This is a genomic window from Micromonospora sp. NPDC023888, assembly GCF_040639415.1.
In the GTDB taxonomy this organism is placed as follows: Bacteria; Actinomycetota; Actinomycetes; order Mycobacteriales; family Micromonosporaceae; genus Micromonospora.
Genome location: NZ_JBEZZW010000023.1, coordinates 17,986 through 73,640 on the forward strand (window position 1 = coordinate 17,986; position 55,655 = coordinate 73,640).

General features: G+C 71.0%; 56 protein-coding genes and 2 tRNA genes (1 of these 58 running past the window's edge). 37 read left to right on the forward strand and 21 right to left on the reverse strand.

Annotated elements, in window-relative coordinates; genetic code table 11:
• Positions 1-1,099 (reverse strand): hypothetical protein (locus tag AB0F61_RS20715; protein WP_357812000.1); only part of this gene is annotated, 1,099 nt, incomplete at its 3' end.
• Positions 1,100-1,291: 192 nt separating this feature from the next.
• Between AB0F61_RS20715 and AB0F61_RS20720 the strand changes: the two genes are divergently transcribed.
• The 11 genes from AB0F61_RS20720 (at position 1,292) to AB0F61_RS20770 (ending at position 9,576) form a co-directional block, all read left to right on the forward strand.
• Complete coding sequence (locus AB0F61_RS20720; protein WP_357812002.1) at positions 1,292-1,642, forward strand: hypothetical protein; 351 nt, start codon at positions 1,292-1,294, stop codon at positions 1,640-1,642.
• On the forward strand, positions 1,639-2,259 hold the full coding sequence (locus tag AB0F61_RS20725; RefSeq protein ID WP_357812004.1) for a tetratricopeptide repeat protein: 621 nt from the start codon (positions 1,639-1,641) through the stop codon (positions 2,257-2,259). The genes AB0F61_RS20720 and AB0F61_RS20725 overlap by 4 nt, the downstream gene beginning before the upstream one ends.
• A gap of 8 nt (positions 2,260-2,267) precedes the next feature.
• Positions 2,268-3,533 carry a glycosyltransferase gene (locus AB0F61_RS20730; protein ID WP_357812006.1) on the forward strand — a complete coding sequence of 422 codons (1,266 nt, stop codon included), beginning with the start codon at positions 2,268-2,270 and terminating at the stop codon, positions 3,531-3,533.
• A gap of 178 nt (positions 3,534-3,711) precedes the next feature.
• A complete protein-coding gene (locus tag AB0F61_RS20735) occupies positions 3,712-3,942 on the forward strand; it encodes a hypothetical protein (RefSeq protein WP_357812008.1) in 231 nt (76 codons plus the stop codon).
• Between the two features lie 373 nt (positions 3,943-4,315).
• Positions 4,316-5,419 carry a septum site-determining protein Ssd gene (gene ssd / locus AB0F61_RS20740; protein ID WP_357812010.1) on the forward strand — a complete coding sequence of 368 codons (1,104 nt, stop codon included), beginning with the start codon at positions 4,316-4,318 and terminating at the stop codon, positions 5,417-5,419.
• The gene (locus tag AB0F61_RS20745) at positions 5,416-6,627 is read left to right on the forward strand and encodes a TadA family conjugal transfer-associated ATPase (protein ID WP_357812012.1); all 1,212 of its coding nucleotides are present in this window, start codon (positions 5,416-5,418) and stop codon (positions 6,625-6,627) included. Before ssd ends, AB0F61_RS20745 begins: the two co-directional genes overlap by 4 nt.
• Complete coding sequence (locus AB0F61_RS20750) at positions 6,624-7,913, forward strand: hypothetical protein (RefSeq protein WP_357812014.1); 1,290 nt, start codon at positions 6,624-6,626, stop codon at positions 7,911-7,913. The genes AB0F61_RS20745 and AB0F61_RS20750 overlap by 4 nt, the downstream gene beginning before the upstream one ends.
• Positions 7,910-8,551 (forward strand): type II secretion system F family protein, encoded by a 642-nt coding sequence (locus AB0F61_RS20755; RefSeq protein WP_357812016.1) that lies wholly within the window; start codon positions 7,910-7,912, stop codon positions 8,549-8,551. Before AB0F61_RS20750 ends, AB0F61_RS20755 begins: the two co-directional genes overlap by 4 nt.
• Before the next feature lie 22 nt (positions 8,552-8,573).
• A complete protein-coding gene (locus tag AB0F61_RS20760; protein ID WP_081883916.1) occupies positions 8,574-8,741 on the forward strand; it encodes a DUF4244 domain-containing protein in 168 nt (55 codons plus the stop codon).
• Positions 8,742-8,863: 122 nt separating this feature from the next.
• A complete protein-coding gene (locus AB0F61_RS20765; protein WP_357812168.1) occupies positions 8,864-9,178 on the forward strand; it encodes a TadE family type IV pilus minor pilin in 315 nt (104 codons plus the stop codon).
• Between the two features lie 2 nt (positions 9,179-9,180).
• Positions 9,181-9,576: an Rv3654c family TadE-like protein gene (locus tag AB0F61_RS20770; protein ID WP_357812018.1), complete on the forward strand. Its 396-nt coding sequence runs from the start codon at positions 9,181-9,183 to the stop codon at positions 9,574-9,576.
• A 166-nt stretch (positions 9,577-9,742) separates the two neighbouring features.
• Here the strand turns inward: AB0F61_RS20770 and AB0F61_RS20775 are convergent, their stop codons facing one another.
• The 3 genes from AB0F61_RS20775 to AB0F61_RS20785 all read right to left on the reverse strand — a co-directional run bounded on the left by AB0F61_RS20775 (position 9,743) and on the right by AB0F61_RS20785 (position 13,204).
• Entirely contained in the window at positions 9,743-10,321 is a 579-nt protein-coding gene (locus AB0F61_RS20775; RefSeq protein WP_357812020.1) for a hypothetical protein, read from the reverse strand.
• Positions 10,322-10,475: 154 nt separating this feature from the next.
• Positions 10,476-10,685 carry a hypothetical protein gene (locus tag AB0F61_RS20780; RefSeq protein WP_357812022.1) on the reverse strand — a complete coding sequence of 70 codons (210 nt, stop codon included), beginning with the start codon at positions 10,683-10,685 and terminating at the stop codon, positions 10,476-10,478.
• 98 nt (positions 10,686-10,783) lie between these two features.
• Positions 10,784-13,204, reverse strand: a complete 2,421-nt coding sequence (locus tag AB0F61_RS20785; protein WP_357812024.1) for a DEAD/DEAH box helicase — start codon at positions 13,202-13,204, stop codon at positions 10,784-10,786.
• 140 nt (positions 13,205-13,344) lie between these two features.
• On the opposite strand from AB0F61_RS20785, the gene AB0F61_RS20790 reads away from it, so the two are divergent.
• The 7 genes from AB0F61_RS20790 (at position 13,345) to AB0F61_RS20820 (ending at position 22,468) form a co-directional block, all read left to right on the forward strand.
• Positions 13,345-13,701: an STAS domain-containing protein gene (locus AB0F61_RS20790; protein WP_357404550.1), complete on the forward strand. Its 357-nt coding sequence runs from the start codon at positions 13,345-13,347 to the stop codon at positions 13,699-13,701.
• Positions 13,698-14,135, forward strand: coding sequence for an ATP-binding protein (locus AB0F61_RS20795; RefSeq protein ID WP_030334228.1), 438 nt, complete (start codon positions 13,698-13,700; stop codon positions 14,133-14,135). Before AB0F61_RS20790 ends, AB0F61_RS20795 begins: the two co-directional genes overlap by 4 nt.
• A 315-nt stretch (positions 14,136-14,450) precedes the next feature.
• Complete coding sequence (locus tag AB0F61_RS20800; RefSeq protein WP_357812026.1) at positions 14,451-16,811, forward strand: sodium-translocating pyrophosphatase; 2,361 nt, start codon at positions 14,451-14,453, stop codon at positions 16,809-16,811.
• Positions 16,812-16,913: 102 nt separating this feature from the next.
• Complete coding sequence (locus AB0F61_RS20805) at positions 16,914-17,456, forward strand: hypothetical protein (RefSeq protein ID WP_357812028.1); 543 nt, start codon at positions 16,914-16,916, stop codon at positions 17,454-17,456.
• The gene (locus tag AB0F61_RS20810; protein WP_357812030.1) at positions 17,447-18,184 is read left to right on the forward strand and encodes a hypothetical protein; all 738 of its coding nucleotides are present in this window, start codon (positions 17,447-17,449) and stop codon (positions 18,182-18,184) included. The genes AB0F61_RS20805 and AB0F61_RS20810 overlap by 10 nt, the downstream gene beginning before the upstream one ends.
• 361 nt (positions 18,185-18,545) lie before the next feature.
• Positions 18,546-21,386 (forward strand): type I DNA topoisomerase, encoded by a 2,841-nt coding sequence (gene topA, locus AB0F61_RS20815; RefSeq protein WP_357812032.1) that lies wholly within the window; start codon positions 18,546-18,548, stop codon positions 21,384-21,386.
• A gap of 140 nt (positions 21,387-21,526) precedes the next feature.
• Positions 21,527-22,468: a DUF559 domain-containing protein gene (locus AB0F61_RS20820; protein ID WP_357812034.1), complete on the forward strand. Its 942-nt coding sequence runs from the start codon at positions 21,527-21,529 to the stop codon at positions 22,466-22,468.
• 62 nt (positions 22,469-22,530) lie between these two features.
• On the opposite strand, the gene AB0F61_RS20825 is transcribed toward AB0F61_RS20820, so the two are convergent.
• Positions 22,531-23,847 (reverse strand): D-arabinono-1,4-lactone oxidase, encoded by a 1,317-nt coding sequence (locus AB0F61_RS20825; protein WP_357812036.1) that lies wholly within the window; start codon positions 23,845-23,847, stop codon positions 22,531-22,533.
• A gap of 226 nt (positions 23,848-24,073) precedes the next feature.
• Here AB0F61_RS20825 and AB0F61_RS20830 point away from each other — a divergent pair, with 226 nt between their 5' ends.
• Positions 24,074-24,676, forward strand: coding sequence for a TetR/AcrR family transcriptional regulator (locus AB0F61_RS20830; protein ID WP_357812038.1), 603 nt, complete (start codon positions 24,074-24,076; stop codon positions 24,674-24,676).
• Between the two features lie 20 nt (positions 24,677-24,696).
• On the opposite strand, the gene AB0F61_RS20835 is transcribed toward AB0F61_RS20830, so the two are convergent.
• Positions 24,697-25,902, reverse strand: a complete 1,206-nt coding sequence (locus AB0F61_RS20835; protein ID WP_357812040.1) for an amino acid deaminase/aldolase — start codon at positions 25,900-25,902, stop codon at positions 24,697-24,699.
• 317 nt (positions 25,903-26,219) lie between these two features.
• Between AB0F61_RS20835 and tmk the strand changes: the two genes are divergently transcribed.
• The 6 genes from tmk to ricT all read left to right on the forward strand — a co-directional run bounded on the left by tmk (position 26,220) and on the right by ricT (position 32,126).
• Entirely contained in the window at positions 26,220-28,310 is a 2,091-nt protein-coding gene (gene tmk / locus AB0F61_RS20840; protein WP_357812170.1) for a dTMP kinase, read from the forward strand.
• A complete protein-coding gene (locus AB0F61_RS20845) occupies positions 28,310-29,572 on the forward strand; it encodes a DNA polymerase III subunit delta' (RefSeq protein ID WP_357812043.1) in 1,263 nt (420 codons plus the stop codon). Before tmk ends, AB0F61_RS20845 begins: the two co-directional genes overlap by 1 nt.
• A gap of 122 nt (positions 29,573-29,694) precedes the next feature.
• Complete coding sequence (locus tag AB0F61_RS20850) at positions 29,695-30,024, forward strand: YbaB/EbfC family nucleoid-associated protein (RefSeq protein WP_357812045.1); 330 nt, start codon at positions 29,695-29,697, stop codon at positions 30,022-30,024.
• A gap of 1 nt (position 30,025) precedes the next feature.
• Complete coding sequence (locus tag AB0F61_RS20855; RefSeq protein ID WP_357812047.1) at positions 30,026-30,331, forward strand: hypothetical protein; 306 nt, start codon at positions 30,026-30,028, stop codon at positions 30,329-30,331.
• The gene (locus AB0F61_RS20860) at positions 30,331-31,011 is read left to right on the forward strand and encodes a hypothetical protein (RefSeq protein WP_357812049.1); all 681 of its coding nucleotides are present in this window, start codon (positions 30,331-30,333) and stop codon (positions 31,009-31,011) included. Before AB0F61_RS20855 ends, AB0F61_RS20860 begins: the two co-directional genes overlap by 1 nt.
• 275 nt (positions 31,012-31,286) lie before the next feature.
• A complete protein-coding gene (gene ricT / locus AB0F61_RS20865; protein ID WP_357812051.1) occupies positions 31,287-32,126 on the forward strand; it encodes a regulatory iron-sulfur-containing complex subunit RicT in 840 nt (279 codons plus the stop codon).
• Here the strand turns inward: ricT and AB0F61_RS20870 are convergent.
• Positions 32,114-33,874, reverse strand: coding sequence for a metallophosphoesterase (locus AB0F61_RS20870; RefSeq protein ID WP_357812053.1), 1,761 nt, complete (start codon positions 33,872-33,874; stop codon positions 32,114-32,116). The genes ricT and AB0F61_RS20870 overlap by 13 nt on opposite strands.
• 143 nt (positions 33,875-34,017) lie before the next feature.
• Between AB0F61_RS20870 and AB0F61_RS20875 the strand changes: the two genes are divergently transcribed.
• Positions 34,018-34,091, forward strand: a tRNA-Thr gene (locus AB0F61_RS20875).
• A 17-nt stretch (positions 34,092-34,108) separates the two neighbouring features.
• Here AB0F61_RS20875 and AB0F61_RS20880 read toward each other — a convergent pair.
• Positions 34,109-34,363, reverse strand: coding sequence for a hypothetical protein (locus AB0F61_RS20880; protein WP_357812055.1), 255 nt, complete (start codon positions 34,361-34,363; stop codon positions 34,109-34,111).
• Between the two features lie 118 nt (positions 34,364-34,481).
• On the reverse strand, positions 34,482-34,955 hold the full coding sequence (locus AB0F61_RS20885; RefSeq protein ID WP_357812057.1) for a hypothetical protein: 474 nt from the start codon (positions 34,953-34,955) through the stop codon (positions 34,482-34,484).
• A 125-nt stretch (positions 34,956-35,080) separates the two neighbouring features.
• Between AB0F61_RS20885 and AB0F61_RS20890 the strand changes: the two genes are divergently transcribed.
• Positions 35,081-35,148 (forward strand) — tRNA-OTHER (locus AB0F61_RS20890).
• Positions 35,149-35,254: 106 nt separating this feature from the next.
• Here AB0F61_RS20890 and AB0F61_RS20895 read toward each other — a convergent pair.
• The 4 genes from AB0F61_RS20895 to AB0F61_RS20910 all read right to left on the reverse strand — a co-directional run bounded on the left by AB0F61_RS20895 (position 35,255) and on the right by AB0F61_RS20910 (position 38,660).
• Positions 35,255-35,800 (reverse strand): GNAT family N-acetyltransferase, encoded by a 546-nt coding sequence (locus tag AB0F61_RS20895; RefSeq protein WP_357812059.1) that lies wholly within the window; start codon positions 35,798-35,800, stop codon positions 35,255-35,257.
• Positions 35,801-36,045: 245 nt separating this feature from the next.
• Positions 36,046-36,777: an LPXTG cell wall anchor domain-containing protein gene (locus tag AB0F61_RS20900; RefSeq protein WP_357812061.1), complete on the reverse strand. Its 732-nt coding sequence runs from the start codon at positions 36,775-36,777 to the stop codon at positions 36,046-36,048.
• A 154-nt stretch (positions 36,778-36,931) separates the two neighbouring features.
• Positions 36,932-37,840: an aminopeptidase gene (locus tag AB0F61_RS20905; protein WP_357812063.1), complete on the reverse strand. Its 909-nt coding sequence runs from the start codon at positions 37,838-37,840 to the stop codon at positions 36,932-36,934.
• 46 nt (positions 37,841-37,886) lie between these two features.
• Entirely contained in the window at positions 37,887-38,660 is a 774-nt protein-coding gene (locus tag AB0F61_RS20910; RefSeq protein WP_357812065.1) for a helix-turn-helix transcriptional regulator, read from the reverse strand.
• A 123-nt stretch (positions 38,661-38,783) separates the two neighbouring features.
• On the opposite strand from AB0F61_RS20910, the gene AB0F61_RS20915 reads away from it, so the two are divergent.
• Positions 38,784-39,929 carry an MFS transporter gene (locus AB0F61_RS20915; RefSeq protein WP_357812067.1) on the forward strand — a complete coding sequence of 382 codons (1,146 nt, stop codon included), beginning with the start codon at positions 38,784-38,786 and terminating at the stop codon, positions 39,927-39,929.
• Positions 39,929-40,855, forward strand: a complete 927-nt coding sequence (gene rarD, locus AB0F61_RS20920) for an EamA family transporter RarD (protein ID WP_357812069.1) — start codon at positions 39,929-39,931, stop codon at positions 40,853-40,855. Before AB0F61_RS20915 ends, rarD begins: the two co-directional genes overlap by 1 nt.
• Positions 40,856-40,875: 20 nt before the next feature.
• Here the strand turns inward: rarD and AB0F61_RS20925 are convergent, their stop codons facing one another.
• Positions 40,876-41,271, reverse strand: a complete 396-nt coding sequence (locus tag AB0F61_RS20925; RefSeq protein ID WP_355027340.1) for a helix-turn-helix transcriptional regulator — start codon at positions 41,269-41,271, stop codon at positions 40,876-40,878.
• A 289-nt stretch (positions 41,272-41,560) separates the two neighbouring features.
• On the opposite strand from AB0F61_RS20925, the gene AB0F61_RS20930 reads away from it, so the two are divergent.
• Entirely contained in the window at positions 41,561-42,403 is an 843-nt protein-coding gene (locus tag AB0F61_RS20930; RefSeq protein ID WP_357812072.1) for an SGNH/GDSL hydrolase family protein, read from the forward strand.
• A 660-nt stretch (positions 42,404-43,063) separates the two neighbouring features.
• Positions 43,064-43,396, forward strand: coding sequence for a hypothetical protein (locus tag AB0F61_RS20935; protein ID WP_357812074.1), 333 nt, complete (start codon positions 43,064-43,066; stop codon positions 43,394-43,396).
• Positions 43,397-43,408: 12 nt separating this feature from the next.
• Here AB0F61_RS20935 and AB0F61_RS20940 read toward each other — a convergent pair whose 3' ends face one another.
• The 3 genes from AB0F61_RS20940 to AB0F61_RS20950 form a co-directional block, all read right to left on the reverse strand.
• Positions 43,409-44,266, reverse strand: a complete 858-nt coding sequence (locus tag AB0F61_RS20940; protein WP_357812076.1) for a patatin-like phospholipase family protein — start codon at positions 44,264-44,266, stop codon at positions 43,409-43,411.
• 84 nt (positions 44,267-44,350) lie between these two features.
• Complete coding sequence (locus tag AB0F61_RS20945) at positions 44,351-44,995, reverse strand: class I SAM-dependent methyltransferase (RefSeq protein WP_357812078.1); 645 nt, start codon at positions 44,993-44,995, stop codon at positions 44,351-44,353.
• Positions 44,996-45,143: 148 nt separating this feature from the next.
• On the reverse strand, positions 45,144-45,761 hold the full coding sequence (locus AB0F61_RS20950; protein WP_357812080.1) for a pyridoxamine 5'-phosphate oxidase family protein: 618 nt from the start codon (positions 45,759-45,761) through the stop codon (positions 45,144-45,146).
• A 166-nt stretch (positions 45,762-45,927) separates the two neighbouring features.
• On the opposite strand from AB0F61_RS20950, the gene AB0F61_RS20955 reads away from it, so the two are divergent.
• The 3 genes from AB0F61_RS20955 to AB0F61_RS20965 are packed head-to-tail and all read left to right on the forward strand — an operon-like array spanning position 45,928 to position 48,091.
• Positions 45,928-46,431 (forward strand): DUF2231 domain-containing protein, encoded by a 504-nt coding sequence (locus AB0F61_RS20955; protein ID WP_357812082.1) that lies wholly within the window; start codon positions 45,928-45,930, stop codon positions 46,429-46,431.
• Entirely contained in the window at positions 46,431-46,982 is a 552-nt protein-coding gene (locus AB0F61_RS20960) for an Hsp20/alpha crystallin family protein (RefSeq protein WP_357812084.1), read from the forward strand. Before AB0F61_RS20955 ends, AB0F61_RS20960 begins: the two co-directional genes overlap by 1 nt.
• Positions 46,983-46,990: 8 nt before the next feature.
• Positions 46,991-48,091: a glycosyltransferase family 9 protein gene (locus AB0F61_RS20965; RefSeq protein ID WP_357812086.1), complete on the forward strand. Its 1,101-nt coding sequence runs from the start codon at positions 46,991-46,993 to the stop codon at positions 48,089-48,091.
• Between the two features lies 1 nt (position 48,092).
• On the opposite strand, the gene AB0F61_RS20970 is transcribed toward AB0F61_RS20965, so the two are convergent.
• Both AB0F61_RS20970 and rfaE2 read right to left on the reverse strand, forming a co-directional pair.
• A complete protein-coding gene (locus AB0F61_RS20970; RefSeq protein WP_357812088.1) occupies positions 48,093-48,971 on the reverse strand; it encodes a glycosyltransferase family A protein in 879 nt (292 codons plus the stop codon).
• Complete coding sequence (gene rfaE2, locus AB0F61_RS20975; RefSeq protein ID WP_357812091.1) at positions 48,968-50,788, reverse strand: D-glycero-beta-D-manno-heptose 1-phosphate adenylyltransferase; 1,821 nt, start codon at positions 50,786-50,788, stop codon at positions 48,968-48,970. The genes AB0F61_RS20970 and rfaE2 overlap by 4 nt, the downstream gene beginning before the upstream one ends.
• 155 nt (positions 50,789-50,943) lie before the next feature.
• Here rfaE2 and AB0F61_RS20980 point away from each other — a divergent pair, with 155 nt between their 5' ends.
• On the forward strand, positions 50,944-51,483 hold the full coding sequence (locus AB0F61_RS20980; protein ID WP_357812093.1) for a type 1 glutamine amidotransferase domain-containing protein: 540 nt from the start codon (positions 50,944-50,946) through the stop codon (positions 51,481-51,483).
• Between the two features lie 90 nt (positions 51,484-51,573).
• Positions 51,574-53,250 carry an MDR family MFS transporter gene (locus AB0F61_RS20985; RefSeq protein ID WP_357812095.1) on the forward strand — a complete coding sequence of 559 codons (1,677 nt, stop codon included), beginning with the start codon at positions 51,574-51,576 and terminating at the stop codon, positions 53,248-53,250.
• Positions 53,251-53,289: 39 nt separating this feature from the next.
• Here the strand turns inward: AB0F61_RS20985 and AB0F61_RS20990 are convergent, their stop codons facing one another.
• Positions 53,290-54,144: a helix-turn-helix transcriptional regulator gene (locus AB0F61_RS20990; RefSeq protein WP_357812097.1), complete on the reverse strand. Its 855-nt coding sequence runs from the start codon at positions 54,142-54,144 to the stop codon at positions 53,290-53,292.
• 151 nt (positions 54,145-54,295) lie between these two features.
• Here AB0F61_RS20990 and AB0F61_RS20995 point away from each other — a divergent pair, with 151 nt between their 5' ends.
• Positions 54,296-55,405 carry an FAD-dependent oxidoreductase gene (locus AB0F61_RS20995; RefSeq protein ID WP_357812099.1) on the forward strand — a complete coding sequence of 370 codons (1,110 nt, stop codon included), beginning with the start codon at positions 54,296-54,298 and terminating at the stop codon, positions 55,403-55,405.
• A gap of 120 nt (positions 55,406-55,525) precedes the next feature.
• Here AB0F61_RS20995 and AB0F61_RS21000 read toward each other — a convergent pair whose 3' ends face one another.
• Positions 55,526-55,655: the end of a TetR/AcrR family transcriptional regulator gene (locus tag AB0F61_RS21000; RefSeq protein WP_357812101.1), read on the reverse strand. Its footprint extends 503 nt past the window's final position; 130 of the gene's 633 nt are visible here — the last part of the coding sequence; its start codon lies off the right edge, out of view; its stop codon occupies positions 55,526-55,528.

The window sequence follows — 55,655 nt, forward strand, 5'->3', positions numbered from 1 at the left end:
GGGTGCTCAGGGCGCCACCGGGGCTCAGGGCGAGGCGGGCGTTCAGGGTGCCCAAGGTGCTCAGGGCGCTCAAGGTTTCCAGGGTGCGCAGGGCGAGGTGGGCGCTCAGGGTGCGCAAGGCGGCACCGGCGTTCAGGGTGCTCAGGGCGCCACCGGGGCTCAGGGCGAGGCGGGCGTTCAGGGTGCCCAAGGTGCTCAGGGCGCTCAAGGTTTCCAGGGTGCGCAGGGCGACGTCGGCGCTCAGGGCGACGCTGGCGTTCAGGGTGCCCAAGGTGCTCAGGGTGCGCAGGGCGACGTCGGCGGTCAGGGTGCTCAGGGCTTCCAGGGTGCTCAGGGTGAGGTAGGCGCTCAGGGCGAGGCGGGGGTTCAGGGCGCTCAAGGTGCTCAGGGTGACGCCGGTGTTCAGGGCGCTCAAGGTTTTCAAGGTGCGCAGGGCGAGGTGGGCGCTCAGGGTGCGCAAGGCGGCACCGGTGTTCAGGGTGCGCAGGGCGATGTGGGGCCTCAAGGCGCTCAGGGCGCTCAAGGCTTTCAAGGCGCTCAGGGCGCCACCGGGGCTCAAGGCGAGGCGGGCGTTCAGGGCGCTCAAGGTTTGCAGGGTGCGCAGGGCGAGGTCGGCGCTCAGGGTGCTCAAGGTTTCCAGGGCGCTCAGGGCGCCACCGGGGCTCAAGGCGAGGCGGGGGCTCAGGGCGCTCAAGGTTTGCAGGGTGCGCAGGGCGAGGTCGGCGCTCAGGGTGCTCAAGGTTTCCAGGGCGCTCAGGGCGCCACCGGGGCTCAAGGCGAGGCGGGGGCTCAGGGCGCTCAAGGTTTGCAGGGTGCGCAGGGCGACGTCGGCGCTCAGGGTGCTCAGGGCGACGCTGGCGTTCAAGGTGCTCAGGGTGCGCAGGGCGTGACTGGCACTCAGGGCGCCACCGGGGCTCAAGGGGAGGCGGGCGTTCAGGGCGCTCAAGGTGCTCAAGGTGCTCAGGGTGACGCTGGCGCGCAGGGAACTCAGGGTGCTCAGGGTCTCCAGGGTTCGCAGGGCGACGCTGGTGCCCAGGGCTTTCAAGGTGCCCAGGGCTTTCAGGGCGCAGAAGGACCTCAGGGCGACACTGGCGCTCAAGGCGACCTAGGCGCGCAGGGTTTCCAAGGTGCCCAGGGCTTTCAGGGGGCCCAGGGCGAGGCAGGCGCTCAAGGTGCTCAGGGCGAGGCAGGTGCCCAGGGGATCCAGGGCGCTCAAGGTTTCCAGGGTGCTCAGGGCTTGCAGGGCGTACCGGGTCCGCAGGGTGCCACCGGCGCCCAGGGTGCGCAGGGAGTGGCGGGCAACGGAATTCAGTCCGCCTACATTCAGGGTCCGCTGACCGTGATTGCGGATACCCCCGTCAACTTCGGCTGTGAGCCGGGCGACATTGCCGTCGGAACCGGATACCAGCTCTCAGGTGCGGGCGTGAACCCGGTGCTGATCCAGCCACTTTCGACAAGCGGCTACCAGTTCACCTTTACCGGCGGAGGTGCTGACATCTGGGTTTCCTGCATCTCGCTCGGTACACCGGTGGCGTTTGCGCCTGCAGCCAACACGTCGGACCGGGCGTCGACCAACAGTAGCGATGCCAGTCGATCGAACAGCGAGTCGGGCAGCTCCGTTACTGTCAAGGAGGAGAAATGAGCACGCGTCAGATATTTGGGTCACTCGCCTGTGGGGCGGTCCTGCTGACCGGGGTCGCAGGATGCAGCGAGAAACCTGCTGAGAAGCCGCAGACGAGCAACTCTGGCGACAAGGCGAACGGCGACACCAACGCCGGAACCGCTCCGGCGGATCTGCTGAAGCTCGGCGTCGAGCAGGGTCAAGCCGGTAACCTCGACGCGGCTAAGACCACCTTTGAGAAGGTGCTGGCGGCCGAGGCCGACAACAAGTTCGCCTGGTTCAACCTGGGCTTCATCGCTCAGTCGCGCAACCAGCCAGACGAGGCAATTAACAGCTACGACAAGGCGCTGGCGGCCGACGGCAACTACAAGCCGGCCCTTTTCAACAAGGCGATTGCGCTGGAAGCTAAGGCTCCGACGACGTCGATGGACATCTACCGCAAGGTCGTGTCGATCGACAACAAGTCGTCAACCGCCTACCTCCGACTGGGCATGCTGCTGTCCCAAACCGGTGACGACTCGGCGGCGCGGGACGCCTTCAAGGCCGCGATCCGGCTGGACAAGGGGCTTACCTCAGCCGTTCCGGCGAAGTACCGCCCGGCTCCGACCGCTCGATCATCAGCTCCGGCGGGTAGGTGACTGGCTCAATGCACACACCGCGCGTGACGGTCTTTACAGGAAGCAATCGTACCCGTTTCATCGACGAATGCTTCCGCTCGCTGGTCGCGCAAACTTTCACCGATTGGGAATGGGTGGTCATTCTCAACCAAGGGTCTCGTTGGCGGCCGGAGAGGCAGGACGACCGGATCCGGCTCATTGTCCAGGACAACCTGGACGGCGTTGGCGCTGTGAAGGGGTACGCCTGCGCCGAAGCTGCCGGCGACATACTGGTCGAGCTTGACGACGACGATCTACTCAGCAGCGACTGTCTGCAACAGATCGTCGACGCCTTCGACGCCAACCCGGAGGTGGGGTTCGTCTACAGCGACACCGCACAGATCCAGGAGGACGGCGGCCGCTGTGAAGACCGTTTCGCGAGTGCGTTCGGCTGGCGGCACTACGACGATAAAGTGGACGGCCGCGAGGTGTTGGTCTGCCGTGCGTTGTCGCCAACGCCACACAATGTGAGCTACATCTGGTACGCACCGAACCACGTGCGGGCCTTCCGCCGAGATATCTATGAAAAGGTCGGCGGATACGACGAGTCGCTCGACGTAGCGGACGACGCTGACCTGATGGCTCGGATGTACCAGGTGAGCGAGTTCCATCACGTTCAGAAATGCCTTTACTTGCAGCGCATGCATGCCAAGAACACGCAGCGCATCCCGGACGTCAACGCCCGAATCCAGCAGCGTACGGTGGAGATCTACGACCGGAACATTCAACAGAATGCGCTGGCGTGGTCACGGCGGCAGGGGCTCTTGGCGCTGGATCTGGGTGCCGCCCACAACAAGCCCGAAGGCTATCTCGGCCTGGACTGTCATGACAGGCCGGGCGTTGACATCGTCTGCGATATAACCAAGGGAGTTGATCTCCCGGACAGCAGCGTCGGAGTCATTCGGGCCGCCGACTTCCTGGAACATGTTCCGGACAAGATCGCGCTGTTCAATGAGCTGTACCGACTGCTCGCACCGAACGGGATGCTGTTGTCGCTGACGCCCAGCACCGACGGCCGAGGCGCCTACCAGGACCCGACGCATGTTGCCTTTTACAACGAAAACTCGTTCTGGTACTTCACGGACGCCAACTATTCTCGGTTCGTGCCTGAAATCAAATGTCGTTTTCAGACGTCGCGCTTGGTCACGTATTTTCCAAGCGAGTGGCACCAGGCGCACAACATCCCGTATGTGTCCGCGAATCTCATCGCAATCAAGGATGACGCCCTTCGTAACGGCGGCCCGCTGAACATATGACTGTGTCGTGCCGATGCCGCCGAAGCGTAGACCTCGACATCGGCTGGGTCGGCGTCCAAAGCCGCCGTAGCAGCCCTTGAGGCCGCCCAACGCGAGCAGGAAGGCTGACCAGGCACGGTGTGGCGTCCCGAGAAATAGACCGTACGCCGGATCTTGCGTGAGCCGTAGGGTTCGGAGCATGTCTGACGAAGTGGAGATTGTCCTTCGCCTTGACCGACCGACGGCGACGTCGCTCGCGGACCTGCTTTACAACATTGGCGAGCACCAGGCTGCCGGTATGCCTGTCGCGTTGTTGCCGCCCGACGACAGCGAACGGCTCGGGCGGGTGCTCTACCAGCTCTGGCGAGCCTTGGGCGTCGCGCTTCCCTACAGCGACGATCCTGGGAACGAACCTCGTCGCCGGATCTGATGCCGTCCCGCGGGGCTTGATTAACTCGACATCGTTGATGTCGCGGCATCGGTGACGTATGGACACCCCGACGTTCGGGATGTCGAGTCGATCATCGACCCCTCAGCGGAAAGAGGGCGTGGTCGGCTCCTCTGGACCAACCAGCTCGGCTGACCCGGCGACAGCGAGGGCCGCTCCCGCAAGGAGCGGCCCTGTTGCGTCTCCGCGCGGCTCCCGGGTCCCGGACAGGCCGCGCGCGTAGCAGATCAATTGTCTTGGCGGGCGTTGTCCACAGCCCACGAGGTTGTCCACAGGTGGCGCGGTCGGGGCGGCCTGCCGCGCGGTTTCCGAGCAGGGTCGGCGGCATACCACAGCCCGACCGCTGGAGGCCGCGATGCCATCCCGTACCTCGGTTCCACCGATCCGCCGGCTTCCGCTGGTCGTCACCGGCGACGACGATCTGCTCGACGATCTGCTCCGGCTCGCCGCCGCCGGCGGGACCGAGGTGGACCTCGCCCGCGACCCGGCCGCGGCGCGCACTCGCTGGCAGCCCGCTCCGCTGGTGCTGCTCGGTGCCGACCAGGCGCAGTCGTGTCTGCGTGCCCGGCTGCCGCAGCGGTCCCGGCTGGTGCTTGTCGGCCGAGCCGGTCAGCTCGACGCCGGCTGGCAGATCGCCGAGCTGATCGGCGCCGAGCACGTCGCCATGCTGCCCACCGCCGAGCCATGGCTGGTGGATCGGTTCGCCGAACAGGGTCCGGACCGCCCGGACGGCGTCGGCGCACGGATCGTCGCGGTGCTCGGTGGCCGGGGCGGTGCCGGAGCGAGCGTGCTCGCTGGCGGCCTGGCCGTCACCGCCGCACGGGCCCGGCTGCGCACGCTGCTGGTCGACGCGGACCCGCTCGGAGGTGGCCTCGACCTCGTGCTGGGTTGGGAGCAGTTGGAGGGGCTGCGCTGGCCGTCACTCAGCAGCGCCGACGGGCGAGTGGACGCCCCGGCGTTGGTGCGGGCCTTACCCAACCGGGGTGATCTGGTGGTGCTCTCCTGGGACCGCGGCGAGATGCTGGCGCTGCCAGCGGCGGCGATGGCGGCGACAGTCGACGCCGCCCGGCGTGGTCGAGACTTCGTGGTCGCCGATGTGCCCCGACAGTTGGACGACGCCGCAGTGGTGGCGTTGCAGGCGGCGGACCAGGCGTTCGTCGTCGTCCCCGCCGAGTTACGTGCCACCGCCGCGGCCGCTCGCGTGGTGGCCGCGGCCGCCCCGCACTGCGCCGCGCTCTCGGTGGTGGTGCGCGGGCCCGCTCCGGGCCGGTTGCGCGCCACCGAGGTCGCCCGAGCCCTTGGCCTGCCGCTGGCTGGCACGCTGCGGCCCGAGCCGGGGTTGTGCCGTGGGCTGGAACGAGGCGAGGCGCCGGCCGCCGCCGGGAAAGGCCCGCTTGCCGCACTGTGCCAGCGGATCGTCACCGACCTGACCGGTGTGCCGGCGGCGGGTGCGGCATGACCGGCCGGTCGCAGGACGGCACCCTCGCCGCCCGGGTGCGGCAGCGGATCGCCGCCGCCACCACCCCGGTCACTGCGGCGTCGATCGTCTCGGCCGTACGGGCCGAGCCAACCGCTGCGGTGCTCGGCGACAACGCCGTGCTGCGGATAGCCGACCGGGTGCGCGACGACCTGGTGGGTGCCGGGCCGCTGGCCCCACTGCTCGCCGACCCGGAGGTCACCGACGTCCTGGTCAACGGGACCCGGGTCTGGGTCGACCGTGGTTCGGGGTTGCAGCAGGTCGCGGTCCCGTTCGGCTCGATCGAGGACGTGCGACGGCTGGCGCAGCGACTGGTCGCCAGTGCCGGACGGCGGCTCGACGACGGCTCCCCGTACGCGGACGCCCGGCTGCGCGACGGCACCCGACTGCACGCAGTGCTGCCGCCGGTGGCGACCGAGGGCCCCTACCTGTCCCTGCGGACCTTCCGGCACCGACCGTTCACTCTGGACGAGCTGGTCCGCCACGGGACCGTGCCGCGACCGGTGGCACCGCTGCTGGCCGCCGTCGTGGCTGCCCGCCTGGCGTACCTGGTCACCGGGGGAACGGGATCGGGCAAGACGACGCTGCTCAACACGCTGTTGGGGATGGTGCCAGCCACCGAGCGGATCGTGCTGGTGGAAGACGCCGCCGAGCTGCGTCCGGGGCACCCGCACGTTGTCGGTCTTCAGGCGCGCACCGCCAACGTGGAGGGATCGGGCCTGGTCAGCCTCGGCGACCTGGTTCGGCAGGCGTTGCGGATGCGTCCGGACCGCCTGGTGGTCGGGGAGTGCCGGGGCGGTGAGGTGGTCGATCTGCTCGCGGCGCTCAACACCGGCCACGACGGGGGCGCTGGCACCTTGCACGCCAACTCCCCGTCCGACGTGCCGGCCCGGCTGGAGGCGCTGGGCATGCTGGGTGGGCTGCCGCGCGCCGCACTGCACGCCCAGGTGGCCGCCGCGTTGCAGGTGCTGTTCCAGGTGCGGCGCGGCGACCGGGGACGTGTCCTGGAGTCGGTCTGCCTGCTCCTGCCCGACGGGCCGGAACGGTTGGTGACAGTGGTGCCCGCCTGGGTACGCGACAGCGGGCTCGGGTTGGCCGCCCGCGCACTCGGGGCGCTGCTGCGGGAGCGCGGGGTGGCGGTGCCACCGATCCTCAGCGAGCCGTGGCCCGGATCGGCAGGCCCGGCATGACCGGCGCGACGCTGCTGGCGGCGGCGCTGCTGCTGGTCGCTGCGGCCCTGGTGGCGTGGCCCGTGCGGAGCATCCGCGCCCGCCGACGTCGGGTGCTGACTGCGGGACGGGGGAGCGGCGGCGCTGATCCCAACGACGCACTCGTGGAGTGGATCCGGGAACTCGGCCGCACGCCGGACGGGCCGGTCGACGGGCACATCGGCCTGCCGACCCCTGGTGGCCCGGTCGGCATTCCGCGCCGGCCGAGGAGCACCGCGGGTGGGAGCGGGAGGCCGACCGCGCTCGGCTGGCCCAGCCGGGACGTCACCGGCAGCGCGGGTCGACCTGGGTCGACGGGCGGGTCGGTGGGGTGCGCCGGTCCCGCGGGCCCGACACGCCCGCCGACCCGTCGGGATCCCCGACGTCCAGCCGGCGCTTCCGGACACGAGGCCAGGATCCCGGGCGTCGAACGATCGGGCGGCACATCCGTGGCCGCGATGACGATCGGCGGCGGCGACCTGGACGGTCGGGACGACGCTCTGGGCGCGGTGACGACCGGTGGGTCCGGCGACGTGGCGGACAGGCCGGGCGACACGTCCGGCGCGGCAACGGCCGAGGCGCGCTGGGCTGCCGTCCGCCGAGCCGACCGGTCCGTCGAGTCGGCAGATGCCCCGGGTGTGGCTGCGCGGCAAGGGGTTCCACGGTCGTCGAGGCGGGTGCTGCCGCTGGTCGGGCTGCTGGCTGGTGGCGTCGGTGCGGTGGTCGGCGGCCCGGTCGCAGCGGTCGCGGTGGGCGGGTACGCGGCGCTGGCCGGACGGGCGGTGGTGCGCTGGCGAGTGAACCGGGGTGCCGAGCGAAGGCGGCGACGCGGCCTGGACCAACTGTGTGGCCTCGCGGCGGACCTCCGGGCCGGCCTGCCCGTGCAGCACGCGATCGACGCCGCCACCGATGGGTGGGACGGATCGGACCGGCTGCGTGAGCTGACGGCAGCGGCGGTGCGACTGGCCGATCGCACCGGCGCACCGCTGGCGGAACTCGTCGAGCGGATCGAGGCCGACGCTCGGGCGACCGACCGGGGTCTGGCGGCCGCGGCGGCCCAGGCGGCCGGTGCCCGGGCCACGGCCTGGTTGTTGGCCGCGTTGCCGGCGGGTGGGATCGGGCTCGGGTACGCGATTGGCGTCGACCCGGTGGCGGTGCTGCTGCACAGCAGCGTCGGCGGCGTCTGTGCGGTCGTCGCGGTCGCCCTGCAGGTCACGGGCCTCCTCTGGACGGAACGACTGGGCGCGACGCCAGGGCGGGCCGGATGATGTCGCGAAGTCCGGCGATCCGCCGCAGCCCGACCGGTGGGTGGCGGCCGGACGCGATCCGCCTCGCCGCGGCGCTGGGCGGGCTCGCCGTCGCCGTTGTCGTCGAGGGCTGGCTGGGGCTGCTCGGTGCGGTTCCGACCGCGTTCCTGCTGGATGTCCTGCTGCGGCGGATCGAGTCACCCGGTGTGCGGAGGCGGCGGCTTCAGGAGGCCGTCGACCTGCCGCTCGCCGTCGACCTGCTGGCCGCCGCGATGCGGGCGGGCGCTCCGGTGGATCGCTCGGTACTGGCCGTCGCCGAGGCCCTGGACGGACCGCTCTCCGCGCGGCTGGCCCGGGCCGGTCGCACGCTGCTGCTCGGCGGCGGCCCTGCGGAGGCGTGGTCTGCGTTGGACGGCGTGCCCGGTGCGGAGCGGTTGACCGCAGCGGCGCTGCGCTCTTCCAAGAGCGGCGCGGCCCTGGCCGGCGCACTGACCCGGCTCGCCGACGACCTGCGTGCCGACCGAGCGACCGCCGCCGAGGCGTCAGCCCGTCGGGCGGGCGTGCTCATCGTTCTGCCGCTGGGGCTCTGCTTCCTACCGGCGTTCATTCTCGCTGGCCTGGTGCCGGTGATCGTCGCCGTTCTCGGCGACGTGCTCTGACCCATCGAGAAGGGAAACAGCCATGCGCAAACTCATCGCCCGCCTGCGCGGCGACGCCGGAATGAACACGGCCGAGTACGCCGTCGGCACGCTCGCCGCGGTCGCCTTCGCGGGGATCCTGTTGAAGGTGCTGACCTCCGGCAACGTCCAGTCGGCCTTGACGGCCGTCATCGACCGGGCGTTGAAGTGACCGGGCGCCGGCAGGTTGGCCGCGATCGGCGGCCGGACAATCCCGAGCGAGCGCTCGGCGGGCGGAGCACCCGCGCTGTCGAGCGGGTCGCCGACGGGGACCGAGGGTCGTTCACCGCCGAACTGGCGGCTGGCCTGCCGGCGCTACTCCTACTCCTGCTGGCCGGCCTCACCGCCGTCAATGCGGTAAGCGCCCAGGCCGGCTGCCTGCACGCCGCCCGGGAAGCGGCGCTGGCTACCGCCCGCGGCGCGGACGGCAGCGCGGAAGGCGCGCGTGCCGCACCGCCGGGCGCGGCGGTGTCGGTGTCAGTCGACGGCGACCTGGTGCGGGCGACGGTACGCGCGCCAGTCCGGGCGCTGGGCGGCCGGCTCCCGCGGATCACCGTGGTCGCCACCGTGGTCGCAGCCGTGGAACCCGGCGCTGCCGGAAGGAGCTGACAGTGCGACGGACTCACGGTCCGGACTCCGCGCGACCCGATGGCGGCCCACCGGACGCGCAGCGTGGTGGCGCGACCGTCCTGGTGCTGGCGACCGGGCTGGTCTTCCTGCTGGTCGGCACGTTCGGTGCCGCCATCGCCGCAGCTCAGCTAGCGGTTCAGCGGGCGGCGGTGGCAGCCGATCTCGGCGCGCTGGCGGGAGCCGCCCACCCGCTCGACGGCGAGGCTACGGCCTGCGCGTTCGCGACCGACGTCGCCAGCCGCAACGCCGGTCGGACGGTCGGCTGTCGCCTCGACGGGCTGGACGTGCTGGTGACCGTCGAGGTGGTGTTCACGCCACTTCCCGGGCTGACCCGGGTCGCCACCTCGACGGCCCGCGCTGGGCCAGTGCGCGGTTGAGAGACATTGTGGCTGGGCGGTGGCTGAGCCCGTGGTGGGCGAGCCCGCGGGGCCGGCCGCTCGATGAGCCGGCGCACGTCGCGGTGTCCGCCGACGGCCTGCTGGCCGGGGCAGGGCGGAGGGCCTTGTCCCGGTCAGCGGCCGAACAGCGGCTGGGCAGGGGGTGTCAGCGAGCCTGGAGCGCGTCGAGGGCGACGGCCATGGCGATGACCAGGCGGCGGTCGATCTGCGGGTGCTGCACCTCGACGATGTACTTGTCGCGCAGGCCCCACTTCTTGACCACGGTGAAGACCGGCTGGCCGCCCGCGGTGAAGTCGAAGTGGTACGGCAGCCAAGACAGCGAGTCGACGAACCGGCGCAGCAGTGCCACCGGCAGGCTGCGCTCCTGGCCCGTCACCTGCGGCAGGCCGGCCTGCTCGACGTGCCACGTGGACCGGAGCAGTGACTGGGCGAAGTCCTTGCGGAACAAGCCGATCGCGTTACCGGCGGCGTCGGTGACGTCGTACGTGGCGCCGAGGTCGATGCGCTGGCGGGCCTTGAAGCCGAGCAGGGGCTGCTGCTTCGAGTCGTCCGTGTAGATCGTCACCTGCTCCTTGAAGGCGAGCCGCTTCTGCTGCGCGAACGCGATCAGCTCACCCTCGGTGCCGTCCGGAGAGACCGAGCGGACCTCGTACTGGTTGACCATCATGCGCAGGCGCTGGCGGACGTGGAACTGGTGCTGGCTCTGCAAATTGTCGTACTGCATCTGAACTCCTCAGGGGGTTGGTCCGCCGGAGTCTCGCACAGCTTGACAACCGTCGTGCTCCCCGCCATCGACGATCGCAAGACGCTGGGTGGCCGTCGGGGGCGGCCGGACGACTACCCGAGCATCGCGTTGCCCGTGCTGGTGAAAGGGTGGATCAGCGCACGTCGGTGGTGGTCGCGGCGCGTAGCGCCCAGGTGTTGAGGACCTGGTGGATCACGCGCAGCCGTTCGTTGATCAACTCCAGTCGTTCGGCCTGAGCCAGGTTGGCCAGCGCGGACCCGAGCGCGATCTGCTGGTCGAGGGTGAGTTGATCCTGGTCGATGGTATAGAGCAGGTCGACGGTCTCGGCGATGGTGTCGGCCACGGCTCCTCCTCGGGCAACGGGGGGCGATCAGCAACAAAGGCATCGATGGAAGCGCTCCCACACATTGTGCCCAGTGCCATGCCGATTCATGCAAGCGCTCAGTCGGGCAGGTTCGCCAACACCACGTCGAGCACCCGGATCGCGTCCGGCTTGGAGAGCGGGTTGTTGCCGTTGCCACACTTCGGCGACTGCACGCAGGACGGGCAACCGGTCTCGCAACCGCACTCGGCGATCGCGTCCCGGGTGGCCCGCAGCCACGCCGACGCCGTGCCGTACGCCCGCTCGGCGAACCCCGCGCCACCCGGGTGCCCGTCGTAGACGAAGACGGTCGGCGCCTCGGTGTCCGGGTGCACGGCGGTGGAGAGCCCGCCGATGTCCCACCGGTCGCAGGTCGCCATCAGCGGCAGCAGGCCGATCGCGGCGTGTTCGGCGGCGTGCAGCGCACCGGGCACGTCGGCTGGCTGGACACCTGCGGAAGCCAACGACTGCGGCGACAGGGTGAACCAGACCGCCACCGTGCGCAGCTCCCGGGTGGGCAGGTCGAGCGGCCTGGTGTCGATCACCTCGCCGGTGGCGATCCGACGCCGCTGGTACGACACGACCTGACTTGTCACGTCCACCTCGCCGAGGAACATGCCGACCGGCCCGGCGTCCACGTAGGAACGCACCGACACCACCGACAGGTCGGTGACGTCGCGGGCGTGGGTGGACCAGTCCGGCTCCTCGGCGTGCACAAGCGCGCAGCCGTCGGCGAGGTCGAGGTCGTCGACCACGTACGAGACACCCTGGTGCAGGTAGACCGCCCCGGGGTGGAGCAGGAAGTGCGAGGAGCCGCCGTCGACAGTGCCGAGCAGCCGGCCGGTCGACGACTCCACCACGCAGAGCGGAGCGCCGCCCTCCCCGCGCAGGTCCACCTCGGGCCGCTCCCGGTGCCGCCAGTACCAGCCGGTGGGCCGCTGCCGCAGCGCCCCGGCGGCTACCAGTTGGTCGACGGCCTCCTTCGCCCCGTCGCCGAACAGCACCAGGTCGGCGGGGGTGAGCGGCGCCTCGACCGCGGCGCAGGCGAGCTGCGGCGCCAGCACGTACGGGTTGGCCGGGTCGAGCACCGTCGCCTCCACCGGGGCGCCGAAGATCGCCTCCGGGTGGTGCACCAGGTAGGTGTCGAGTGGGTCGTCCCGGGCCACCAGCACGGCGAGGGCTTCCTGCCCGGAACGCCCGGCGCGGCCCGCCTGCTGCCACAGTGACGCCCGGGTGCCGGGGTAGCCGCAGATCAGCACCGCGTCCAGCCCGACCAGGTCCACGCCCAGCTCAAGCGCGTTGGTGGAGGCCAGGCCGAGCAGGTCGCCGTGCAGCAGCGCCCGCTCCAGCTCGCGCCGCTCCTCACGCAGGTAGCCGCCCCGGTAGGCGGCCACCCGGTCGCCGAGCCCCGGCACCGCGTCGTCGAGCGACCGGCGTGCGTTGGCCGCCACGACCTCGGCCCCCTTGCGGGAGCGGACGAACGCGAGGGTGCGTACCCCCTCGGCGACCGTGTCGGCGAGCAGGTCCGCGGTCTCGCGCAGCGCCGACCGGCGGACCTGGTGGAGGTCGTCGTGCTCACCTGTCGCCTGCGGGGGCACCGGGGCAGAGGAGCCGGTGTCGCGGGGCAGCAGCGGCGGCTCCCAGAGCGCGAAGGTCACCCCGCCGCGCGGCGACGCGTCCTCGGTGACCGCCGTCACCGGCAGACCGGTCAGCCGTCCGGCCGCGGTCGCGGGGTCGCCGGAGGTCGCCGAGGCGAGGACGAAGACCGGGGTGGCCCCGAACCGGGCGCACTGCCGGCGCAGCCGACGGAGCACGTGCGCCACGTGCGAGCCGAACACCCCCCGGTAGGTGTGGCACTCGTCGATCACCACGTACGCGAGTCGGCGCAGGAAACCGGACCACTGGGCATGACCGGGCAGGATGCCGTGGTGCAGCATGTCGGGGTTGGTCAGCACGAACCGGGAGTGCCGGCGGATCCACTCCCGTTCGGCGCGCGGAGTGTCACCGTCGTAGCAGGCGGGGCGTACCCCTTCCAACTCCAGCGCGGCGACGGCCCGCAACTGGTCGGCGGCGAGCGCCTTGGTCGGCGCGAGGTAGAGCACCGTGGCCCGGGGGTCGGCGAGCAGTGTGGCCAGCGCCGGGAGCTGGTACGCAAGTGACTTGCCGGACGCGGTGCCGGTGGCGACGACCACGTGCTGACCCTCGTACGCCAGGTTGGCCGCCTCGGCCTGGTGCTGCCAGGGTGCGGTCACGCCGCGTCTGGTGAACGCCGCGCGTAGCTCCTCCGGCGCCCACGACGGCCATTGCGCGGGCACTCCGGCGCGGGCCGGCACCCGCTCGACGTGGGTGACCGGGTCGCCGGCGCCCCGGGCTCGGAGCCGGCGCAGCAGCTCGGTCGGCGCTGGCCCGGGGCCGGGACCAGCGGATACGGTGGCCGAGGGCGACGACTCCAGGTCAGGGCGCGGCGTGCGATGCGCCGAGCTGAAGTCGTTGGTGGTCACGCCCTGCACTCTCGCACTGGTGTTCGGAGATGAAAAGTCGGGCCGGGGGGTAAGGGGAAGCCTCCGCTGGCGTCCGCAGGCCGCACCGGCGGTAGTGGTTAGATGCCCACGAGAGTTTACGGCTCTGGCGAGGAGGACCGATGGAGCTGTCGCTGGCGACCCGCACCGAGGGCGAGCACACGGTGCTCGAGGTCGGTGGTGAGGTGGACGTCTACACCGCGCCCCGGCTCCGCGAACGACTCCTCGAGTTGATCGACGGTGGCGCCCGGCACGTGGTCGTCGACCTCGACCGGGTGGACTTCCTCGACTCCACCGGGTTGGGCGTGCTTGTCGGCGCGCTCAAGCGGCTCCGCTCGGCCGGCGGTTCGTTCGCGCTGGTCTGTGACAAGGAGCCCCTGCTCAAGATCTTCCGGATCACCGCACTGGACCAGGTGTTCCCGTTGCACCCGACGGTCGATGCGGCGATCAGCGCCGACCCGGCGGGCGCCGGCGCGTGATGGCGACCGTCAAGCTTTCGTTCTCCCCCGCCCCGGTGCACGTGCGCACCGCCCGGCTGGTCGGCGTCGCCGTCGCACGGCGGGCCGGGGTCCGGGAGGACCTGCTGGACGAGGTGCGCCTGGCCATCGGTGAGGCGTGCACCCGCGCGGTGGCCCTGCACCGGCAGTACGGCCTGGCCGACCCGGTGCTCGTGGAGATGTCCGACGGTGGTTCGTACGCGGTGCGGGTGGTGGACCGGGCGCCGATCGAGGCTGGGATCGGCCTGACGGCGCTGCCTCCGGACGAGTTGGCCAACGAGTCGCTCACCGATGAGGCGCTGACCACCGGCGTCGGGTTCGCGCTGCTCGCCGGTTTCGTCGAGGACCTGCAGGTGCGTCCGGTCGACGAGGGCATCGGCACCGAGGTGCGGATGGTGTGGCCGGTCGGCCGCTGACCAGAACTGTTTCGTGGGCCGCATCCCGGTGGGGGTGTGGCCCTTCTGTTTCATGGACCACGCCCTATATCAGATTCGGATTCATAACACAGCGACGAAGATCATCGCGACACGGTGGCACCTGCGTGTGACCTCCGACACTGCGGAGGGCTACAGTACCCGGGTTGTCAGCAAGTGATCCATCCCGCAGCCAGCGGGTATGGGTGGTCATCGCTGGTCCGCTGGGGTTGGCGCTCGCTTGCGAAATCCGCATCCAGGCGTCGGTCGGTGCGTCTCCACTCACCGGCGCAAGTGTTCGGTAACAGGAGGACACAGATGTCCGAGACCTTGGCCGCCGACGGCGGCGGGCTTTCCCTTACCGGAAGCAACGTCACCTACGTCGTCATCGCCGCGGTGATCGCGCTGGTGGCGCTCGCCTTCGCCGCCGCCCTCACCAGGACGGTGCTGGCCGCCGGTAAGGGCACCACAAACATGCAGGAGATCTCGGGGGCGGTCCAGGAGGGCGCCTCGGCCTACCTGCTCCGCCAGTTCCGTACCCTGGCGATCTTCGTCGTCATTGCCGTGGTGCTGCTCTTCCTGCTGCCGGTGCACGACACCGACGGCAGCGAGGTCGCGGTGAAGTTCGGCCGCTCGCTCTTCTTCGTGGTGGGCGCCCTGTTCAGCGCGTTCATCGGCGGCGCGGGCATGTGGTTGGCCACGCGCGCCAACCTGCGCGTCGCCGCCGCCGCGAGGGAGCGGGCGGGTGGCCGCGAGGCGGCCATGAAGATCGCCTTCCGGACCGGTGGGGTGGTCGGCTTCCTCACCGTCGGCCTCGGCCTCTTCGGTGCCGCGCTCGTCGTCCTGGTCTACCGGGGCGACGCGCCGACCGTGCTGGAGGGCTTCGGCTTCGGCGCCGCGCTCCTCGCGATGTTCATGCGGGTCGGCGGTGGCATCTTCACCAAGGCCGCCGACGTCGGCGCCGACCTGGTCGGCAAGGTCGAGCAGGGCATCCCCGAGGACGACCCGCGTAACGCCGCCACCATCGCCGACAACGTGGGCGACAACGTCGGTGACTGCGCCGGCATGGCCGCCGACCTGTTCGAGTCGTACGCGGTGACGCTTGTCGCCGCGCTGATCCTGGGCCGCGCCGCGTTCGGCGAGGAGGGCCTGGTCTTCCCGCTGATCATCTCCACCATCGGCGTCCTGGTCGCGATCGTCGGCGTCTTCATCACCCGGCTGCGCGCCTCCGACCGCAACGCCCTGACCGCGATCAACCGGGCCTTCTACATCTCGGCGGTGCTCTCCGCGGTGCTGGTGGCGATCGCCGCCTACGCCTACCTGCCGGCGACCTTCGGCGAGTTCGACGCCGGCCTCACCGACGCCGGCGGCAACCCGCGGTTGGTGGCCATCGGCGCGGTGGTGATCGGCATCGTGCTGGCCGCCGCGATCCAGGCGCTGACCGGCTACTTCACCGAGACCAACAGGCGTCCGGTGCAGGACATCGGCAAGAGTTCGCAGACCGGTGCGGCCACCGTCATCCTGGCCGGCATCAGCATCGGCCTGGAGTCGGCGGTCTACTCGGCGCTGCTCATCGGCGCCGGCGTCTTCGGCGCGTTCCTGCTCGGCGGCAGCTCCATCACGCTGTCGCTGTTCGCTGTGGCGCTGGCCGGCACCGGCCTGCTCACCACGGTCGGCGTGATCGTCGCGATGGACACCTTCGGGCCGATCTCCGACAACGCCCAGGGCATCGCCGAGATGTCAGGTGACATCGACGAGCACGGCGCTCGCACGCTCACCGAGCTGGACGCGGTCGGCAACACCACCAAGGCGATCACCAAGGGCATCGCGATCGCCACGGCGGTGCTCGCCGCGACCGCGCTGTTCGGGTCGTACACCGACTCGCTGAAGGTCGCGTACGCGGACGCGGGCGTGGGCGACGTCGGCTCGGAGATCCTCAACTCGCTCAACGTCGCCAACCCGCGCAACCTGGTCGGCCTGATCATCGGCGCGGCGGTGGTCTTCCTCTTCTCCGGGCTGGCCATCAACGCGGTGTCCCGCTCGGCCGGCGCTGTCGTCATGGAGGTTCGCCGGCAGTTCCGTGAGCTGCCCGGCATCATGGACGGCACCCAGCGTCCGGAGTACGGCAAGGTCGTCGACATCTGCACCCGGGACGCGCAGCGCGAGCTGATGACCCCCGGCCTGCTGGCCATCCTGGCGCCGATCGCGGTCGGCTTCGGCCTCGGGCCCGGCGCGCTCGCCGCGTACCTGGCCGGCGCGATCGGGACGGGCACTCTGATGGCTGTCTTCCTGGCCAACTCCGGTGGGGCGTGGGACAACGCCAAGAAGCTGGTCGAGGACGGCGCGTACGGAGGCAAGGGCTCCGAGTCGCACGCCGCGACGGTCATCGGCGACACCGTCGGCGACCCGTTCAAGGACACCGCCGGCCCGGCGATCAACCCGCTGATCAAGGTGATGAACCTGGTCTCGCTGCTGATCGCGCCGGCCGTGGTGGCGTACAGCGTCGGCGACGACCGCAACGTCGGCCTGCGGGTCGGTATCGCGCTGGTCGCGACGTTGATCATCGTGGCGTCTGTGATCTTCAGCAAGCGCAAGGGCATCGCGATGGACAGCTCCGACGCCGACGGCAGCGCCGGCGCGGGCAGCACCGACCACCGGCCGGAGACGGTCAACGCCTGACCCGGCACCGGCACGGGGTCCCCGGTCGACATTCGCGTCGACCGGGGACCCCGGCCGTCCGGCCCGGTGCCACACCTGCCCAAAGGCCGTACGCTGCAACGCATGCGTACGTGCCGGGCGTCTGCCGCCGGAAAGCTCACGGTGGTCCTGGCCACGATCGTCGTCGTCCTCGCCGGCTGCGGCGGCGGCCCCAGCCCACGGGCCTGGGCGGCGTCGGTGTGCGGCGCGCTCACCCCGTGGCGCTCCGAGATCAGCAAGCTGACCAGCAGTACCGACGAGCAGATGACCGCGCAGACCACGCCGGCGCAGGCCAAGGAGAACCTGGTGCGGCTCTTCGGTGGGGCGGAGCAGGCAAGTGAGGCCGCGCGCCGCAAGGTGGAGCGGGCGGGCGTCCCGGAGACCGACAACGGTGAGGCCATCTCCGCCGGTTTCCGCAGCTCGCTGGGGAAGATGCGGGACGCGTACGGCCGTGCCCGGGACACCATCGACGGGTTGGGCACCGGCGAGCCGACCGCCTTCTACGACGGCGTGCGGGCCGCTGTCGCGACCCTCAACACGGAGTACGACGCCAGCGCGCTGGACACCAGCAAACTCAACTCCGAGGAGCTGAAACAAGCCTTCGACGAGGTGCCGGAGTGTCACTGAGCAGGCTCGGTGACACCGGGAAGGCAGAGCCACCCCCGGCGCTGTTTCCCGCGCCCGAGTCGGACGCGCCCGCACCCGCGCGGCGGCGCGGCGGCCAGACCCAGAACGCTCCACCCCGCAACGGCTCGGTTCAGGGTGACGAGGCGGGGCGGCAACTCGTCTTCTTCGGCGCGGAGGCGGCCGAACCGACGGTCGCCGACCTGGCCGGGCTGCTCGCCGGGCCGGGCGAGGTGGTCCGCATGGGCGGCACCGCCCGGCTCTCGGTGCAGGTGGACGCCGCGTGGCGGGTGCACGTGCTCGTCGCCGAACTGGCGTCGCGTGGGCTGGCGGCGAGCTGGGAGCCCACCGAGGGGGAGCGACACGCCGTGCGCACGTCGTACACCCGGGTCCTGAAGCCGCTCGCGGCCGCCTGGCTGCACGGTACGGCGAAACGCCCGCCGGCCACCTTCCACCTGACCGGCCGGCGGCTGCGGCTGTGGCTCGCCGCGGCCGGGACGCCGGAGCCACCCGGTGGCTTCCTGTTGCGGCTCGGCGCGGACGACGGGGAGTGCTGGGAGCCGATCGGGGTCGCGCTCGCCGCGGCCGGGCTCGCTGGCACCCTGCTCAGCCCGGGTGCGGGCGGCCCGGCGTACCGGATCACCGGGCGGCGACGGTTGGACCGGCTCGCCGAACTGGTCGGCCGCCCACCGCCGGCGGCGCCCGCCGCCGCGTGGCCGATTCAACCCTGAACCGGTCATTCCGCCCAGGTTGTCGGTGCTCTCGGGGGCGACGACCGGTGTCCGGTGCCAGACAGCCGACAGGCCCATCCAGGCAGAAAACGGGCGGGTCGACGCTCGGCCGTAGGCCCGCCATCGTCACAGTGACCCTCTTCGAGCCCTACCCACGGTGTACGGTGGCGCCGTCCGGCAGTGCCGAGCGCGGCGGGGCGAGAGTTGACCGTCGCGCGGTGGCGGTTTGCCGCCCGCGAAACCCGAAACGCGGGCGGCGCGTTACGTTGGACATCCGGACCGCCGGTGCGACGGCGGGGTCGAAGGCGGTCGCTGTCCGAGCGCTGGCAGGCCACGAGCAGGAGTGAGGTCGGGGAGAGACGTGCCGAGCAACGCTGGAACCACCCGTCTGGTCATCGTCGAGTCACCGGCGAAGGCCAAGACGATCTCGGGCTACCTCGGCCCGGGATACGTCGTGGAGGCCAGCTTCGGTCACGTCCGCGACCTGCCCCGCAACGCCGCCGACGTGCCGGCCAAATACAAGAAGGAGCCCTGGGCCCGGCTCGGGGTGGACGTGGACAACGGCTTCCACGCGCTCTACGTCGTCTCCGCCGACCGCAAGCAGCAGATCAGCAAGCTGGTGAAGCTGGCCAAGGAGGTCGACGAGATCTTCCTGGCGACGGATGAGGACCGCGAGGGCGAGGCGATCGCCTGGCACCTGGTCGAGACGCTCAAGCCCAAGGTCCCGGTCCGGCGGATGGTCTTCCACGAGATCACCAAGCCGGCGATCCAGGCGGCCGTGGCCAACCCCCGGGAGATCGACCGCGACCTGGTCGACGCCCAGGAGGCGCGGCGGATCCTCGACCGGCTCTACGGCTACGAGGTCTCCCCGGTGCTGTGGAAGAAGGTCATGCCGAGGCTCTCGGCCGGCCGGGTGCAGTCCGTGGCGACCCGCATCGTGGTCGAGCGGGAGCGGCAGCGGATGGCCTTCCGCACCGCCGAATACTGGGACATCCTGGCCACCCTCGCCGTGACGAACGCCGGCGAGGGCCCGCGCGCGTTCAACGCCACCCTGATCGCCCTGAACGGCGACCGGATCGCCACCGGTAAGGACTTCGAGCCGACCACCGGCCGGGTGAAGCCCGGCGCCGGGGTCGTCCACCTGGACGAGAGCGGTGCCCGGGGTCTCGCGGCCCGACTCGACGGGCGGCCGTTCACCGTCACCCGGGTCGAGGAGAAGCCCTACCGTCGTCGCCCGTACGCGCCGTTCATCACCTCGACCCTCCAGCAGGAGGCGGCCCGCAAGCTGCGCCTGTCCTCGCAGCAGACGATGCGCACCGCGCAGCGGCTCTACGAGAACGGCTACATCACCTATATGCGTACCGACTCGGTCAACCTGTCGGAGACCGCCATCTCGGCGGCCCGCCGGCAGATCGTCGAGTTGTACGGCGAGCGCAGCGTGCCGCCGGAGCCCCGCCGCTACACCGGCAAGGTGAAGAACGCGCAGGAGGCGCACGAGGCGATCCGCCCGGCGGGGGACAACTTCCGCACCCCGGGCGAGGTGGCCAAGGAGCTGTCCGCCGAGGAGTTCAAGCTCTACGAGCTGATCTGGCGGCGGACCATCGCCTCGCAGATGACCGACGCGGTCGGCTCCAGCGTCTCGGTGCGCATCCGCGCGGTCTCCACCTCGCAGGAGGAGGCCGACTTCGGCGCGACCGGTAAGACGATCACGGACCCGGGCTTCCTGCGGGCGTACGTGGAGTCGAGCGACGACGAGAACGCCGAGGCGGAGGACGCCGAGCGCCGGCTGCCGACCCTGGTCAAGGACCAGCCGCTGACCGCCGACGAGCTGGCCGCGCAGGGCCACCACACCCAGCCGCCGTCGCGCTACACCGAAGCGTCGCTTGTCAAGGCCCTGGAAGAGCTGGGCATCGGCCGGCCGTCCACCTACGCGTCGATCATGCAGACGATCCAGGACCGGGGGTACGTCACCAAGCGCGGCCAGGCGATGATCCCGACCTTCCTGGCGTTCGCGGTGATCGGGCTGCTGGAGCGGCACTACCCGCGCCTGATCGACTACGACTTCACCGCCACCATGGAGAACGAGCTGGACGAGATCGCCGGTGGTGACCACGCCGCTGTCGACTTCCTCACCGCGTTCTACTTCGGCAGCTCCAACGGTGCCGGCGACCAGGACATCGCCCGTTCCGGCGGGCTGAAGAAGCTGGTCACCGAAAACCTCAGCGACATCGACGCCCGCAGCGTCAACTCGATCCCGCTCTTCACCGACGACGAGGGCCGCGAGGTCGTCGTCCGGGTCGGCCGGTACGGGCCGTACCTGCAACGGGAGTTGCCCGGCGGCGAGCAGCCGGCACCGGCGGCCTCGGGTGAGGGCGAGGAGGGCGGCACCCCGGGCGGTGACCGGGCGCCGATCCCGGAGGGCCTGGCCCCGGACGAGCTGACCCCGGAGAAGGTGCACGAGCTGTTCCTCGGCGGCAGCGGCGAGCGCAAGCTCGGCGACGACCCGGCCACCGGCGAGCCGATCGTGCTCAAGTCCGGCCGGTTCGGCCCGTACGTGTCCAGCGGGGAGCGGAAGTCGTCGCTGCTGCGGACGCAGACCCCGGACTCACTCACCCTGGAGGAGGCGCTCAAGCTGCTCAGCCTGCCCCGGCTGATCGGTGTCGCGCCGGACGGGGTCGAGGTCTTCGCCAACAACGGCCGCTACGGCCCGTACGTCAAGCGGGGCGAGGAGTTCCGCTCGCTGGAGTCCGAAGAGCAGATGTTCACCGTCGGCCTGGACGAGGCGTTGGCGCTGCTGGCCGCCCCGAAGGCCCGTGGCCGGCGGGCTGCCGCGCCGCCGTTGCGGGAGATGGGCGTCGACCCGGCCACCGAGAAGCCGATGGTGATCAAGGACGGTCGGTTCGGTCCGTACGTCACCGATGGGGAGTTCAACGCGTCGTTGCGGCGCGGGCAGACTCCGGAGGCGCTGACCATCGAGGAAGCGTCCGAGATGCTGGCTGAGAAGCGGGCGAAGGGCCCGGCGCCGCGGAAGAAGGCGGCGGCGAAGAAGGCCCCCGCGAAGAAGGCCACGGCGGCGAAGAAGACGGCCGCCGCGAGCAAGTCCACGGCGGCGAAGAAGGCCACCACGGCCAAGGCGACGACCGCCAAGAAGGCCCCGGCCAAGAAGGCCGCGCCCCGCAAGGCCGCCACCAACACGGAGTAACCCAACCGGACGAGATCTTGGAAGGAAAGTGCCCCTCCAGGGGCGGTTTCCTTCCAAGATCTCGCCATTGTCCACAGGGGCTGACGACGGGTGGCTTGGTCGCCAACACTTTCGTTGTGAGTTTGCGGACCGGAGCTTCGTTGGCTGCTTGGGCTCGGCGGCTGCCGCATGACGACGCGGACGAGCTGAGCTGGCTGCTCTTCCATCAGGAGGACGTGTTGAGCCTCGCCCAGGCGAGGCGGCACCTGTCGCCCAAGGCGATCCGCCACCGGGTGGCGACTGGCAGGTGGCGACAGGTCCACCGAGCCGTGCTGGTCGCGCACAACGGACCGGTCAGCGCCGGCCAACTCCGATGGGTGGCCGTCCTCGCCGCAGGACCGCAGGCGGTCCTCGGTGGTCTGACCGCCGCACAGGCTGGAGGGCTTCGGGGGTTCCCGGGTCGACCGGTTCACGTGCTACTTCCCGCCGCCTGCCGACGCGGATCACTGCCGCCGGGCGTGCTGGCGCACCGGACAGCCACGCTTACCGACCAGGATGTGCTGGCCGTCGGGCAACCCCGCAGGACCATGCCGGCCCGTTCGATCGTGGACGCAGCCCAGTGGGCCGGCGCTGACCAGGAGGCGCGGGCGATCGTCGCCGCCGCATTTCAACAACGGCTCGTGGCCGCCGACGACCTGCACCGGATCGTCGACCGGCTGCCCCGGGTCCGCCGTCGCCAACTGATTCTGGGCACGGCGACGGACGCGGCGGGTGGGTCTCAGTCGTTGCCGGAGCTGGCCTTCCTGAGGCTGATCCGTCGCGCACGGCTGCCCGAACCGACGCGCCAGAAGATCCGCTGTGACTCGGCCGGGCGACGCCGTTACCTGGACGCCTACTTCGAGCAGTGGCGGGTGCACATCGAGATCGACGGCGGGCAGCACCTCGATCCACGCGCCTGGTGGGCGGACATGCGCCGTCAGAACGGGCTCTGGGTCGACGGTGACCGCGTACTCCGGTTTCCCGCCTGGGTGATCCGCGCCAACCCGGACGAGGTTCTCCGCCAGATCCTGGCGGCGCTGAGGGCGGCTGGATGGAACGGATAAAGATCTTGGAAGGAAACCGCCCCTCCAGGGGCACTTTCCTTCCAAGATCTCTGGAGTGTCCGTCAGGCGCCGAGGACGTGGGTCAGGTGCGGGTTGGTGAAGACCCGGTCGGGGTCTAGGCGGTTGCGGACGGCCTGGAAGTCGGTGAAGCGGGGGTAGGCCGTGGCCAGCGAGTCGGCGTCGCGGTAGTGCAGCTTGCCCCAGTGTGGGCGGCCACCCAAACCGGCGGCCACCTTCTCGAAGGCCCGGAAGTACGGCTCGTACGGCATCCCGACGTACTGGTGCACGGCGATGTAGGCGTTGTCCCGCCCGTAGCCGTGCGAGAGCCAGATGTCGTCGGCGGCGGTGAATCGCACCTCCACCGGGAAGAGCACCTTGAACGGCAGCCCGTCCACGATCCGCTGGAGCGCGGCGAGCGCCTCGGGTAGTGCCTCGCGGGGCAGGCCGTACTCCATCTCCACGAAGCGGACCCGGCGCGGGGTGCAGAAGACCCGGTCGGAGCGGCCCGTGTACTGGCGTTCGGTGAGGGCGCGGGCGGAGACCGCGCTGATGCCGGGTGCCAGCGCGGGCACGGCCCGGCCGAGCCGGCAGGCGCCGGCGAACACCCTGTTGGACAGGAAGTCGTCGTCCAGCCAGCCGCGCCAGCGGGGCAGCGGCCGGTCGTTGGCAGGTACCCGGTCGTTGGTCTTGACCTGCACTCGCGAGGTGTAGGGGAACCAGTAGAACTCGACGTGGTCGTGCGAGCCGATCAACTCGGGCAGGTCGCCGAGCACGTCGGCCAGCTCGGCCGGACGTTCGTGGGCGTGCAGCACGAAGGCGTCCACGCAGCGCAGGGTCACCTCGACCAGGACGCCGAGCGCGCCGAGGGACACCCGGGCGGCGGCGAGCACGTCGGGATGCTCGTCTGCGGTGCAGCGCAGCAGCTCGCCGGTGCCGGTGACCAGGGTGACCGCCTCGACGAAGGTGGACAGGCACCCGTAGCCGGCTCCGGTACCGTGGGTGCCCGTGGAGATCGCTCCGGCCACCGTCTGCGCGTCGATGTCGCCGAGGTTGGGCAGCGCGAGGCCGTGCCGGGCGAGCAGACCGTTGAGTGCGTGCAGGGTCATTCCCGCCGGCACGGTGACCAGCCGGTGCGCGACGTCGACACTGACCATGGTGTCCAGCTCGGACAGCTCCATCCGGCGGTCGTCGGCGAGCGCGACGGCGGTGAACGAGTGGCCGCTGCCGGTGACGCGGATCCGAGCACCGTCGGCTGCGGCCGATCGGACGGCTTCTACGACATCTGTCGGCGAGCCGGGGCGCAGGATCGCGGTGGCGCTGCCACGCTGGTTGCCGGCCCAGTTGGACCATCCAGCGGCGAGCGGTGCGGTGACGACCATGCGCGCTCCTCATTCATGAATATGAACTGACTTCATATCAGGAACGTTGTGCCTGGTAAATACCGCAATTGCGATCCGCTCGTTGTACCGGTAGTCACGGACTCGTGACGTGGAGATATGTTCATCCGTCGAAGGGGGGTGGCGCCGAGTGTCCACACCAGCCGCCACGACCGGGCCGCTGCGCCGCGTTCCGGTGCAGGGTCGAAGTGTTGCGCGGGTTCAGCGCATGTTGGATGCCTGCGCCGAGCTCGTCGACGAGGTGGGGTACGAGGGGCTCACCACGACCCTGCTCGCCGAGCGCGCCGAAGTGGCGATCGGGTCGGTCTACCAGTTCTTCCCGGACAAGCGGGCGATCGTGCAGGCGTTGACCCTGCGGACGATGGAGTCCTACCTCCAGCGCCTCGACGAGCGGTTCGCCTCCGACAAGATGACCCACTGGTGGGATGGCGTCGACGCGGGGATCGACGAGTACATCACGATGCACCGCACCGTCCCCGGCTTCCGCACCCTGCACTTCGGCGATGTGGTCGACCTGCACCTGCTCGACGAGCAGCGGGACAACAACGGCGTGATCGCCGACCAGTTGGCCCAGGTGCTCACCGAGCGTTTCGGGCTCACCGACGTACCGAAGCTCCGGTTCGTCCTGGAGATCGCGGTCGAGGCGGCGGACGCGCTGATCAAGCTCGCGTTCCGGCGGAAGTCCGACGGTGACGAGCGGGTGCTGTTGGAGGCGAAGGCACTGATCCGGGAGTACCTGCACCGCCAGGTCGACGGCCCGGACAGCGACCGGTCCGCCCTCGGGCAGGCCGAGGCGGCCCAGCCGGCCTGAGCCGGCGCGGGGCGCGGGCCTCAGAGGAAAGCCTGCCCCTCACCCCGGTAGGTGGGGACGGTCGCCACGACCGCGTCCCCCTCGACCAGGTGCAGCTCGTTGACCCGTTCACACAGCTCACCCGCCTTGGCGTGCCGGAACCACACCCGGTCGCCGACCCGCAGGGTGGCCGCCGCCGCGCCGGACAGCGGAGTCTGCACCTCACCGGCACCCTCGGTACCGACAAGCTTGAGCCCCGCCGGCAGCCACGGCCGGGGCAGTCGGCTGTCGGCCGCCGGGCCGGAGGCGATCCAGCCGCCGCCGAGCACCGTGGCCAGCTCCGGCGTCGGCCGGCGGACCACCGCGCAGGCGAAGAACGCCGCCGGGGTGGGGCGCCAGGCGCGGTACGCGTCGAACAGCGTCGGCCCGTACAGGCCCGATCCCGCGGTGACCTCGGTGACCGCGGGATCGGCGCTTGTCGCGGCCACGCTGCCGGTGCCACCGCCGTTGACGAACTCCAGGTCGGCGTGCTCGCGTACCGCGGCCACCGCCGCGCCCCGGCGGGCCAGCAACTCGCGGTACGACCCGCGTTGGGCCAGCCTGATCGCGCCCGCCAGCAGCGTCTGCCCCGGCGGCGCGTCGCCCAGGCCGGCGATCTGCGCCTCGTACGACATGAGCCCGACCAGCCGGAAGCCGGCCCGGTCGGCGACTGTGGCGGCGAGCGCGCCGGCCGCCCGGGCGCTGTGCACCGGCGAGCGGCGGACGCCGACGTGCACCCCGCGCACCGGTCGCCAGGAGGCGTCCAGGTCCAGACAGAGCCGCAGCTCGGCGCGTTGCCCGGGGGTGCTGACGTCGTCGATCAGGTCGAGTTGACCGGTGCCGTCGATCATCAGGGTGATCGCGGCGGCGAGCGCCGGGTCGGCGGCCAGCTCGGCGAGCGCCGCCCGGTCCACGCTCGGGTAGGCGACCAGCACGTCGTCGCTCACGCCCGCCCGGACCAGCCAGATCGCCTCGGGCAGGGTGAACGCCATCACGCCCTGCCAGCCCGGTCGGGCGAGGGCTCGGCTGATCAACTCGCGGGCGCGGACCGACTTGCTCGCCAGTCGGACCGGTTTGCCGGCGGCGCGATCGGCCAGGGCGGCCGAGTTGGCGTCGAAGGCGGTGAGATCGACCACGGCGTAGGGCGGGTCGAGGTGGGCGGTCGCCCGGTCCAGGCGCTCGCGAAGTTTGTCGCTTTCGATAGCCACGTGTGCACGCTAACTGTCCGGCGGTAAATGCGAAATACCCTCGCGTACGTCCGGGCTGCGGCCGGTGCCTCCGGCGGCCTAGGCTCAGCGAGCAGGAGAATGTCGTAGGTGGGGCCGCCCCCCACCCGGTCTAGAGTGTTCCACCGGAGGCGCCCAGCGATGGGCCGGCACGTGGAGGTACGGCCATCGAAAGCCAGAACGGCGGCGAGTCGCACGGCGTGTCGCGCTCGGGAGACAAGTCGGGCAACGCCGCCAACCAGTCCAGCTCCGGCCAGGTCGATCCGTCCGGTTACGCCGCGATCCGCTCGGTTCTGCGGATCAGGCCGTTCCGGCGGCTCTGGATCGTGCTCGGTGCCGCCTCCTTCGGCGACTGGCTCGGCCTGCTGGCCACCGCACTCTTCGCCGCCTCGCAGGTGCAGGGCAGCACCGCCCAGGGCGCCGCGTTCGGCGGGGTCACCGCGATCCGGCTGCTGCCCGCGCTTGTGCTCGGCCCGGTGGCCGGCGTCTTCGCCGACCGGTTCGACAGGCGCTGGACGATGGTCATCTGTGACCTGCTGCGCTTCGTGCTCTTCGCCTCCATTCCGCTCTACGCCCTCTCCGGCGCCGCGGGCGGCCTGGTGGTCGGTTGGGCGCTCATCGCCACCTTCCTGATCGAGTCGCTCACCCTGCTCTGGATCCCGGCCAAGGAGGCCGCGGTCCCCAACCTGATCCCGCGGGCCCGCCTGGAGGCGGCCAACCAGCTCACCCTGATCACCACGTACGGCCTCACCCCGGTCGCCGCCGCGGTCGGCCTCGCCGTGCTCGACCGTGGCGTCCGTGGTGCCGTCGGCGGCGACCTGCCGAACTGGGCGGAGCCCGCCCAGCTCGCGCTCTGGATCAACGCCATCTCCCGGCTCGCCACCGCACTCGTGGTGGCATTCGGGATCAAGGAGATCAGCGAGGCGCAACGCGGTGAGGCCGAGCGTGCCGAGAAGAGCATGTTCCGGCAGTTCTCCGAGGGCTGGAAGTACATCGGCGAGACGCCGCTCGTCCGGGGCCTGGTGCTGGGCATCTTCGGCGCGTTCGCCGGTGGCGGCATCGTGGTCGGCACCGCCAAGTTCTTCGCCAACTCGCTGGGCGCGGGCGACGCCGCGTTCTCGCTGCTCTTCGGTGCGATCTTCGTCGGCCTGGCGCTCGGCATCGGGCTCGGCCCGATGGTCGTCAAGGAGATGTCCCGGCGCCGCTGGTTCGGCATGAGCATCGTGCTGGCCAGCGCCGCCGTGATGACCCTCGCCTTCGCCATCCACCTGTCCATGGCGATCGTCGGCGCGGTGCTTGTCGGCGCCGGTGCCGGCATGGCCTTCCTGGCCGGCACCACGCTGCTGGGCGGCGAGGTGGCCGACGAGGTGCGCGGCCGGGTGTTCGCGGTGGTGCAGATCGGCACCCGGCTGGTGCTGATCCTGGCCATCGGGCTGAGCAGCGTGTTGGTCGGCGTCGGCGGCTCCCGCAAGCTGACCATCGCCGACCTCGGCATCTCCGTCTCCTCCACCCGTCTGCTGCTGCTCGCCGCGGGTGCCGCCGGCATCTTCGCCGGAATCAGCGCCTTCGGTCAGATGGACGACAAGAAGGGCGTGCCGGTCCTCGCCGACCTCTGGGGCTCCATCCGGGGTCGCCCGCTGATGCCCGCCGAGCCGTTCGTCTCCGCCGGGCTCTTCGTGGTCTTCGAGGGCGGCGAGGGCGCGGGCAAGTCCACCCAGCTCTCCGCGCTGGCCGAGCGGCTGCGCGACCACGGGCGCGAGGTCGTGGTCACCCGCGAGCCGGGGGCGACAGGCGTCGGTCGACGGATTCGGTCGCTCGTGCTGGACACCTCCGGCGACGACGCGCCGTCACCGCGCGCCGAGGCGCTGCTCTACGCCGCCGACCGGGCACACCACGTGGCCACCGTCGTCCGACCGGCGCTGGTCCGGGGCGGCGTAGTGATCAGCGACCGGTACGTCGACTCGTCCCTGGCCTACCAGGGCGCCGGCCGGACGCTGCCCGTCGACGAGGTCTCCTGGCTCTCCTCCTGGGCCACCGGTGGGCTCAAGCCGGACCTGGTGGTGCTGCTGGACGTCGAGCCGAGCATCGGCCTGTCCCGGGTGGCCTCGCGCAACACCGGCACCGACCGGCTGGAGGCCGAGTCGATCGCCTTCCACGAGCGGGTCCGGTACGCCTTCCTCGACCTCGCCGCCGCCGACCCGAAGCGCTACCTGGTCCTCGACGCGTCCCGACCGGCCGACGAGATCACCGGGCGGGTGGTCCGGCGGGTCGAGGAGATGCTCGGCAGCCCGGGTGGCATCGTGCACCCGCGGCCGGCGCAGGGCCCGGACACCTCGGTGCAGCCTGAGTTATCCGACGCGGAGTTGGTGACGATGGAGCACAAGACCTGATGCCGGAGGTCTTCGCCGACCTGGTCGGTCAGGACGAGGCGGTCGTCGAGCTGCGCCGGGCCGCCGCCGCGGCGGCCGCCGTGCTGCGCGTCGGCGCGGCCGACCGGGCACCCGCGCTGCTCACCGCCGGCGCGGCCGAGCCCGCCGGCGCTGCCGCCCCCGGTGGGGTGGACCCGTCCGCCGGGATGACGCACGCCTGGATCTTCACCGGTCCGCCCGGCTCCGGCCGCTCGGTCGCCGCGCGGGCGTTCGCCGCCGCCCTGCAGTGCGTGCACGGCACGGGTTGCGGCGAGTGCCCCGGCTGCCGCACCACGATGGGTGGCACCCACGCCGACGTCCGGCTGGTGGTGCCGGAAGGGCTGTCCATCGGTGTGAGTGAGATGCGCGCACTTGTGCTCCGGGCGGCCAGCACCCCGTCCGGCGGGCGCTGGCAGGTGGTGGTCATCGAGGACGCCGACCGGCTCACCGAGGCCGCCGGCAACGCGCTGCTCAAGGCGATCGAGGAGCCCCCGCCGCGGACGGTCTTCCTGCTCTGCGCCCCGTCCACCCACCCGGACGACATCTCGGTGACCATCCGGTCCCGCTGTCGGGTCGTACCCCTGCGGCAGCCGCCGGCCGACGCGGTAGCCGAGGTGCTGGTCCGGCGGGACGGTATCGCGCCCGACGTGGCGCAGTGGGCGGCGGCTGCCGCGCAGGGGCACGTGGGTCGGGCCCGCAGGCTGGCCCGCGACCCGGAGGCCCGCAAACGGCGCGAGGCGGTGCTCGCGGTGCCGCGCCGGTTGACAGGTGTCGGCGCGGCGTTCGACGCGGCGTCGGCGTTGATCGAGGCGGCCGAGGCGGAAGCCGGTGCGTCGGTCACCGAGGCCGACACGACCGAGCGGGCGGCACTGGAGACCGCGCTCGGCGCGGGCGGCACCGGTCGGGGCGCGGCCGGCGCGATGCGTGGCGCTGCCGGGCAGCTCAAGGAGCTGGAGAAGCGGCAGAAGTCCCGTGCCACCCGCGCCCAGCGGGACGCACTGGACCGAGCGCTTGTCGACCTGGCCGGCTTCTACCGGGACGCGCTCACCATGGCGTTGCGCGCGCCCGTCGCCCCGGTGCACACCGACACCGCCGCACTGGCCGGCGCTGGCGCGCAGAAGTGGGACGCCGAAGGGTCGCTGCGCCGGCTGGAGGCCGTGCTCGCCTGCCGGGCGGCGATCGAGGCGAACGTCAAGCCGCGGATCGCGGTGGAGGCGATGATGCTCGCTCTCTGGAAGGGCTGACCCGCAGCTTCCGGCGTTGTCCACAGGCATCGACAGGCCCGATTGCGGTGCGGTACGGTCCGTTGTGCCGTGGTGACGGTGACGGCACGCTCAGTGATGGCTCATCCGGGAGGAGTCGGCCGATGCCACGGGGGGAGATCGACGAAGCCTGGATCGAGGAGGCGGTGCGGCGATACCGCCGGATCGAGCAGCTCCAGGCCGAGTTCGACCAGGCGGTGTCGACCGTCGAGGTGACCGTCCGGTCGCCGGACGGTCTGGTCGAGGTCGTCGTCACCGCCGGGGGGCGGATCACCCACGTCCGGTTCCTCGGCCCACTGCACACCCGCAGCCCACGGGACGTCGCCGGCTCCGTGCAGGCCGCGGTCACCGCGGCGGCCGACGCCGCCGAGTGGGCGCGGGAAAAGCTGCACAACGAGACGTTCGCCGCCTACCGACCACTCGCGGGGGCCTGAGATGGACACACTGCGCGCGCTCTCCGCCCGACTGGACGAGGCGAGCGCCACGCTCACCGCCATCGCGCACGCCGTCACCGCAAGCGACCCGGCTCAGGCCGCGTTCGGCGCCGACGCTCCGGGTCGCCCCGGCGAAATCGGTCGCGCGTTGCACCGGCAGTGGGCCACCGCCACCGACGACCGGGCCCGGGAGGCCCGCACCGCCGCCGGCCGGCTGGCCGCCGCCGCCTCGGCGGTGCGGGAGGCCGCCGACCGCTACGCCGAGGTCGACCGGGCAGCCCGCCGCCGGCTCGCCGGGGAGCCCTGATGGACGCGTTGGACCGGCTCGCCGAACCCGGCCTCGACCTGCTGCGCCGGGTGGACCGGCTGATCGCCGCCGGCGTCCCGGAGGGGCACCGGGTCTGGCCGCTGCTGCGCCGGATGCAGGTGCTGCCGGGCGACGCGGTCCGCGGCTTCCTCGACCTGCACCCCGCGCCGCTCGCCAGCGCCGGGCACGCGGTGCGCCGGCTGGTCCGGGGGTACGACGACGTCTCCGCCGCGCTCACCGACCCGGTGCTCTGGTCGGGCCCGGCCGCCACCGCGTACGGGCAACAGCGGGCCGCGCTGCTGCGCCACCTCGACGAGGGGCCGGACAGCCTGGTCGGGCGGCTCGAATCCACGGCTGGTTACGCTGACGCGCTCGCCGACTGGGTGGAGGGCAGCCGTCTCGCGCTGGCCCGGACGCTGGCCGACGTGCTGCGCTCGGCCGAGGCGGTGGCCGTGGTCGCCGCCACCGCCACGGGCCCGTCGACCCGCCCCGGGCCGGTCGGGCCGGGGGTGGCCGACGCGGCGGAGATCGCCGCGCGGGTGCTGGCGGTGCTCTGCGTCGCGTACGACGGTGCGGAGACGTTGCTGCGTCAGTGGGCGCCGAGCCTCGCCGAGACCGCGTGGCGGCCGCCGGTGGACAGCCGGCCGCACTATGACCAGCCGACCCGCGTCGGCTGGTAGTCGCTCGGACAGGCCACGGCGTCGCTCGTGGGCGTCGGACCGGAGCCGGCGTCCACGGCGACGCCGTGGTCTTCCCCCTGCACCCCCCGCAGGTCTGCCTTCACTCAACGCCGCCGGGGGCGTGCTTGTCTGCTGTCCGGGCCCGGATTCAACCGTCCGGGCGAGGCGCAATGGCACGACGGGCCGCCCGGCAATCGGTCGAGTCGACGGTCATGGATGGCAGAGGAGGGGCCGGCTGGTGGGTCCTTTGCGGTGATCCGTCGTAGGGTGGGGGGATGGGGATGCTCTGCGCGGTCAGCTTCAACCGATACGGGCGCCTCTACTACCTCGATCCCGGCGAGTTGCGTCCGCAGGTGGGCGACAAGGTGCTGGTGCCCACCGACGACGGGCCCGAGGTGGCGGAGTGCGTGTGGGCCGCGCAGTGGGTCACCGAGGAGACCGACGGCTTTCCCCGGCTGGTGGGGCTCGCCGGCGACGACGACCTGCGCCAGGACGAGGCCCTGCGACGTCGTAAGGCCGAGGCGAAGGTGGCCGCGAAACGGCTGATCCGCTCGCACGGCCTGCCGATGAAGGTGGTGGCTGTCGACCACGTGCTCGGCTCCGCCGAGGGTGGCGGCGAGCGCAGCACCGTCTACTTCACCGCCCCACACCGGGTGGACTTCCGCTCCCTGGTCCGTGATCTGGGCGCAACCCTGCACTGCCGGGTCGAGCTACGCCAGCTCTCCGCGCGCGACTCGGCGCGGGTGCAGGGCGGCATCGGCTCCTGCGGTCGGGACCTCTGCTGCGCGACGTTCCTCACCGACTTCGAGCCGGTGACCATCCGGATGGCCAAGGACCAGGACCTGCCACTGAACCCGCTGCGCATCTCCGGTGCGTGTGGCCGGTTGATGTGCTGCCTGAAGTACGAGCATCCGCTGTACCAACGCTTTCAGGAGACCGCCCCGGCGGTCGGCAGCCGGGTCTCCACGCCGGAGGGCGACGGCCGGGTCGTCGGCCACAGCGTCCCCCGCGACGCGGTGACCGTCCGCCTCGACGCGGACGGCTCCCGCTGCTCCTGCTCCCGCGCCTCCGTCTGCGCCCCCCGACAGGCCCACGACCAGCACTACACCCCGTGACGCCCACCCCCTGACGGGGGCAGCACCACGGGGGGTTCGGACAGGTGGGGGGTCAGGCGAGTTTTCGGGGTCAGCCAGCTTGCGGTGGGGGACTGGTCGGGGTTCACCTGCCAGTCGCGGGAAACCCGGTCCACCGCGATCGGGTAGATGGTCAGTGTGCCGTCCGGGTCGATGCGCAACCGTAGGAACGACTTGGAGTCCTCGATGCCCTGCCCGGCGAACAGTTCGTTGACGTTCACCCCGAACCAGCCCGCCACCAGCAGGTACGCCGCCACCACCTGGCTGGCGACCAGGCCGATCACCGGCCCGTAGACCACCGTCGCGGCGACCGCCGGCAGCGGCCACGGCCATTCGTAGAACGGCAGCGCCAACCAGACCCAGGTGCCGCCGGCGGCCAGCGCCACCTGGGCCACCCCGTGGCCGACGCCGAGAAGCCAGTGCCGGGCGTGCCGCTTGCCGTCGGCGCTGGGCGGCTTGGCGAACATGACCGCCGCCAGCACCGTCACGAGCACCATCAGCACCAGCGGGACGCTGAACAGCCGCTGGTCGGTGCTGTCGGCCCAGTTCGCCGTCGCGCCCGCCATGGCCAGCATCAGCAGGGTGTGCAGGATGCCGAGCAGTGTGGTGAAGCCAGGGTTGCGGAACGGCAGCCGGGCGAAGATGCCCCAGCCGTAGCGGCGGGAGCGGGCCGCGTCCGGGTAGCGGGCCACCAGGTCGTACGGCTGCGTGCGGCTGGCCCGGCGGGCCAGCGTGTCGCGCGGCGGCACCTCGATGCGCTCCGGCAGCTTGTGCGTGGGGTACAGGTACGCCCCGCCGCCGCCACAAGTGATCAACTGCCGGTCCGGGCCGGCGTAGCGGGCGTAGTGGTGCAGGTCGCCGGAGAGCAGCAGTCGCACCCGCGCCCCGGTCGGGTCGATGATCGTCCGGACGAAGTAGTCGATCGAGTCGTACGCGGCCGGACTGTCGGCGGCCTTGACCCAGGTCGGCGACGGCGCGGCCAGGATCACGTTCGACTCCGGGCCGAGCCGTCTGGCGACCTCGTCGAAGTAGGCCAACTGCGGGTCGTCCAGGTACGAGCCGGACTGGTCGTCCACGCCGAGCAGCCACCAGCCGGCCGGCAACTCCACGGCAAAGTACGACCGCGACTGCCCGGTACGCCAGCCGGCGAAGTTGCGGTCGCGGGAGCGGACGAACAGCCGCAGGAAAGCGGTGAGTCCGTCGTACCAGTCGTGGTTGCCCGGCACCGCGAACAGCGTGGGACGGTCGGGCGGGGTCAACGGCAGCGCGGCCTGGTAGGGCCCCTTGCACCGGTTCTCGTACTCCGCGTAGGCCGCCGACGGGTACACCTGGTCGCCGCCCATCACCAGGGTCTGCGCCCGGGGCAGCCGGTGCCCGTCCACGGTCAGCTCCGGCTGCGCCAGCAGGTACGCGACCGAGTACGTGGCGTTGAAGCCGTCACCGAGGTCGGCCACGTAGTCGAGCCAGAGCCCGCCGTCCGGCCCCGCCTGGCGGAAGATGTCGTCGCCGAAGGCGTTCTGCAACTCGCGCTTGTCCAGGTAAGCGCCGAAGAGGATCGCCAGCAGCGTCCGGATGCCGGTGCTGATCAGCAGGAACGGTGCCAGCCACGGCACCGGCTTGCGCGGGGTGAAGCCCAGCTCAAGCGGATCGGTGGAGCGCGGCCGGGCACGCTCGCCGTCGGGGTGATCGCCGGCCGCCGGAGCCCGGTGGTCGTCGCGTTCGTCGCTCACCCGCCGCAGCGTAGTACCGGATACGGTGAGACGCTGTCCGGTAACTGGTCAGTTGGCATTCGTTGTCCGGTTGTTGCTGGTGGAAGCGCGAGGGCATCCCGTTCGGTGCCGGGCAACGGGGTGCCGTACACTTGCTGATCGTTGCCGCCTTAGCTCAGTCGGCTAGAGCGACGCACTCGTAATGCGTAGGTCGACGGTTCGATTCCGTCAGGCGGCTCGGTACAGAAGCCCAGGTCATTGGCCTGGGCTTCGCCGTTTCCCAAGGTGCACGACAGTGCTGCCGGACGGGCCAGTCCGCAAACAGTCCGCATCCCGTGCCGCGACCGCCTCGTCCAGCCGGTTGGCGACCGCGTCCAGATCGTCACCGAAGAGCCCGGCGTGCACGTCCAACGTCATCGACGCCGAGGCGTGCCCGAGCATCCGCTGCACCGCCTTGACGTTGGTGCCCGCTGGCGGCTCGATGACGACGAGGACCAGGACGTGACCCATCCCCCGGGTGCCCGATCCTCTACGCCACCCGCCCGAGGTCAAGGGTGGCCGTAGGCCATCGGCGTGCCGACGCGCAGCGCCCTTGACCCCGGGCGGGCGCCGTAGTCCTTGGCACCTATCAGGGGGATGGGGGGAGACTGGCGGCCATCGCCTCGCGAACTGCGCGCTCGTACTGGTTCCGACGGAACAGGAATGGACCGAAATCCCCGTAGTCGCGCTGGGGACGGTAGGGCTGGGAGAAGCCGCGCCACATCACCGAGTCCTCAGCAGTAATCACCTGGGCTTCCAGAGGCCAGCAGCCGACTTCACCGCAGTCGCAACCGAGTAGGGCGATCACGCCTTTCCCGGACCAGTACGAGGAGTCCGGCCGCCCGGTGAGGTAGGCACCCAGGTCACCGAAGTTGAAGTGGTCGAGAACGATCCCGGCATACGTGCCGGGCACGTCGTGGCCAGCGGCGTGCTCGAAGCCCGAGACCAGGTCCGCCAGGCTCACGTTGTCGACGTACGGCAACAACTCGCGTGCCGGGTCGGGAACCTGGCCCCACGGACGGATCTCAAAGCGAACCTTGCGAATCGGCGGCTGAGTTGGCATAAGGCCCAAGTCTGCCGCAGGCCGCCGTGTGGCCGTGCAGTCCGCATCCAGTCCGCAAGGGGCCGGCGGACAGCAGGGGAGTGGTGTGAGATTTCGAGAGGCGTTTCCGCTGGTAGACCCTCAGGTGCCCAGTCGGCGGGGCGGGCAGTTTGATCTCGTAATGCGTAGGTCGACGGTTCGATTCCGTCAGGCGGCTCGGTAGGAAAAGGGCCTCTGGCCTCGGGTGGAAGCCCGGGAGTCAGAGGCCCTTTTCTATGCCCTCACGATCAACAGTGTTCAGCGAGGCGTACTACGCCACGTCACAGCGGCGCGAGGATCATGAGGATCTCGTCCCGGTCGTCGCCCGCGCCGAACCGCAGCGCCCCGGGCCACCGGCCGATCTCCTTCCAACCGAGCCGACCGTAGAAGTCTTCCAAGCCGGCACCGCCTCGCGCGCAGAGGCGCAGCTGTTCAAGCCCCATCTCGTCACGGCCGATCTGCCGAACCCGGTGCATCATCGCTGCGCCGATCCCGCGACCTCGGTGGTCGGGATGTGTTTGGACGCGGTTGACGGTGCCCCAGTGGGCCACGAGCGGATCCACGTGACGGGACAGGTTCAGCCAACCCGCCACTGCCCCGTCGACCACGGCCAGCAGGAGCCTGCTGCGCTGAGGGCCCAGGTCGGCGATGAGGCGCTCGGCCACGGGAGCGACCTGTTCCGATCCGACGGGAGGGAACGCGAAACCCACGGCACCGCCCGCGTTCGCCACCGTGATCCAGCACTCGACCAGCTCGCGTGTCTGGCGGGCAGTGATCTCGGACGGGTGGGAGATCTGCCTGAACTCAACACGGTCTTGGCGGATCATGACGGGTAGTATCGCGCATCGCGCCGACGGAGGCGTCATTCGCGTCTCTGGATATTCGGGCCGCGGTTGGTAATGCGGCTGCCTTCCGGGCCGGGCCAGTAATCTGCTCGGCTTGCCGGAGTCGATTGTGGTCGGATTGACCCGCGGGTGCTCACACGTCATCGAGGCACGACGCCGGCAGATGCCCCGCCGGCGCTTGTCGCGCCCGGCCCGACGAAGCATCGAGCCGGGCACGTCGAGCCTTGCTAGGCCACGAAGCGGGAACGGCGTCGGCGTCCGATCAGGTAGCCCGCGCCGCCGAGGAGCAGGAGCGCAGCGCCAAGGCCGGCCACGATCGCGGTGTTGGCACCGGTCACGGGCAGCCCACCGCCCTCACCGCCGGGAGCGGCCACGCTGGCGGAGGACGTGGGGGTCGGTGCGACGGTCGTCGTGACGCTGGGCGTCGTGGTCGGCGTCGCGCTGGGCGTGGCGCTCGGCGTCGGCGTGGGCTGAGACGCGCAGTCGAGCGCACGTGCGGCGTACAGGCCGTCGTTCAGGTAAGCCAGGTAGATGTCGATGGACGGGGCGTCGAGCACCTTCTGCGTGGCCGCCTTCACGGTGGCACCGGCGTCCGTCAACGTCCGGACCACAGTGACCCGCAGAGCCACTGACCAGGCCTGCTGCACGTCCGCCTTGAGGAATGCGCGGAGTTCGTCAGTGGTCCCGTTCAGCCGCTGCTGGATCGCGTCAGGCAGAACGGGCAACGACTCTTCGTTCGCCGTGTTCAGGATCTGATAGGCCAACAACCGCAGTTGCCCGGTGGTGGCGGTGTCCAGGTCAACGGCGGTGATGACCTCGCGGATATCCTTGTAGGTCTTGCGCTCGACCGTCTGGCAGGCCGCATTCAACCCGGGTGCTTCGGTCTGAGCCATCGCTGGTGCTGCCGGAACCAGAAAGGCCAGCGCTATGAGGGCGCCGGCCGGGAACTTCCATCGCATATGGATCTTCCTCCCCGTTGTAGATCAAAACATGGAGATGTTACCGACGGCGGGCGGAAAAGCAAGACGGGATAGGCGTCCTGAACCGCGGTAGAAAAGGGCCAGAGGCCCCATTTCCAGGCCCTTTACGATTTACCGTGTTGATCGAGGTGTACTACGCCGAAGAGTTGTCGTCCTCAGCAGCATTCGGGCCTTCGTCGCCCATCGGCGGCGAGCTCATCCGGGCTGTGGCCTCGCGGGAGCTGCGCAGTGCGCCGGCGGCCGTCAGCCCCGCGCCGGCGAGCGGGATCATCGTCTCCACGGCCGACGACACCTGAAGGGAGCCTGCCGTCGACGTGCCCACCGCCATCCCCACTTCCAGGAAGGCGTCCTGGTCAGGATGGGTCATCTCCCACCAGCCCGACCACACCCCGGCGAGATCCGAGTACACGTCGGCCGCTCCGAGTGACAGCAGGAACAACCCCACCGGGAGTAGCCAACGGCGGTCGGCCCGCCATCCGGAGAGCGCGAGTGCCCCCATGGTCACGAGGGCGGCGAGCAGCGCCGGCCACACCGTGCCGAGCAGGTCCGGCAGCGGATGGTCGACGAACTCCCGGGTGGAGTCCAGCCCGAACCAGGCGAGCAGCAGCAGCGCGACGACTGTCGTTGCCACACCCCGCCGCCTGCCGCGCGACGGTAGTGCCATCACGCCGGCCGCGAGACAGACAACGCCGAGCGCCAGGCCCAGCGCGGCGAGCCGTTGCCTGTCGATCGAGACCCGCCATGGCCCCAAGATGGAGGCCGGTCCTGCCGCTGGCCCGTATGCCACCCAACCCACAACGACGTCCTGCTCCTGGTACCAGAACAGTCGCATCGCCGCCACCACGGCGAGGAGTCCGATACCGGCGGCGACGGCCCACCGCACGCGGCGTGCACCGCGATCCAGCAGGACGTAGCCGAGCAGTGCGAGCAGCATGACCAGGCCGAACTGCATCGACGCGGCTGGCATGGCGAGCAGCGCCGCCGCACCCGAGAGCAGGCCGCCCGCGGCGGATGCGACGAGCAGGCCGATCCGAAGACGCATGGCGGAGATCGTGACACGTGAATCGGAGTCGCGGAGCCCCGGCAGGTCAGGTGGCGGTCGGGGAAGAATCCGAGCCCCGTCGGCTTCGGCAGTATTCGCCGGGCGTGATCCCGAAGTAGGCCCGGAACGCCTGGATGAACGCACTGGGACCGCTGTAACCGCTGGCCGCGGCGGTCGTGGTCACCGACTCGCCCTCGACGATCAACCTGAGCGAGTGATGCAGCCGAAGCTGGGTCCGCCAGTGCGGGAACGACATTCCGGTCTGCTCCCGGAACAGTCGGCTGAGGGTACGCGCGCCGGCGCCGACGGCCATGCCCAACTCGCCGAGGGTGCGACGGTCGGTGGGGTCCTCGAGCAGGATCTCGGCAAGATCCCGCAACCGGGAATCGGCCGGGTACGGCAGGCGCAGGCGCAACGTGACAGTTCGTCGTAGCTGGTCGAGAGCGACGCGTTCGAGGTTGTCCCGTTCGTCGTCGGTCAACTCCTCGCCGTCGGTGAGTTTGACGATCACCTCGCGCAGCAGTGGTGAGACGGCCAGGGCGGCCGGCTGATCCACGCCCAGCGGGTTCAGCGGCCGGTCGAACATGATCGCGCGCATGTCGGTGGGTCCGTACGCCCGATGGGCATGGGCGACACCGGCCGGGATCCACACCGCCCGCTCCGGTGGCACGGTCCACAGCCCGGTCGGTGTCGACACCCCGAGCACCCCGTTGCGGGGGCAGACCAGTTGGTGGCGCGCGTGGGTGTGCCAGTCGATCCGGTCGCGGTCGGCGAGGGGCACCCGAGCGGGGCCATCGACATCTTGGCTGCTTGGCGACACAAGTCGGCAGGATATCGATAGTCCGCAGGGTGGGCGACCCGGCATTCTTCCTGCGACACCCGAACGGGAGAGTTGATCGTGACGGAGACAGGCAGCCGGGCGGCCCCGGCCAACCCTCGGAAGATGTCGGCGCTGGACGAGCAACCGTCGGCGTGGCGGCGGATGCGGCTGTGGAGCGCCGCCCACGCGGTCGACGACCTCTACCAGGGTCTTGTGCCGGCCTGCGTCCCGTATTTCGTGCTGGACCGCCACTACAGCTACGTGGCCGCCGGCGGTCTCACGCTCGCCGCGACCCTGGGCAGTTCCATCCCCCAGCCGTTCATCGGCGTCGCCGTCGACCGTTACCGACTCGACTGGCTCGCCGGGGCGGGCGTGACGCTTGCCGGAATCGGGCTCGGCCTCTCCGGTCTCGTGCACAGTTACGTGGCTGTCTGGCTGCTGCTCTGTGCGTCGGGGATCGGCGTGGCGATGTTCCATCCGGCCGCGGGGAAGTCGGCCCGGGTGGCGGCGGGTGAGAGCGCCACAGCGATGAGCATCTTCGCCGCTGGCGGCAGTGTGGGGTTCTTTCTGGCGCCGGTGCTTGCCACTCCCGCGCTCATCGCGATGGGTGTCGGAGCGACGGCGCTCTTCATCCCGCCGGCCGTGCTCATGGGCTTCCTGCTGTACCGGAATCGGCTGGCGCGGCCGGCCGCCCGCGCGGTCTCGGACAACGGCCAGGACCGTTGGATTCCCTTCCTGGTGTTGACCTGCATCGAGACGGTCAGGTCGGTGGCCTTCTTCGGCGCGATCACCTTCATCGAGTTGTTCTGGATACGCCACCTGGGCGCGGGCAAGAGCCTCGCCGGGGCAGCGCTGGCCTGTTTCCTGGTCGGCGGGGTTCTCGGAACGCTGCTGGGCGGCCGGATCGCCGATCGGGTCGGGATGGTCCGCACCGTGCAGCTCGGCGCGATCGTCGCCGTACCCGCGCTTGTCGGCCTGCGGTTCACGCCCGGGGAGTACCCGCCGCTTCTCCTCGCGGTGCTCGCCGGCATCGCCCTGAACATCCCGTTCGCGGTGCTGGTCAAGCTGGGCCAGGACTACCTGCCGACGCGGCCCGGCACCGCGGCCGGTGTGACGCTCGGACTCGCCGTGAGTATCGGTGGCCTCATCGCGCCCGTCCTGGGCGTGGCAGCGGAAAGGTGGGGTCCCGAGGGCGTGTTCAGCATCATCTGTCTGATCCCCCTGGTGGCGCTGGCCCTCGGGGTGTTCCTCACCGAGCCGCGGAAGTAATGCGCCACGCCCGCACCGGCGTGCTGGCCGGCACCGCAGCGTACTTCCTCTGGGGTTTGCTGACCCTCTACTGGCCGCTGCTGGAGCCGGCCCCCGCGTTGGAGATCCTCGCCCACCGCATCGTCTGGTCGCTGGTCTTCGTCGCCGTCGTGTTGGCGACCATGCGCGACCTCCGCTGGGTGCGGGCGATCCGGCGGCAGCCGCGGACACTGGCGCTGCTGGCCGGCGCCGGGATCTTCGTGGGTGCGAACTGGGGCCTCTACATCTGGGCCGTCAACAACGGGAGGGTGATCGAGGCGGCTCTCGGCTACTACATCAATCCGCTCTTCACCGCGCTTCTCGGCCTGGCCGTGCTGCGGGAGCGGATGGCGATCGCGCAGTGGGTCGGCGTGACCCTGGCCGCGGGGGGCGTGGTGTGGCTGGGGATCGACGCCGGCCGGCCGCCGTGGGTGGCGATCGGCCTCGCCGCCACCTTCGGGATCTACGGGTTGTTCCGCAAGTGGGCGGCAATGCCGAGTTGGCGGGCATTGGCGGTGGAGACCGCCACGCTTGCCGTTCCCGCCGCCGGGTATCTCGCCTTCCTCTCGGCGACCGGGCAGAGCCACCTCGGGAGCGGTCCGGTCCGATCCGTGTTGTTCGTCAGCACCGGCCTGGTCACCGCGCTGCCGCTTGTGCTGTTCGGCTTCGCGGCGGTCCGGACGCCACTGACGGTCCTCGGGATGCTCCAGTTCCTGCTGCCGACGACACAGTTCGTCATCGGCTACTTCGGGCTGCACGAGCCGATCAGTGCCGTTGGCCTGGGCGCCTACGGCCTGGTCTGGGCCGGTGCGGCGTTCTTCCTGGCCTCCTACGCCTGGCGGCGGACCCGTGCCGAGGACGGCCACGCGTGGGAACGCGCTGACGGAAGGGAACCGGCGCGCCGGTGACGACCCGGCCGCGCCCGGGATCACCTGCGGCGGGCCAGGTGTTGCAGCGTCGCGCGGATGACTGTCTTCTCCTCCGCCGAGACGTTGGGATCCATCAGGATGCGAGCGACTGCCCGCAGGTCCGGGTCGGTGCTCGGGTCGGGTGTGGGTGAGGGCGGAGCGCCGTCCCAGCCCAGTATCTGCGAGGCCACCGAGCGCGGGATGCCGAGGCCGTCGCAGAACTGCTGGACCTGGGTGCGCTGCGGGTTCGCTATCTCGGCCCGGCGCCATCGGTAAATCGTCGATCGACCGATGCCGGTGCGTTGCTCGACGTCCTCGATGGACATGGCGCGTTCCCGTACGGCCTCGTCGAGGGCGCGTTTGATGAACCGCGCGAACGCGATGACGCGGGGATCTTGGCTGGCACTCGCTGACACAGGGTGATCGTAAGTGCCGCGTGTGGGACTCCGTTGCCGGACCCGAGTGTAGTGCCACGTTCGGCTCTGGCTCACGGTCGACCGCGCGGCCCATCCATCCCAGCCCTGCTGGAGTTACGTAGAGCAGCGGCGTCGACAAGGGCCGAACACCACAAGCCGAAAGTACGCCCTGTTGCCACACTTGGCACTGAGTGGCGAGCGCGGTACCGTCAGTGCCATGAACGGCAATAACAGTGCCGGATCTGGTCCACGGCGAGCGGGTCGTCGTGTCGGTGGCGGGGGAGAGTCAATGAAAATACGTCGTGTGCTGGTGGGTGCCATCGCCCTCGTCCTCGTGGCGGTTGGCCTGTCCATCCCTTCGGGGACACCAGTCGCCGCCCAGACGGCAGCCGCCGCGTGCCCAGAGCCGGGGCGGCCCACTGTGAAGATTCTGACCGTGGGCGACTCGATCACCGGGGGCGCGACGATGACCCAATCGGAGACGGCCGGCTACCGCGAGGAGTTGGGCTGGCTGCTCGACCAGTTCTGCGTACCGCACGAGTTTGTCGTCGCAGCCGCCGGAGGTACGACCTGCAACTACTGGTCGTCGCGGATGGCGGGCCTGGTGACCACGCACCGACCCGACCTGATCCTGCTGAACTGCGGAACCAACAACAACCTGTCGAATGCCACCTCGGCGCAGATCGCCGCCTTCGAGAGCACCTACCGCGCGCTCTTCGACACGGCGCTGGATCTGGACCCGGACGTCCTCATGTACCCGTCCTGGGTGCAGTACAGCTCCGGGCACGGCACCGACGGCTGCACGACCCCACCGGGTCCCAGCCCGGCCTGGCTCCCGGCGAGCGAAGCCAAGGTCAATGACGCGATCTACCGCAGCATGCTGGTGATCGACGAGTACGGCGACCGCGTACCAACCTGGATCGACTACCAGCCCATCCCGGAGGGCTATCTGGACCAGTGCGGCGTGCATCCCACGCCTGGCGGTTACACGGTGATGGGCCGGCTGGCCTACAACACCATCGCTCCCCGGCTGGGTGTCCCGCAGGCACCGCTGCCGTGCGGGTTGGTGGGCCGGCGACCGGGCTACCCGGTCGGCCACTGGGTTCCCTGCGCCAGGATGAACCTCAACTGATGAGGCGGGTCCGGTCACTGCGGTGACCCGACGCGCCACCGGGCAGCGACCACCTTCTGCCGGCTCTGCCCATCCTGGGTGGGGCCGGCTTCGTCGTCCCTGGGTGAGCGCAACCAGCCCGCCGAGGAAAGCGTGTGTCCGGGCAGTGGACTCGCTTCAGCTCGACGGGTGCGAGATCATGTCCATCTGCCGATCTCTCCTCCGGCCCAATCCCGGCAGGTCAGCGCGGCAGCCCGGTACCCACGTGGATCCGGACGACGCCTACCGGGGGGAGGCTGCGTGTTGCTCGAACAGGGCATCGCCCTTTCTGGTGTGGCATCCCCGTCGCGGCCTGGTGCGACCCCAGCCCTCCCGGTGCGTCGTCGTTTCGTCGCCGGGGTGCCGGATGCGGGTGGCACACTGACCCCGCCGCTCACCCGCCGAGAGCTCTGGTCGCTGCGTTCGTTCCGTCCCCCGCGCAGCGTCTCTGTTGACTGCTGCCCCGCTCCGATGTCCCGCAGGTGGCAGGACCGGACCTGGGCCCCCGCCCGGCCTGATGTGGCTCACCCGCCGCGTGACGGGTGGCGTTTCCGATGCCAGCCGCCCGGTGTGCGCCCGGCTGGAGGTGACCCGACCTCAGATCCCCTCGTACCGCCGCCCCAGCGCAGATCGGAGCCCCTCGTGGATACTCGCACTCAGTCAAAGGCCGCGAATGTCGTCATCGCCGTCGCCGGACTCTGCTGGCTGGCCACAGTGCTGGTCGCCGCGATCGACTGGGACGGCGCGGTGTCCGGCCGAGCTTTCGCCGTTGGCGCCATCGCCGCAGCCGTTTCGGTAGCCGCCGTCATCGTCAACAGCCGGCAGTTGGCCGGAGGCATCAAGGTCGTGGTCATCTCGGTGGCCCGGGCACCCCAGCAGGCGTACTGGCGCGGTTATCAGGACCGGGGCACCGACACGCGGCCCGGTGGTGGTGGCGACGACGACACCCCCGACCTGATGAGCATCGGCTACTGACGCCGGGCCGGCCTACGGGTGGCTGGCCGTGGAGAGCGCGGCGGCCACCCGGGACGCCTCGTGTCGACCCTGGTCCCGAGCGGCGGCCACCAGCGCGGGCACGACGGACCTGTCCATCACGCTCCGCCCCTGCGCTCGCTTGGAGGCCGGGTCCCGCAGCAGGAGTTCGACCCGGCGGCCCTCGCCGAGTGCGGCTCGCTGCCCACCGATGCGCGCCCACGGTCCGATCGCGGCGGTGCTCGGCGCGAGGGCGATCACCGGGCCGTTCCCGGGAGCGAGATCGAGATTGAGGGTCGACCGCATGCCCCCGTCCATGTACCGGTGGCCGTCGATGGTCACCGGTGCGCTGGAAAGCGGCATGGCGCAGCTCGCGGCGACGGCGTCCACGAGGGAGACACCGTCGTGTCGGGTGATGGTGCGGCTGGTGCCCGAATCCGCGTCGACGACGACGATGCGCAGGTCCGCGTCCTTCCAGGAGTGATCCGGCAGGCGGGCCTCGGCTATCCGCCGATGCCGCGACGGATCGTCGATCCGCTCGGCGAGAGCGAGGCGACCGAGGCGGCGGGCGGCCTGCTCGGGGGTCCGGGCGAACAGTTGCGCTCGCGCGAGGCGCAGGAGGTCGAGGAGGCCCAGTCCGGTCGAGGTCTCGTGGGCCACGCCCTGGCGTTGACGTTCGTAGAGCTCGCCGAGCGAGGTTCCGCTGGCGATCTGGGCGCCCACGACAGCGCCGGAACTCGTGCCGATGAGCACTGCCTCCGGGGTCACCGTCACCCCCTCGTCCGCGAGTCCGGCGAGGACGCCCACCTCCCAGGCGATGCCCGTCACTCCGCCGCCACCGAGCACCCAGACGGGCCGCGCGTCGTCCGTCATCAGTTCCTCATTCAGGTCGGCCATACTGCTAACAGCGTTCGCAGTTTCAGGCTAACAGGGGTCCTGGAGGGCTGGCAACGATGATCAGGGCTCTCGTCGTCCGAAGATGATGCCGCCGAGCCTGCTCTCCGGTGAGGTGAGAGTCGTCTGCGACTCGACCCGGAATCCGCTGGCGTGCAGCCAGGCCGCCATCTGGGCCGGCTGACGCCGGTGGACGTGCACCCTCATCGGGTGGCCGCCGTAGCCCTCCGTCTTGAGCGTCGTCTCGTCGCCCACATGGAAGCCGAGCAGCAACGGACCACCCGGACGCACCACCCGCCGGAAGTGCGCGAACACCGCGCCGAGCTGGTCGTCGGGGATGTGGATGAGCGAATACCAGGCGATCAGGCCGGCGACCGACCCGTTAGCCAGGTCGAGATCCGTCATCGAGCCCACCTCGAACCTCAGGCCGGGATGATCGCGGCGGGCCACGGCGATCATCCCGGGTGAGAGGTCGATCCCGAAGGCGTCGACGCCGAGCGTGTGCAGGTGGGCGGTGATGCGTCCCGTCCCGCAGCCCATATCCGCGACCGGCCCGCCACCGACGCCGTCCACGAGCTCGGCGAACAGCCTCAGCGCCGCCCGTTCGTGCGGCGCCTCCGCCAGCAGGCCGCTCACCAGGCGTGCGTAACTGGCCGCGACGGTGTCGTAGGAAGCACGGGTGTCCGCCAACCATTCATCAACGCCCACGCCGGAGACGCTAGATCAGCGGGGGAAGTCGCGACGCCTCAGCTTCGCCGTCCGAATGATGCCAGACGACACCCTCCCAACCTGGGTGAGCCAGGAGTCATTCGCGCAGCCGGTCTCGACGCAGTCGCCGAATTGGCCGAGGCCGGAGTCAGGCGTAGATGTTCTTGGCGTACTCCGGGCCGTAGTACCGTTCCAGGTCCCCCAGGCTCTCCACCGGCGCCTCGACCTCCTTGATCAGGCGGGCGCGGGACGGCAGCAGGTCGGGCTGCCAGGTCTCCGGCTGCCACAGCTCGGACCGGAGGAACGCCTTCGCGCAGTGGTAGAAGATCTGCTCGATCTCCACCACCACGGCCAGCACCGGCCGGTGCCCCTTGACCATCATGTCGTCGAACCAGGGCGCGTCGCTCACCAGGCGGGCCCGCCCGTTGATCCGCAACGTGTCGGTGCGGCCCGGGATCAGGAAGAGCAACCCGACGTGCGGGTTGTCCAGGATGTTGCGGTACCCGTCGGCCCGCCTGTTGCCCGGCCGCTCCGGCAGGGCGATCGTCGTGTCGTCGAGCACCAGGGCGAAGCCGGCCGGGTCGCCCTTGGGCGAGACGTCGCAGCTACCGTCCGCGCCGGCGGTGGCCAGCAGACAGAACGGCGACGCGCCGAGCCACTCGCGGTCCCGCTCGTGCAGGCGGCGGCGTTCCTTGTTGGCGGCCCGCGCGTTCGGCACCCCGAGCAGGTCGCGAAGCTCCTCGTGCGAAGTGATCTCCACCGTCACGTGATCCTCCCTCAGGCGTTGACCCGTTGGCGGGCACCGCCGCTTGTCAGCCTAGGCCGCCCTGACCAGGGTGAGGTTTGTGCCAGGTTGCCGGGGGTAGGGCCTCACCGACGCGCCCGCCGCACGAGAACCGTTCCGCAGGACGCCGACCAGTGGAGGCCGGGAGATGGAAAGCCGACTCAAGGTGCTGGGTCACCCAGTCCATCCGATGCTTGTCATGTTCCCGGTGGCCCTACTGGCCACGGCGGTGCTGTTCGACGTGATCGATACCGTCGGTGGCCCCGATCTCCTCGGCGAGGTCGCGTACTGGAACATCACCGTCGGCCTGATCGGCGGTCTCCTCGCGGCGGCGGCCGGCTCGTTCGACCTGCTGGCCATCCCGACCGGCACCCGGGCCAAGCGGGTGGGTCTGCTGCACGCCGCCGCCAACGTCGCGGTGATCCTGCTCTTCGCCGCCGTGTGGGTCGTCCGGCTCAACGCCGACTCCCGGGCCGCGGGCGGTGCCCTCGTCGCCATCGAGGTGGTCGCGGTGGGGATCCTCGGCATCAGCGCCTGGCTGGGCGGCGAGCTGGTCGACCGGCTCGGTGTGGGCGTCGACCGGGAGGCCGGCTTGGACGCACCCAGCTCACTACGGCCGCCCGCGGCCAGGCAGCGGATCGGAGAGGTGTGATGAGCGAGCAGCAGAGCGGCGGATTCGGCCGGGGCTGGCGCGGCGGCCGGCAGCAGGGCTGGGACCCGATGGGGGAGCTGCAGTCGCTGCGCGCCGAGCTGAGCCGCCTGGTCGGTGGCCGGGCCGGTGCGTCAGACGTCGAGCTGACCGAGACCGCCGACGGCTGGGAGGTCGTCGTCCGACTGCCCGGGGTGGCACCGGAGGAGGTCGCGGTCGAGCTGGACGATCTCGAACTGTGCGTACGGGCCCGCTCCGAGGCGGAGGTCAACGCCGACCAGGGCATCCCGGGCGGCTTCGAGACCCGCGGCTTCGAATACCGCGTCAACCTGCCGTCGCGGGTCGACCCGGACGCCATCGACGCGGTCATGGATCATGGCCTGCTCCGGGTCCGGTTGCCCCGGGCCACCCGGCCCGCGCCGCGCACCATCACCGTCGGTCGCACCGGGCCGCGCTCCGGCAATCTCTCCACTGGTACGCCGATGCCGGCCGACCCCGCCGCGGACCGGGAGCTGCACCGCCCGGACACCGCCGGCGAGGTCGACCGGACGTAGCGGGCTGCGTGGTCACTCCGTCCATGCTCGGCCCGACCGCCGGGCTAGTCGAAGACGTGCGGCGCATCGGGGTGCTGCGCGCCAACGCCCTGGGCGACTTCATCTTCGTCCTGCCGGCGTTGGACGCGTTGCGTGCCGCGTACCCCGCGGCGGAGATCGTGCTGCTCGGAGCGCCGTGGCACGCGAAGCTCTGGCGCGACCGGCCCGGCCCGGTGGACCGGGTGCTCGTGGTGCCGCCCGCGCCCGGCATCCGTGCCCCCGAGCCGGGGGAGCCGGAGTCGTCGATCGACGGTTTCCTGGCCGCCGCGACCGGGTTCGACCTCGCGGTGCAGATCCACGGTGGCGGCGCCAACTCCAACCCGCTGATCAGTCGCCTCGGTGCCCGGGTGACAGTCGGCCTCCGCGCCGACGACGCGCCGCCGCTGGACCGGTGGCTCCGCTACGTCTACTACCAGCACGAGGTGATCCGCTACCTGGAGGTGGTGGGGCTGGTGGGAGCGCCGGCGACCACCATCACGCCGACGCTTGCGGTGACCGACGCCGATCGAGCCGAGGCCGCCCAGGTGCTCGGCCCGCCCGACCGGCCCCGGGTGGCGCTGCACCCGGGTGCCACCGACACCCGCCGCCGCTGGCCCGCCGAGCGGTTCGCCGAGGTGGCCCGTGCGTTGCACGGCGACGGTTACGAGGTGCTGGTCACCGGCACCCCCTCGGAACAGGAGGTGGTGGACCGCGTCGTCGCGGCGGCCGGGGTGCCGGTGCGCCCACAGGTGGGCACGCTCAGCCTCGGTGGGCTGCTGGGTTGCTACGCCGACTGCGCGTTGGTCGTCTCGAACGACACCGGCCCGCTGCACGTGGCCGCCGCGGTGGGCGCACCCACGGTGGGCATCTTCTGGGTCGGCAACCTGATCAACGGGGCCAGCCCGCTGCGCGGCCGGCACCGGCCGATCGGCTCGTGGACCGTGCACTGTCCGATGTGTGGGGTGGACTGCACACCGGGCATCTATCCGCACCGGCCGGGCGACGGCGAGTGCCCACACCAGGATTCCTTCGTGGCGGACGTTCCGGTGGTCGAGGTGCTGGAAGCCGCCCGGGACCTGCTCACCCCGTAGCTCAGGCCGGCTGCGGGGTGTCCTCGTCGGCCAGCACGACCTCCCACGCCTCCACGTCCCGGTCGGTGACGGTGGTGGGGGACTCCAGGTGGTACGCGCCGCTGGGCAGGATGCCCGCACCGCCGTCGCGGGCCAGCACCGCGAGCTGCGCGGCCACGTCCTCACCCTGGTGCTTCTCCTGCACCCGACGCCAGAAGTCGAAGCCGCCGGCGTCGACGAGCTTGGCCCGGTCGTAGAGCACGCACCCGCCGATCCAGGACACCTTGTACGCCCGCCACGCGCCCGCCGGCAGCGCCAACCGCTCGGTGATGTGCAGCAGGTTGGCCGCCGAGTGGATCCGGGCGCGGTTCCACTCCGGGGTGTCCGGCCGGATCCGCTCCGGCGTCGGCGGGCCGGTCCACTCCTCGTAGTGCGCGTGCGACTCCGGCCGCCTGTCGTCGGCGTACGAGAGCCCGTGCACGCCGTTGCCGACGAAGCCGCAGCCCAGCTCGCCGATCGCCGTCACCAGCCGGTGCAGCGTCCCCGGTTCCAGCCAGACATCGTCGTCGAGGCTGAGGACGTACCGGGCGGTCGAGGCGGCGAGCAGGTACGCCCGGTGTTCGGCCAACCCGCGGCGGGGCAACCGGCGGGTCAGCAGCACCGGGTGGCCCCGGTGCCGCAGCGCCCGGACCATGGTGGCCGCGGCGGGGTGCGCGTACGCGGGATCCCCGTCGGACTGGTCGCTCACCACCACCCCGAACCCGGGCACCCCGTCCTGAGCGGCTAGCCCGCCCAGGGTGACCGCCAACTCGGCCGGCCGGTTCCTGGTCGGAATCAACACGTCGACAAGCCGGTCGGCGCGGAAGTCCGCCGGGGTGCCGAGGTCGAGGGGGCGGTTCACGACGCCTGGGTGCGGGAGCTGAGCGACGGGTCGGGCTCCCGCTCGTCGACGGGTGGCGACGGGTCCTGGCTGTGGGACCGGATCCGCTCGATGATCGCCGAGGTGGACCGGTCCGGCACGTACCCCAGGGTGTGCACCTGGCCGCCCAGCCGGCGCACCAGCGGGGCCTCCGGCACCAGCTCCGGCGGGTAGTCCCCACCCTTGACGTAGATGTCCGGCCGGACCGCCTCGATCAGCGCGGCGGGCGAGTCCTCCTCGAAGACCACCACATGGTCCACACAGGCGAGGGCGGCGAGCAGGGCACCCCGGTCCTCGACCGGGTTGACCGGCCGGTCCGGGCCCTTCAGCCGGCGTACGCTGCCGTCCGAGTTGACCGCCACGATCAGCAGGTCACCAAGTGCGCGGGCCTGCTCCAGGTAGCGCACGTGCCCCCGGTGCAGCACGTCGAAGCAGCCGTTGGTGAAGACCACCGACCGTCCCGCCTCGCGGTACTCGCTGACGATCGCGTCCAGCTCGTCGCTGCCGACCAGGGCGGGATGGCTCATGGTCTCGGTCGGCTGGCCGAGCGCGGTGAGCAGATCCTCGCGCCGACACACGCAGGTGCCGGTGTCGGAGACGGTGATGGTGGCCGCCAACTGGGCGAGCTGGGCGGCGGTGGGCAGCGGGGCGTCGGCGGCCAGGGCCAACGTCATCGCCGCCAGGTACGCGTCGCCGGCGCCCACGGCGTGGCTCGCCGGGACCGGGGTGCTGTGGCTGCGCCGCGGCTCCCCGTCGGCGCCACCCACCACCGCCCCCTCGGTGTCCAGGGTCACCGCGACCACGTCGGCACCGGTGTGCGCGCGTAGCTCCGCGAGGCGCGACTCGGCCAGGACGGCCCGGTCCACGCCCTCCCCGGCCCGGGTGTTCACGGTGACGCCGGTGCCGGTGACGCTGAGCCCGTCGCCGGTGAGGGCCACCCGGTCCTCGCCCGGGGTGGGCTCACCGACCGGCCCCGGGTGGTCGACGGTGACGTCGTCGGCGCGTACCCCGCCCGGGGCCGCGCCCACGGTCAGCTCGGACGGGCCGTCGGCCGGGTCGCCGTGCGGGTGCTCCAGGTGCAGTTCGGTGCCAGCTGTCGGTCGGGTCGGGCCGCCGGCCCGGGCCAGCAGCCGGGTCGCCTCGGCGAAGCTGGGCGTGACGACTGTCGGCGCGAGGCCCCGCCAGTCGGCCAGGTCGTGGGCGTCCAGCGCGACAGTGGCGTACCGCTCGCGCTGCTCGACCAGCCACGCGCGGACCGGCGCGGACAGCGCCCCCAGGCCGTAGTCGCAGACCACAAGTGTCGGCGCCTCCCCGCCGGCGGCGGCGCGCAGCTCCTCGGTGGCGCAGCTCAGGGCGGTGAGCAGCCGGTTCACGCCCTCCGGGTCGAGCGCGTCGTCCGCGTCGCCGGAGTCCTCGCGGAGCAGGATCTGGTTGCCGGCGAGCATCCGCCGCTTCACCGGGGTGGGCCGTCCGGGCTGGTTGACAGTACGGTCCCAGACGCCCGCGCGGTCCAGGCAGTCGTGCAGCTCGTCGCCGGCCACGTCGGCGCCGACCGGTGCCACCAGCACCGCCCGGCCGCCGAGGGCGGCGACGTTGACCGCGGTGTTCGCGGCCCCACCGGCGGCGGAGATCCGTCGGCGCAGGGTGAGGACCGGTGCGGGCGCCTCTCGGCAGAGCCGGTCGGAGTCGGCGAACCGCCACTCGTCCAACATGGCGTCACCGACGATCAGGACTGGGCGTTCGAGCCAGCTCTCCACGACGGTGGCGAGCCGGCGCTGTTCCGCTGCTGCTCCTGCCATGCCTCCCGGGGTCCCCAGCGCCCTCCCGGCCAAACCTGGCCCGTGCCTGACCTGCGGCTTCGTCACCACCGTGCCGTTCCTGCCCGGCTGGGCCGTTTCGGACGTCCGGAGGCGGGAAGGGAAATGGGAGAACCCCGGAAAGGAGATGCAGCGAGATGGCAGCGCAACTACAGGGCAAGCGGATCGCCTTCCTGGCCGCCGACGGCGTCGAGGAGGTCGAGTACGTCCAGCCGCGGGAGGCGGTCGAGAACGCCGGCGCGACGGTCGAGTTGGTCTCGCTCAAGCCCGGGTCCATCCAGTCCTTCAACCACCTGGACCAGTCGAAGACGTACGACGTGGATGTGACGGCGGACAAGGCGGACGCCGACGGCTACGACGCGCTGGTGCTCCCCGGAGGTGTCGCGAACCCGGACTTCCTGCGGAGCGACCCGGACGCGGTGCAGTTCGTAAAGGCGTTCTTCGACGCGGGCAAGCCGGTCGGGGTGATCTGTCATGGTCCGTGGACCCTGATCGAGGCGGACGTGGTGCGCGGCCGGCGGATCACGTCGTGGCCCAGCCTGCGGACCGACCTGACAAACGCCGGCGCCACCTGGGTCGACGAGGAGTGCGTCACCGACGGCAACCTGACGAGCAGCCGCAAACCCGACGACCTCCCCGCCTTCTGCGAGCAGATCACCCAGGCCTTCGCCGCCTGAGCCCACCAACCCGCCCCACCCCACCCCTCGGGTGGGGTGGGTTTTTCGCGGTTGGGCGCATGTTCCGCGGCGTTCGGGATAGAAGGCCACATGACCACCGAAGCCTCCGCCGCGCCGGTGCTGAATCGTCAGCAGATCCGGCTGCTCATGTTGGGCCTGATGACCGGCATGCTGTTGGCCGCACTCGACCAGACAATCGTCGGTACGGCCCTGCCGACAATCGTCGGGGAGCTGGGTGGGATCAACCACTACTCGTGGGTGGTCACCGCGTACCTGCTCGCCTCGACGGCGTCGACGCCGCTGTACGGCAAGATGGCCGACCTGTACGGGCGCCGTCCGGTCTTCCTCTTCTCGATCGGCACGTTCCTGGTGGGGTCGCTGCTGGCCGGGTTGTCGCAGAACATGACCCAGTTGATCGTGACCCGGGGCATTCAGGGTCTCGGCGCCGGTGGTCTGCTGACGCTCGCGTTCACCATCATCTCGGACGTGGTGTCACCGCGGGAGCGTGGGCGCTACCAGGGCCTGTTCGGCGCGGTCTTCGGGATCTCGTCGGTGGCCGGGCCGCTTGTCGGTGGTTACTTCGCGGAGACCGACTGGCGGTGGATCTTCTACATCAACGTGCCGCTGGCGATCCTGGCCATCGTGGTCTGCTACCACGTGATGCGGCTGATCCCGTTCGAACGCCGGGACCACTCGATCGACTGGCTCGGTGCCGGGCTGCTTGTCGCCGGGGTGAGTTCGCTGCTGCTCGCGCTGAGCTGGGGTGGCAACGAGTACGCCTGGGGCTCGGGTGTGATCATCACGCTCTTCGTCGTCGGTGCGGTGCTGGGGGTGCTCTTCGTCCTCCAGGAGGCCCGGGTGGCCGAGCCGATCCTGCCGCTGCGGCTGTTCCGGAGCGCCACCTTCGCCCTGGCGAACTCGGCACTTCTCATCATCGGTCTGGTGATGTTCGGTTCGATCATCTTCATCCCGTTGTACCTGCAGATCGTCAAGGGCGCCTCGCCGACCCGCAGCGGTCTGCTGATGCTGCCGATGATGGCCGGCATCATCATCACCTCGATCCTGACCGGTCGCGCGATGACCCGGATCGGCCGGTACAAGTGGTTCCCGGTGGCCGGCTCGGTGACCCTGCTGGTCGGCATGTTCCTGTTCACCCGGCTGGAGGTGGGCACCTCCCTCTGGGCGGCGTTCGGGTTCATGGTGGTGATCGGCATCGGTCTGGGTCTGTGTATGCAGTCGTTGATCCTGGCGGTGCAGAACGCGGTCTCGGTCCGCGACCTGGGTGCGGGCACGTCCTCGGCGACGTTCTTCCGGTCGCTCGGTGGTTCGTTCGGAGTGGCGATCCTCGGCACGGTGCTCTCGTCCCGGCTGGCCAGCGGGCTCGGCGACCGGTTGCCCGGCGCGATCGCGCAGCTTCCGCCGCAGGAGCAGGCCGCCGTGGCGGCGAGTGGCGGCGCCAACATCTCGATCAACGATCCGGCCACCATCCTGGCCCTGCCGGGGCCGGTACGCGCGGCCATCCAGGGCGCCTTCGTCGACGCCCTGGACATGGTCTTCCTGACCGCCGGCCTGATCGCGATCGTGGCGGTGGTGGTCACCCTGACGCTGCCCAACACGCAGTTGCGGGGTGCCGGCCCGCAGGGTGCCACCGGCGGCGCGGACCCGCTCGGCGGTGAGGCCCCGGCCCCGGGCGGCAAGCCGTTGACCCGCGAGTCCAAGGAGGAGGCCGCCGCCGACATGGAGGCCAAGTCCCAGACGATGATCTGACCCGTGCCTGCCGGCCGCCCCGAATCGGGGCGGTCGGCGTCACCCGGCCACGAGGCGTAGCGGCTGCGGGTGTTTGCCGTTGAGCCGGTCGAGCGCGGCGGAGGTCGCCGCGTCCGCAGGCAGGTGGACGATCAGACGTTGGTCGTCCTCGGCGGGAAGTTCGAGGGTCTCGTACGCGAGCCGGAGCAGGCCCGCCTCGGGATGCGCCAGCCGGAACACACCGTTGGGCTGCGCCAGGCCGGGAACCGTGTCGACGCGATGGGTGAAGGCGTCGCCGGCGGTGACGGTCAGCTCGTCCGCCAGCGCGGCCATCGGCGGATATGCCCGAAACGGGCCTTGTTTGAGGGCGGCGACCTGCTCGTCGGCGATGTGGTCCCAGTCCGGGTACACGCTGCGGGCACGGCTGTCGGTGAGGACGAACCGAGCGAGGTTGGGCTCGGCCGCGTCAAGCATCCCGGTCGGTCCGGCCAGCCGCGCGAAACCGGCGGTGTGGGCGAGGATGTCGCTGAGTTGGTTGAGCAGCACCGCGGGCGTGGGTTCGAGCCGGTCGAGCAGTGCCCGCACGGTTGGGCGTACCGAGCGGGCCGGGGTGGTCTGGCCTCGGCAGTTGAAGCCGGGACCGGCCGCCTTGGTGAGGCGGTGCAAATGGACGCGTTCGTTGCGGGTCAACCGGAGTGCGTTGGCGAGTGCGGCGAGCACCTGCGGAGACGGTCGGCGGTCGCGGCCCTGTTCGAGTCTCGTGACGTACTCCACGCTCACGTCGGCGAGGGCCGCCACCTCGGAGCGGCGCAGCCCGGCGGCGCGCCGACGTGGCCCGGTGGGTAGTCCCACCTCGGCCGGAGTCACCGCCTCACGCCGGACGCGCAGAAACAGCCCGAGTTCGTTGTTGCTCACCGTCCGAAGGTAACAACGTCGGCCAATCGGATGGTGTCCCTGCCACTACCAGCCTCAGGCCGGCCTCCCCGAAATCGTGCCAGCTCACGACCGTTGAGGGCGGCGCTCGACAGCGGTCGAGCGGAAATCTCTGGTCGGTGGGAGTTGAGTCATGAGTCGTACGGTTGCGGTCGTCGGCGGCGGTTACGGGGGTACGGCGGTCGCCAAGGCGCTGGAGTCGGTGGCCGATGTCGTCCTCATTGACCCTCGGGACGCGTTCGTCAACGTCGCCGGGGCGCTTCGGGCGCTGGTCCGGCCCGAGTGGGCCGGCAATATCTTCTTTCCCTTCGACACCGTTCTCCAGCGGGGCACGGTGATCCGGGATCGAGCGGTCTCGGTGGATTCCGGTGGTGTCACGCTCGCCTCAGGTCAGCGTGTCGCGGCGGACTATCTGGTGCTGGCCACCGGTTCCAGTTACGCCTACCCGGCCAGGCTCAACGCCGACTCCATTGACGCGGCGCTCGACGACCTGCGTCAGACCAACAAGGAGTTGGCCGGCGCCGAACGGGTCCTGATCCTCGGCGCCGGGCCGGTCGGACTGGAACTGGCCGGTGAGATCAAGGAGGTCTGGCCGGACAAGCACGTCACCCTCGTCGATCCGGCTGGGCAGTTGCTGCCCGGCTTCAAGCCCGAGATGCGCGATGACCTGCACCGGCAGCTCGACGAGCTGGGCATCCAGGTGCGGCTGGGCACCAGCCTGGCCGCACCGTTGACGACCGACGCCAATCGGGCCGCAACCTTCACGGCCACCACCACCGACGGCGACGAGATCACCGCGGACATCTGGTTCCGCGCCTTCGGCGTGCGCATCAACAGCGACTATCTCGCCGACGGCCGGCTGACGACGCCCACCCCGCAGGGGCAGGTGTCCGTCACGGAAACCCTCAACGTCCGCGGGCCCGACGACGTCCTCGGTCACGTCTACGCGATCGGCGACCTCACCGATGTCGCAGAGGACAAGATGGCCGCGTACGCGTTGCAGCACGCCGAGGTCGTGGCGCGGAACATCACCGCGCAGCTGAGTGGCGGGCAGCCGACGGCCACTTATCAACCGATGCCCCATCCCATGATCCTGATCCCGCTCGGGTCGCGGCACGGTGTCGGCCAGATGCCCACGCCCGACGGCCCGGCCGTCGTACCCGCCGCGACGGTCGCCAAATACAAGGGCGTGGACCTGTTCACCGGGCGCTTCACCGAACAGTTCGGCCCCACTGCGGCCTGAAGGCATCGGCTAGCAGGAATGATCGACACGAGATCGGCAAAGTCGGGGTGTCCGGGTGGCAGGGATGCCCCGACTTCCGTGAGCCGGAGTGGATCGGTCGATCTGGAGGGGCCGAAACAATCAGGCGGGGCGGCGGTAGACGCCGTACCACCAGGTCGCGGCCAACTCCCGGGCGGCAGTCGCGTCGGTCTCGGGGTCGGCCGAGGTGGTGCTGACGTGGTCGGCCAGGAAGCGGTCGCCGCCGACCACG

Excerpts from the sequence above, each read along its gene's own strand:
- AB0F61_RS20900 (WP_357812061.1), bottom strand. The coding sequence starts at position 36,777 with ATGCGATGGAAGTTCCCGGCCGGCGCCCTCATAGCGCTGGCCTTTCTG.
- AB0F61_RS20855 (WP_357812047.1), top strand. The coding sequence starts at position 30,026 with ATGGACACACTGCGCGCGCTCTCCGCCCGACTGGACGAGGCGAGCGCC.
- AB0F61_RS20825 (WP_357812036.1), bottom strand. The coding sequence starts at position 23,847 with ATGGTCGTCACCGCACCGCTCGCCGCTGGATGGTCCAACTGGGCCGGC.
- rfaE2 (WP_357812091.1), bottom strand. The coding sequence starts at position 50,788 with ATGGCAGGAGCAGCAGCGGAACAGCGCCGGCTCGCCACCGTCGTGGAG.
- AB0F61_RS20725 (WP_357812004.1), top strand. The coding sequence starts at position 1,639 with ATGAGCACGCGTCAGATATTTGGGTCACTCGCCTGTGGGGCGGTCCTG.
- AB0F61_RS20905 (WP_357812063.1), bottom strand. The coding sequence starts at position 37,840 with ATGCGTCTTCGGATCGGCCTGCTCGTCGCATCCGCCGCGGGCGGCCTG.
- AB0F61_RS20750 (WP_357812014.1), top strand. The coding sequence starts at position 6,624 with ATGACCGGCGCGACGCTGCTGGCGGCGGCGCTGCTGCTGGTCGCTGCG.
- AB0F61_RS20805 (WP_357812028.1), top strand. The coding sequence starts at position 16,914 with ATGCGTACGTGCCGGGCGTCTGCCGCCGGAAAGCTCACGGTGGTCCTG.
- AB0F61_RS20915 (WP_357812067.1), top strand. The coding sequence starts at position 38,784 with ATGTCGGCGCTGGACGAGCAACCGTCGGCGTGGCGGCGGATGCGGCTG.
- AB0F61_RS20845 (WP_357812043.1), top strand. The coding sequence starts at position 28,310 with ATGCCGGAGGTCTTCGCCGACCTGGTCGGTCAGGACGAGGCGGTCGTC.
- AB0F61_RS20745 (WP_357812012.1), top strand. The coding sequence starts at position 5,416 with ATGACCGGCCGGTCGCAGGACGGCACCCTCGCCGCCCGGGTGCGGCAG.
- AB0F61_RS20730 (WP_357812006.1), top strand. The coding sequence starts at position 2,268 with ATGCACACACCGCGCGTGACGGTCTTTACAGGAAGCAATCGTACCCGT.
- AB0F61_RS20985 (WP_357812095.1), top strand. The coding sequence starts at position 51,574 with ATGACCACCGAAGCCTCCGCCGCGCCGGTGCTGAATCGTCAGCAGATC.
- AB0F61_RS20955 (WP_357812082.1), top strand. The coding sequence starts at position 45,928 with ATGGAAAGCCGACTCAAGGTGCTGGGTCACCCAGTCCATCCGATGCTT.
- AB0F61_RS20760 (WP_081883916.1), top strand. The coding sequence starts at position 8,574 with ATGCGCAAACTCATCGCCCGCCTGCGCGGCGACGCCGGAATGAACACG.
- AB0F61_RS20830 (WP_357812038.1), top strand. The coding sequence starts at position 24,074 with ATGTTGGATGCCTGCGCCGAGCTCGTCGACGAGGTGGGGTACGAGGGG.
- AB0F61_RS20880 (WP_357812055.1), bottom strand. The coding sequence starts at position 34,363 with ATGGGTCACGTCCTGGTCCTCGTCGTCATCGAGCCGCCAGCGGGCACC.
- AB0F61_RS20735 (WP_357812008.1), top strand. The coding sequence starts at position 3,712 with ATGTCTGACGAAGTGGAGATTGTCCTTCGCCTTGACCGACCGACGGCG.
- AB0F61_RS20860 (WP_357812049.1), top strand. The coding sequence starts at position 30,331 with ATGGACGCGTTGGACCGGCTCGCCGAACCCGGCCTCGACCTGCTGCGC.
- ricT (WP_357812051.1), top strand. The coding sequence starts at position 31,287 with ATGGGGATGCTCTGCGCGGTCAGCTTCAACCGATACGGGCGCCTCTAC.
- AB0F61_RS20800 (WP_357812026.1), top strand. The coding sequence starts at position 14,451 with ATGTCCGAGACCTTGGCCGCCGACGGCGGCGGGCTTTCCCTTACCGGA.
- AB0F61_RS20940 (WP_357812076.1), bottom strand. The coding sequence starts at position 44,266 with ATGACGGACGACGCGCGGCCCGTCTGGGTGCTCGGTGGCGGCGGAGTG.
- AB0F61_RS20790 (WP_357404550.1), top strand. The coding sequence starts at position 13,345 with ATGGAGCTGTCGCTGGCGACCCGCACCGAGGGCGAGCACACGGTGCTC.
- AB0F61_RS20930 (WP_357812072.1), top strand. The coding sequence starts at position 41,561 with ATGAAAATACGTCGTGTGCTGGTGGGTGCCATCGCCCTCGTCCTCGTG.
- ssd (WP_357812010.1), top strand. The coding sequence starts at position 4,316 with ATGCCATCCCGTACCTCGGTTCCACCGATCCGCCGGCTTCCGCTGGTC.
- AB0F61_RS20980 (WP_357812093.1), top strand. The coding sequence starts at position 50,944 with ATGGCAGCGCAACTACAGGGCAAGCGGATCGCCTTCCTGGCCGCCGAC.
- rarD (WP_357812069.1), top strand. The coding sequence starts at position 39,929 with ATGCGCCACGCCCGCACCGGCGTGCTGGCCGGCACCGCAGCGTACTTC.
- AB0F61_RS20960 (WP_357812084.1), top strand. The coding sequence starts at position 46,431 with ATGAGCGAGCAGCAGAGCGGCGGATTCGGCCGGGGCTGGCGCGGCGGC.
- AB0F61_RS20850 (WP_357812045.1), top strand. The coding sequence starts at position 29,695 with ATGCCACGGGGGGAGATCGACGAAGCCTGGATCGAGGAGGCGGTGCGG.
- AB0F61_RS20775 (WP_357812020.1), bottom strand. The coding sequence starts at position 10,321 with ATGCAGTACGACAATTTGCAGAGCCAGCACCAGTTCCACGTCCGCCAG.
- AB0F61_RS20885 (WP_357812057.1), bottom strand. The coding sequence starts at position 34,955 with ATGCCAACTCAGCCGCCGATTCGCAAGGTTCGCTTTGAGATCCGTCCG.
- AB0F61_RS20755 (WP_357812016.1), top strand. The coding sequence starts at position 7,910 with ATGATGTCGCGAAGTCCGGCGATCCGCCGCAGCCCGACCGGTGGGTGG.
- AB0F61_RS20995 (WP_357812099.1), top strand. The coding sequence starts at position 54,296 with ATGAGTCGTACGGTTGCGGTCGTCGGCGGCGGTTACGGGGGTACGGCG.
- AB0F61_RS20895 (WP_357812059.1), bottom strand. The coding sequence starts at position 35,800 with ATGATCCGCCAAGACCGTGTTGAGTTCAGGCAGATCTCCCACCCGTCC.